This window comes from Gracilibacillus dipsosauri, from assembly GCF_003176895.1.
GTDB lineage: Bacteria > Bacillota > Bacilli > Bacillales > Amphibacillaceae > Gracilibacillus > Gracilibacillus dipsosauri.
Map to the genome: position 1 here is coordinate 691,081 of NZ_QGTD01000008.1, position 57,671 is coordinate 748,751.

Consider the following 57,671-nt stretch of genomic DNA (forward strand, 5'->3'; position numbering starts at 1 on the left):
ATCTGGATCATTGATTTTTCTCAATAGATCCTCAATTCGATTACCTCGTTCAATGGTATCATCAAAATCAAAAGACAACTCAGGAGTTTTGCGAAGGCGAATTCTTCGCCCTATCTCGGAGCGAATAAAGCCTTTTGCTTTTGCCAAACCGATCAAGGTTTCCTGACGTTTCTTTTCGTCTCCAAATACAGAGATAAATACCTTAGCTTGTTGCAAATCACCTGTTACTTCCACATCTGTTATTGTTACAAATCCTACTCGCGGATCCTTTATCTTTCGTGAAACGATATCTCCGAGTTCTTTTTTCATTTGTTCTGCTACACGATTTGCTCGTAATTCATTCATGACTGTCACCTCTTCCTACAGTGAAACATCATCTTTACTATCTGTCATAAAATATGCGACAGAGCATTATTATCGTTCTTCTACATCTGTTGTTGTTCTTTCTATTTCAGGAAAGGAATCCATCAAAGCAAGTGCTTGCTGGATCACTTTTTCATTGATTACTTTGGCATCTGAGACCGTTACAATAGCAAAGGCTGCTCTTTGCCATTGATTTTGATGGTCTATTTCTGCAATTGCTAAGTTTAAGTTCTTATTGAGACGATTTTTTAATCGTAATAATATAGATCTTTTTTCTTTTAGTGAATGGCAATCATATAAAATAAACTCAATCTCAGCATAAAGGAGCATTAGACTTCAATTTCCTCCATAACATAGGCCTCAATGACATCGCCCTCTTTTATATCATTGTAATTCTTGATCGTTATCCCACATTCATAATTCTGCGCAACTTCCTTTACGTCATCCTTGAAACGTTTCAATGTATCAATTTCTCCTTCATAGATGACCACTCCGTCACGAATCAAGCGCACACCGGAATCTCTTGTTATTTTACCATCTGTTACATATCCACCAGCAATCGTACCAATACGTGACACTTTAAAGATTTCACGAACCTCTACTTGACCAATAACCTTTTCTTCATATTCAGGGTCAAGCATTCCTTTCATCGCAGCTTCCACTTCTTCAATGGCCTTATAAATGACACGATGGAGTCGAATTTCTACATTTTCAGATTCTGCAGCTTTTTTAGCATTGGTATCTGGTCGTACATTAAACCCGATCACAATAGCATTAGAGGCAGATGCTAATATAATATCTGATTCCTTAATAGCACCAACACCTGTATGGATGATATTCACCTTTACTCCTTCGACATCGATTTTTTTCAATGATGCTGCAAGAGCTTCAACTGATCCTTGTACGTCTGCTTTCAATATAACATTAATATCTTTGATTTCACCTTGTTTAATCTTTTCAAAAAGATCGTCTAAGCTTACACGTGCTTTATCTCCACGCTTCTCTTCAATTTGTTTTTGTTGTCTTAATTCACCAATTTGACGTGCTTTTTTCTCATCCTTGAAGACAACAAAACGATCTCCAGCTAATGGAACGTCATTAAGACCAGTAATCTCAATTGGTGTGGACGGTCCGACAGATTTTACTCGTTTACCAAGATCATTTACCATTGCACGAACTCTACCAAACGTCGTTCCAACAACAATTGGATCACCTACTTTTAGTGTACCATTTTGAACGAGTAATGATGCAACAGATCCACGACCTTTATCTAATTGTGCTTCAATCACCGTACCATCAGCTAAACGATTAGGGTTAGCCTTTAATTCCTCAACTTCTGCAATTAACAGGATCATTTCTAACAAGTCATCAATACCTTCACCTTTTATTGCAGACAGTTGTACAAAAATAGTATCTCCACCCCAGTCTTCAGGAATTAATTCATGTTCTGTTAATTCTTGCATGACACGATCTGGGTTGGCTCCTTCTTTATCGATTTTGTTAACAGCTACAATGATTGGAACCTCTGCTGCTTTAGCATGATTGATAGCCTCAACGGTCTGTGGCATTACCCCGTCATCTGCTGCTACAACTAGGATGGCAATATCTGTTACTTCTGCACCACGTGAACGCATGCTTGTAAACGCAGCATGACCTGGGGTGTCTAGGAAAGTAATTTTTTTCTCATTTGCTTCCACTTGATATGCACCAATATGCTGAGTAATTCCACCTGCTTCCCCTTCTGTTACTTTTGTGTTGCGGATGGAGTCAAGTAAAGTTGTTTTACCATGATCGACATGACCCATGATTGTTACAACTGGTGGACGTTCCATTAAGTTCGAAGGATCGTCTTCTTCAATATATGTTAAGAGATCCGTTTGATCTATTTCTACTTCTTGTTCAACCTCAACCCCATATTCACCACAAATCAATTCAATAGCATCTTCATCCAAGTCTTGGTTTTTATTTGCCATTACACCTAATAATAATAATTTCTTGATTATTTCATTTGTTGGTTTGCTTAGCTTTTCAGCTAATTCTGCCACAGTAATCGAACCAGAATAGGTAATTTTATTTGGTTCCTGTTTTTCTTCCTTCACTTTAGCCTGTTCTTTTTTCGGTTGATTAGGCTTATTATGATGTTTGTTCTGGTGTTTGTTATGGTTTTTGCTTTGTTTTTTCTTATTGTCATTAGGTTTATTTGGTTTGTTCTGTTTTGATTGTTGCTGTGGGTTATGGTTCGATTTTTCTGATTTTTCTTGTTTCGTAGCTTTTTCTTCTACCTTAGGCTTAAAGCTTTGCTCTAATTTTTCCTTCATTTCGTCTGTAATTGTTGACATATGGTTACTAACTGGTAAATTAAGCTCTTTTAATTTTGTGATGACTTCCTTACTTGTTTTATTTATTTCCTTTGCATATTCATATACTCGTATTTTCGTCATACGTTCACCCCCGATTATTGTTGTCAAGTAGCGTTTTTAGCTTTTTTGCGAAACCTTGTTCATGGATCGATACTGCTACTCGACCTGTCTTACCTACTGCATGTGATAATGTCTCACGATCATCAATAAAAAAATATGGTATTTGATAGTATTGACACTTATCTGTAAGCTTTTTCTTCGTTTGGTCGCCTATGTCATTTGCTAGTAAAACAATTTTTGATTTTTTGGATTGAATTTCCTTCACAATTAATTCTTCTCCAAATGTGCATTTTCCGGCTCTATTTGCAATACCTAATATATTTAAATAAGCTTTTGGATCAGCCACTTTATGCTCCTTCTATTACTTTCTTTAATTCATCATAAATTTCATCTGGAATTGGAATTTCAAGATGCTTTTCAAGTACCTTCGTCTGTCTTGCTTTATCTACAACATCTAATTGTTTAGATATATAAGCTCCGCGTCCGTTTTTCTTGCCAGTTGGGTCAACAAAAACTTCCCCTTCTTTTGTTTTCACAATACGAAGCAGCGACTGCTTTGGTACCATTTCTTGTGTTACTACACATTTTCGCAAAGGTATTTTCCGTTTTTTTGGCATATGAAATCCTCCTTATTTAAACAAATCTTCATCCAAATCTTCCAAGGATTCATCATATTCCGATGTGTCATCATAATGAATGCTTTCTTTACTTTTATCAACATCTCCTGCTACTATTAATCCTTCATCTCTCGCTTCTGTTTCACTCTTTATATCGATTTTCCAGCCTGTTAATTTAGCTGCTAATCTAGCATTTTGACCTCTTTTTCCGATGGCTAGGGATAATTGATAGTCTGGAACAACAACCGTTGTCGCTTTATTTTCTTCATCCACAATTACCCGTACTACTTTAGAAGGGCTAAGTGCATTCGATACATAGACAATAGGATCCTCTGACCATTCCACGATATCAATCTTTTCTCCTTTTAATTCATCGACAATGGTTTGTACACGTTGTCCCTTTTGACCAACACAAGACCCAACTGCATCAACCTCTTCATCGCGAGCATAGACCGAAATTTTTGATCGATCCCCTGCTTCTCTTGCAACCGATTTGACTTCAACTGTACCATCATATATTTCGGGTACTTCCATTTCAAATAATCTCTTTAAAAGTCCTGGATGTGTACGTGAAACGAAAATATTAGGCCCTTTACTCGTATTTTCCACCTTTGTCACATATACTTTGATACGGTCATGAACCTGATAAGTCTCAGTTGGCATACATTCCGATTCTGGCAGTTTTGCTTCTACTTTTCCTAAATTCACATAGATGAATCGTCCATCCATGCGTTGAACAGTACCGTTCATAATATCATCTTCGCGGTCAATATATTCATTAAATATAATACCACGTTCTGCCTCGCGAACCCGTTGGGTGACTACTTGCTTAGCTGCTTGCGCTGCTATGCGACCAAAGTCTCTTGGTGTCACTTCAATCTCCACCACATCTCCCACTTCATAGGAAGGGTTGATCTGTGATGCCTCTTCAATCGAAATTTGTTGTTGAGGATCGTCGACTTGTTCCACAATTTCTTTTTGTGCATATACACTCATCTTACCGTATTCCTCGTTTAGATCTACTCGCACATTCGTAGCGGACTTAAAATTTTTCTTATATGCTGATATTAGCGCTGCCTCTAATGCTTCAATAAGTATACTTTTATTAATACCTTTTTCTTTTTCCAAAAAATTTATTGCCTCGAACAATTCTTTGTTCACAACTCTTCTCCCCCTTTGATTTAGAAAGTTACAGCTAAATGGGCCTTAGCAATTTTGTTAAATGGAATTTCTACTTCTTTTGTTTTTGTTTTTACTTTGTAAGCTATTTTCGCTGTTCCATCCATAAACTCCACTAACTCACCAGTAAATTCTTTTTCACCATCTATTGGTTCGTATACCTTCACATATACATTTTCACCAGTATATTTCTGAAAATCCTCTTCTTTTTTCAAGGGTCTCTCTACACCTGGTGAGGAGACTTCTAGGAAGTACGCCTGTTCAATTGGATCTGTTTCATCTAATTTCTCACTTAGCTTCTCAGAAACCTGCCCACATTCTTCAATATCTACTCCATTTTCTTTATCGATATAAACTCTTAGAAACCAATTTTGTCCTTCCTTTTCAAACACCACATCGACAAGCTCTAATTGCAGTTCATCTAATATCGGTTTCACTAAGGTTTCGGTTTGTTTGGTTACATTTTGTGCCATTCGCTGACCTCCTTTAATTGTGCTTTATGCATCTCTCGTCACATTACTATAATTCCCCAATTTAATCGAGCTTACACAAATAGAATCGTAAGCAGTCATTAGCACCACTTCTTGGGAATGTTAACGTGATAAATCCCTTGCCAGTGCTTGGCAAGGGATTTAATAGATGCCCTATTTGATCCGCTGGTTTGATAACTATGAAGAAAGAGTGGGGTGTCCCACTCTTTCTCCGTTCGTCTCAAATGAATTCTTTATAAAATATAACATGAATGGAGAAAAGATGCAAGCCATTACCTAGATGGATTAAAACAAGGATAATTGGTTCTTTTCTTCCATTCCTTCCAAACAACCATGTTGATCTAAATATTCTAAGACCGTTTTAGAGATCCTACTACGCTCTCTAAGGTCTTCCTTAGATAGGAACTCGCCATCCTCTCTTGCTTTTTCAATGTTGATCGCTGCATTGGTTCCTAAACCATCTACTGCATTGAATGGTGGGATTAAGGAATTACCATCTACTAAAAACTCAGTTGCTGAGGATTTATATAGATCAACCTTTTGAAAATGAAAGCCTCGCTCATTCATTTCGAGAGAAATTTCTAAAACGGTTAGTAAACTTTTTTCTTTAGGGGAGGCATCGTTACCCTTTGCATTAATTTCTTTTATTCGATTCTTAATCGCTTCAGAGCCTTTTACCATCGTATCAAGCTCAAAGTCATCTGCTCGGACAGTGAAGTATGCTGCATAGAATAAGATCGGATGATGCACCTTGAAATAAGCGATACGTACGGCCATTAAAACATAGGCAGCAGCATGTGCTTTCGGAAACATGTATTTAATTTTTTTACATGATTCAATATACCAATCTGGTACATCATGTTTTTTCATCTCAATAATCCATTCATCTTGTAGACCTTTACCTTTACGAACAAACTCCATGATTTTAAAAGCTAGCGAAGCATCTAGACCTTTGTGCATTAAATAAACCATAATATCATCACGACACCCAATTACATCAGGCAATTCACAAATTCCTTTATCGATAAGCTCTTGGGCATTTCCGAGCCATACATCTGTACCATGACTTAACCCAGAGATGATCACAAGTTCTGCAAAAGTTTTCGGTTTTGTATCTTCTAACATCTGTCTAACAAATCGTGTACCAAATTCAGGGACACCTAGTGTACCAGTCTTACACATAATTTGTTCTGCTGTAACTCCTAACACCTCTGGACCAGAAAATATTTTCATCACTTCCGCATCATCCGTTGGAATCGTTCTAGGATCTATACCACTTAAGTCTTGTAGCATCCGAATCACAGTTGGATCATCGTGTCCTAGTATATCGAGTTTCAACAAATTATCGTGAATAGAGTGGAAGTCAAAATGTGTCGTACGCCATTCTGAATTTCGATCATCCGCAGGAAACTGTATCGGTGTAAAGTCATAGATTTCCATGTCGTCAGGAACAACAATTATACCACCTGGGTGCTGGCCTGTAGTCCTTTTAGCACCAGTACAGCCTTTAACTAAACGATCTACTTCAGCATTTTTAATTACCATATTATGATCGCCTGCATAACCTTTCACATAGCCATATGCTGTTTTTTCAGCAACTGTACCTATCGTTCCTGCACGATAGACATTATCCTCTCCGAACAATACTTTCGTATAATTATGGGCTCTTGGTTGATATTCACCAGAAAAGTTCAAGTCAATATCGGGAACCTTATCTCCTTTAAATCCAAGGAAGGTCTCAAACGGTATATCTTGTCCATCTTTCTTAAGAGGAACCTCACATGTAGGACAATCTTTATCTGGCAAATCAAATCCACTACCTACAGAACCATCATTAAAAAATTCACTTTGTTTACAGTTAGGACAGACATAGTGTGGTGGTAATGGATTTACTTCTGTAATCTCCGTAAATGTCGCAATTAATGAGGAACCAACCGATCCTCTGGATCCAACAAGATAACCATCATCTAAAGATTTTTTTACCAGTTTATGTGAAATTAAGTAGATGACTGCAAATCCATGTCCAATAATACTTTTTAATTCTTTTTCGATTCTTTGTTCAACAATTTCAGGTAATGGGTCACCATAAATTGATTTTGCAAAAGAGTAGCTTAGCTCCCTTATTTCTTCTTCTGCACCATCAATATTTGGGGTGTATAAATCATCTTTAACAGGCTTTACATCTTCAATTTGCTCGACAAGTTGATGAGGATTAGTAATGACAATTTCCTTGGCCTTTTCTTCTCCTAAAAAGTGAAATGCCTCTACCATTTCATTCGTTGTTCTGAAATAAGTATTTGGCAATGTTTGTCGATTTAATGGATTTCCACTTTGAGAGGCAATTAATATTTTTCGATAAAGTCGGTCATTTTCTTCTAGATGATGTACATTACCTGTTGCCACACAAGGTTTTCCAAGACTATCAGCCATTTCGACAAGCTTTCTTATAATATCATAAAGCTGTGCTTCATTTTGCACCAGTTCTTTGTCCAATAAATGTACGTAATTTGCCGGGGGTTGTACTTCGATATAATCATAAAATTTAGCTACTTTTTCTGCTTGCTCCTTTGATTTTTGCATCATTGTCTCAAAGACTTCTCCTTGGTCACACGCAGTACCAATTAGTACACCCTCACGATGCTCTTGGAGTTTGGACCTCGGAATACGAGGTACTCGGTAGAAGTAATGAATATGAGCAAGAGAAATTAGTTTAAAAATGTTTTTAAGTCCTACTTCATTCACTGCAAGTAATGTAGCATGAAATGGTCTTGAACGTTGATAAGCATTACCTTCCCCCATATGTTTATTGAATTGATTATGATTTGTAATGCCATTTTCGTGAGATAGTTTAATAAATTTCCATAATAAATAGCCAGTAGCCTCAGCATCATAGATAGCACGGTGATGTTGGGTTAACTCGATGTCTAGCTTTTTACATAAGGTATTTAAACGATGATTCTTCAGTTCTGGAAATAGAAATCGAGCTAATTCCAATGTGTCTATGACAGGATTTGTGGCTTCCTCTAGTCCAATTTTCTTGAAGCCTGTATTGATGAAGCCCATATCAAAATCTGCATTATGTGCTACCAGAATATCATTCTCCATCCATTCATGAAAATCCTTTAAGACATCCTCTATTTCCGGCGCATCCTTCACCATATCATCAGTAATTCCCGTTAAATTAATTGTTGTTTCCGATAATGGATGATGTGGATTGGCAAAGGATTCAAATCGATCAATGATTTCGCCATTTTTCACCTTTACGGCTGCAAGCTCAATTATTGTGTCATACACAGCTGATAAGCCGGTTGTTTCGACATCAAACACGACATACGTATCATCTAAGAGCTCTCGATTTGCAGCATTATAGGCAATAGGAACACCATCATCGACAATATTTGCTTCCACCCCATAAATAATTTTAACTCCGTGTTTTTTCCCAGCTGCATAAGCCTCTGGATAGGCTTGTGCAACAGCATGATCGGTTATGGCAATCGCTTTGTGTCCCCACTTACCTGCTTGTTCAATTAATTTAGACGCAGATACGACAGCATCCATTTGACTCATTAATGTATGTGTATGCAGTTCAATCCGCTTCTCACCATCTAATCCGTTATCTTCTCTAGTAATGGAGGGGATTTGTTGAATGTCCTTTGCCATCATGGTTAATTCGTTGGAAAAGGTATCGGTTTGAATCATACCTTTAGCTTTCAACCACATACCAGCTTTCAATTGCTTATACTTTTCAACATCTTGATCACCTTTAGAGAACATTTTAATTTGAAAAGAATCGCTATAGTCCGTTAATTTTAATATCAATAAGTGACGTCCAGACCGTAATTCCCTGATTTCCACATCAAATAAGTATCCTTGAAAAACGACATTTTTCTCTTCTTCTATGATGTCTTTCATTTGTACTGATTCATCCTTAATCGGATATCCAATTAGTATAGGACCAGTGTCCTGTTCTTCTTTATTTTCTTTCACTTTTTGTTCTTGTTGTTTAAAAGCTTCCTCCACACGTTTTCTATCCTCTAAGGCTTTTTCTTGTTGAAATTTTTCCAACTCTGCCTGCTGATCTACTACTTCCATTTCGACCATTTTTCGTTCTGTGCCAATTTTTACACAAAATTCATCCAATTTTGTTTGTAGCTCTTGCTTTAATGAATGTAGTTCAATTTCATTGCTTACAGTTAACATAATGTTATTATCGTTAACTAACGGCCTTTTATTCTCTAATGCTCGATACTTAGGTGAATGGTGGATTAATTCTGAATAGAAAACACTCCAATAATTTCCCCATTCCTCATTGGATAAGATAGAGTTTTGGGTTTTAAATACCCAAGATACTTTAGCGATTGTCGAAAATGCTTCGGTTAGCTTCAGTGCAAACAGTTGATAAGCTTCCGCTGGTAATACATTTTCGATAAGTAAATGAAACTGCCAGATTTTTGATTGGCGATAAACCTCTAATTTTTCTATTGATCCATTTTGGAAATATTTATTTTTCATATCATCAGGTATACCGATTTGCTTCATTAATAATTCAAATCGTTCTTTATTCGTTGTATTCATGTTCTCGCCCCCTCGCCTTCTAAACATTGAATATTTGTGTCCTAAATGATAATTCCCTTGTCTTATTATAAAGGACAAGGGAATATATTTTAAGCTAGCAGTGATTGAATTTTCGACATAATTTCTGATTCATGAAGATCAAATTGCTCCCCAGTCGTACGTAGCTTGCATTCAACAATCCCTTCATTTGCTTTTTTACCAACTGTAATACGAATCGGTAAACCAATGAGATCACTATCTGCAAACTTTACTCCTGGACGTTCTTTACGATCATCATATAAAACAGATACGCGCTGGTCCATTAATTGATTATATAGCTTATCTGAAAGCCTGCTTTGTTCTTCGTTTTTAGGATTCACTACAATTAGATGTATATCATATGGACTGATTTCTTTTGGCCATGTGATGCCTTTCTCATCATGATATTGTTCTACGATAGCAGCGAGTGTTCGAGAAACACCGATTCCATAACACCCCATAATCATAGTCTCTTGTTTACCTTGTTCATTCAAATAGGTCGCACCTAACTTATCTGCATACAGCTGTCCTAATTTGAAAACGTGTCCCACTTCAATCCCCTTAGCAAATCTAATCGTACCTTTACCGTCCGGCGATGGATCTCCTTCCTGAATAAAGCGTAAATCTTCATAGTTTTTGACTTGAAAATCACGAGATGGATTGACATTGATAAAGTGTTTATCGTCTTCATTTGCCCCACAATAACCATTGACGATAAATTCCACAGCATTGTCGGCAATCACTTCTACATTACTTACATTGATCGGACCTAATGAACCTACCTTTGCACCTAATACTTGAAGAGCTTCTTGCTCTGATGCTAATTCAATATCTGTTGTTTGATACAAGTTTTTCAACTTTATATCATTGATTTCATGATCACCGCGTGAAAGAACAAGGACAAATCGTTCATCTACTTTAAAGAGGATGGATTTAATGCCTTTATCTAACGGTTTGTTTAGATATTGCGAAACCTCTTGCATCGTTTTATAGCCAGGTGTTTCCACCTTGTCAAGTGACATTAACTCTTCGTTTTCTTTTCGATAATCAACAAGAACTGGTGCCATTTCAATATTGGCTGCAAAATCAGAGCTATCAGAATAGGCGATTGTATCTTCTCCAATTTCGGACAGAACCATAAACTCATGTGTATCTTTGCCACCCATTGCACCAGAATCAGCAATCACTGCACGAAAATCTAGTCCACAACGCTCAAAAATAGTAGAATAGGCTGTCACCATCTTGTCATAAGCTTCATCAAGGCTTTCAAAGGAATCATGAAAGGAATAAGCATCCTTCATAACAAATTCCCGACCACGCAACAAACCAAAACGCGGTCTTTTTTCGTCACGGTATTTTGATTGGATTTGAAATAAAGTAATTGGGAGCTTTTTATAGCTTTTTACTTCATCGCTTATTAAGTTAGTAATTACTTCTTCATGAGTTGCCCCTAGTGCGAACTCTCGATCATGACGATCATTAATTCGCATTAATTCTGGACCAAACGTATACCATCTACCTGTTTTTTTCCACAGATCCGCAGGCTGTAATGCTGGCATGAGCATTTCTGCCGCTCCTGCCTTCTCCATTTCTTCTCTAACAATATTTTCTACCTTTTTTAATACTTTATTTCCTAATGGAAGGAAGCTGTATACACCAGATGCTGTTTGACGTATAAAACCTGCTCGAACTAATAGCTGATGGCTTTTAATTTCGGCATCTGCTGGAACTTCTTTTAATGTTGGAATGAGTGTTTGACTATGTTTCATCTCGAAAATTCACCTCAAGCTTAAAAATAAAATTTACAAAAAGAATTATTTCTCTGTTCACCATATCATAATCGTCATCATGAAGATAATCTTTAATGATGGGTAAAGCAATCTTCACCTAAAGAAAGAGTCGTTGGATATCATTCCATGTTACGACAATCATTAGTAGCATTAATAATGCAAAACCTATGAAATGAACGACACCTTCTTTCTGAGGATCGATTGGCTTTCCTCTTACTGCTTCTAATCCAACAAATAATAAACGTCCGCCATCTAATGCAGGTAATGGCACTAAATTAACGATCCCTAAGTTAACACTTAATATAGCAGTCCACATCATAAAATTCATAAATCCTGTCTGAACGACTTGATCTGTCGCATCATATATACCAACTGGTCCTGATAACATATCAATCGAGAACTGACCAGTAACTAATTTTCCTAGATTTGTTAATATCAATGTAGACCATTCATAGGTTTGCTGAAAACTATATGGAATAGACCGAATAAATGATTTTTCAGAAGCTTGAACCACACCTACTTGCCCAAATGACTCCTGTTCTAGTTCAACTAAAGCTGGAGTAACCTCTAAAGGAATCTTTTCCCCATTTCTTATTACAACCATATCTACTGATTCTTCTGGACTTGCTTGTACAATTTCTTCAAATTCGGACCATTTTCCAACAGATTCACCGTTTATTTCAACAACTTTATCTCCTGCCTGGAAGCCAGCTTCTTCTGCTGGGCTGTTCTCCACAACAGAACCAATTTCAATATCTTTCACAGGTACACCTTGAATCATTGCTAACCCAGCAAAAATTACGATAGATAATAGAAAGTTCATCATAGGACCAGCGAACAATTGCATTGCTCGCTGCCCAACTGTTTTGGATGCAAATTGCCGATCGTATGGAGCAATTTGGGTTGGTTTTTCATCCATAATAAAATGAGCCTTTTCGTCTACTTGGAAGGAGAAATGTTGTTCATCTCCTACTTCATAGCCTTCCATTTTCAATCGGTGGTCTAGATCAATATTTTCTACTTCTATCACTAGTGCATCTGGGTGCTTATCTTTGTTATTGACAATAATTTGATTGACTTTTCCTGCCTCATTAAAAGTAACACCAATATGCTGACCTGGTTTTATATCAACAATTTCCGGATCATCACCAGCAACTCGCACATAGCCACCCATAGGCAACAAACGAATGGTATACAGGGTTTCATTTTTCGTTGTAGAAAAAATTTTAGGCCCAAATCCAATGGCGAACTCTCTTACTAGCATACCTGCACGCTTTGCGAAAATAAAATGACCAAATTCATGAACAAATACTAAGAGTCCGAACATTAGAATAAACGCTATGATCGTATTCAATCAACATACACTCCTTCCATTTCTTTACGGGGGATAGATAATTTGAAAATTCTTACTTATACTGCGATAAAATCCTCATTCTAGTGCTTTGATCAACTTCTTGGATTGTAACTAAATCTGGATCTTCAATTGATTGATGGTCGCTAATTGCTTTTTCAATAACTGATTCAATTTCTAGAAAACTAATGTTTCCTTTTAAAAATAAATCAACAGCTATTTCATTTGCTGCATTTAACACAGTGGGCATCGTTCCGCCTTTTTTCCCTGCATCATAGGCATATTGTAAGCAAGGAAAACGTTGCAAATCCATTTTTTCGAAATGGAGCTTGCCTACTTCAAGCAAATCTAAGCTTTCTGTTTGAGAGAATGGTAATCTATCTGGATAGGTTAGTGCATATTGAATTGGGACCCTCATATCAGGCGTACCAAGCTGTGCGATGACACTCTTATCAACAAATTCAACCATAGAATGGATGATGCTTTCTTTATGTTGAATAACGTCAATTTTTTCATAGGGTAAACCAAATAGCCAATGTGCTTCCATAACCTCTAATCCTTTATTCATCATAGTGGCAGAATCAATCGTGATTTTTGCCCCCATGCTCCAGTTTGGATGATTCAATGCATCGGCTATGGTTACTTCTTCAAGGTCGGCTCTTGATTTGTCACGAAAGCTTCCTCCTGATGCAGTCAAAATAATTCTGCTTACTTGGCTAGAAGCTTCTCCATTTAATGCTTGAAATATTGCAGAGTGTTCACTGTCAATTGGTAGTAAGTCTACACCATTTTCTTTTGCTTTTCTCATAACGAGATGTCCTGCAGTGACAAGAGTTTCTTTATTTGCGATAGCTATTTGTTTCTTTTCGTCAATAGCGGCTAGTGTTGCGGCAAGTCCAACACTTCCCATTACCGCATTAACTAACACATCTGTCTTGGGATGACAACTAACTTCTACTAGTGCTTCTTCACCAACTAATATTTCTATAGATGTATTATTAGAAGGTGAAAATAATTCCTTTTTTACTTTTTCATTTTTTACGACAATTTTTTCTGGCTGAAATCTTTCCAAAATAATTTTTGCCTTTTCTATATTTTCTCCAAATGAGATAGCAAATAGTCGGAAATCTTCAGGATGCTCAGCGATAACATCCAGAGTTTGCATACCAATGGAACCCGTAGCTCCAAGTAGTGTAATATTTTTCATATCTGAATAACGCCCCAGTATAGTTTATTGTATAAAATTAATAAAATGAAGTAATGGAAAGACAAATAACCAACTATCAAATCGGTCAAGTATTCCACCATGACCAGGCAATAATTTTCCTGAGTCTTTCACATTGTAATATCGTTTAATAGCCGATTCTACCAAGTCACCAACTTGTCCACCAATCGATGCTAAAATCGTAACTAATATAACGATGATTAAAGAATCATGCACGGGGAAAAAGGTATGAAAAATGACAGCAACAACACAGGCTATCAATATCCCACCAATGGCACCCTCGATTGTTTTATTAGGACTGATTTTTGGCCATAGCTTTCTCCTTCCAAATGCCCTTCCAAAAAAATACGCTCCCGTGTCCGTTGAAAGTATAACTAGAATAGCATAAAAGATATAGACAAGTCCATCATTGTCAACATCTCTCGTTTGGATAAAATAATAAAAGCCAAGTCCGACATAAATGGTTGATAATATTAAAAAACCCGCATCCTCAAACGTGAATTTATTCTTCACTAAAACAGTATAAGCGAGCAATAACAGTACAAAAAACATTAACAGTTCGGTTCTAGTAGAGAAAAAGATAAATTCACCTTGAAAAAGTAATCCCCATAATAATATAACTGTTAAAATAGTTGGAATTGGATATGAGGTAGTTTTTCGCATATGTAATAATTCTAATAACCCTATAGTCGCAATGATATACATTGCAATCTGAAATGGTAAGCCATTCATAAACACTAAGGGAAAAAAGATAAGTATAGCAACTATTGCTGTAATTATTCTAATTTTCATCAATATTCACACCTTAAATTCCGCCGTAACGACGTTTTCGCTTTTGAAATTCGTTAATAGCTTTTTCAAAATCTTCTTCATTAAAGTCTGGCCATAATGTATCCGTAAACCATAATTCTGAGTATGCTGATTGCCAAAGCAAGAAATTACTTAATCGAATTTCACCACTAGTCCTGATTAAAAGATCTGGATCAGAAATATCAGAAGTATATAAATGACGGCTAAACATTTGCTCATCAATTTCTTCTATGGAATAATTCCCTTCTAGAACCTCCTTACAAATAGCTTTCACAGATTGGATCATTTCATAACGGCTACCATAATTTATAGCTATATTTAGGATCAATCCAGTATTCGCAGAAGTCTTATCAATTGCACTCATAATGGCTGCACTTGTTTTATTAGGAAGGTGCTCTAAATCACCAATCGTTTCTATTTTCACATTCTCTTCCATTAATTCCGGTAAATAATGCTGAAGAAAATCTATTGGTAGTTTCATTAGATATTCTATCTCATTAGACGGTCTTTTCCAATTTTCAGTCGAGAATGCGTAAAGGGTGAGAATCTTCACATTATAAGAATTGGCAATTTTCACGATCCTTTTAACATTATCCATCCCCTGTCTATGTCCCGCGACACGAGGTAATCCTTTATTTTGAGCCCATCGCCCATTTCCGTCCATGATGATGGCGATATGTTCAGGTATTCTCTCTACTTGTAGCTCAGGCCTTACTAAATTTTTTTCTTTTTTTAAGAAAGGAAGTTTAAACAAAGCCATTTTTGATCCTCCATTGTTCAACACATTGAAATACTTCTTCATTTCATATAGAGACTACTTAACGAAACTATAGCTTGCTTCCCTTATCTACTATGTACGTTAACGTATTATTATTCTTATCATTACTTTTTTCATACTCTAATGGGAAGAAGCGATAAAGTGGAAAAACCCTCTTCTTCACAAGAGGGTTTATTCTCACATTTTCATTCTACCTTTTTTTAGCTTATACTTCCATAATTTCTTGTTCTTTTTCTTTTGTTAATCCATCAATTTGGCTAATGTGCTCATCAGTAGCACTTTGTACTTCGTCCTGATAACCTCTTAATTCATCTTCTGTAATTTCACCATTTTTTTCGTCTTTTTTCAATTGGTCATTCGTATCACGGCGAATGTTACGAATTTGTACTTTGGACTCTTCCGCAAATTTACCAACAACTTTTACCAATTCTTTACGTCGTTCTTCGGTAAGTGGCGGAATACTTAAGCGAATGACATTTCCATCACTAGAAGGTGAAAGGCCTAAATCAGCCTTTTGAATCGCCTTTTCAATATCACCAATAGACGATTTATCAAATGGAGTGATAAGAAGTAAACGCGCCTCTGGTACTGTAATGGATGATAACTGATTTAATGGGGTAAGCGCTCCATAGTATTCTACTTGAACACTATCGAGAAGAGCAGGATTTGCTCTACCAGCTCTTACCGTTGCTAAATTTTTAGAATAAGCCTTTACTGCTTGTTCCATTTTTTCCTTCGTTTCTTTTAACAATACATCTGACATTATTCTTTCCCCCTTATAATGGTACCGATATTTTCACCAACTACTGCTTTTTTAATATTTCCTTCTTCTGATATTGAAAATACTAGTAATGGAATATTGTTATCCATACAGAGAGAAGAGGCTGTAGAATCCATTACACCTAATCCTTCATTTAAAATTTCTAAATAAGATAATTGATCATATTTCTTAGCATCCTTATCCACCTTCGGATCAGCTGTATAAACCCCATCGACGTTATTTTTCGCCATCAAAATAACATCTGCTTCAATCTCTGCCGCTCTGAGTGCTGCTGTTGTATCTGTCGAGAAGTATGGGTTACCTGTACCTGCTGCAAAGATAACTACCCGTTTTTTCTCTAAGTGTCTGATTGCTTTACGTCTTATATATGGTTCTGCTACTTGACGCATCTCAATAGAGGTTTGGACCCTCGTTGGTATACCGAGGTTTTCTAGACTATCCTGCAGTGCTAGAGAATTCATGACAGTAGCCAGCATGCCCATATAATCTGCATTTGCTCTGTCCATTCCCATCTCACTTCCGATCTTACCTCGCCAAATGTTTCCACCACCAACCACCACAGCAACTTCAACACCTAATTCCACGACATCCTTGACCTGTTTCGCAACAGATTGAATGATAGATGGTTCGATTCCAAAACCTTGTTCACCACTTAAAGCTTCACCACTTAATTTTAACACAACTCTTCTGTAGTTAGCAGTAGCCATAATAACCTCCGTATATGTAAATATTATAATAAAAATACGATTTGATCGCAAAACGTTTCTTATTCATCGATATTACTTTTTTACAGTGCAAAGAAAAGGGACACCTGGTGCCCCTCCAATTTGGTTAAATTATTTTTTATTAACTTGGCTCATAACTTCTTCAGCAAAGTTATCTACACGCTTTTCAATACCTTCGCCAACTTCATAACGAACAAAAGATTTTACTGAAGCATTTTTATTTTTCACAATTTGTTTTACTTTTTGATCAGGGTCTTTGACAAAGCTTTGCTCTAATAAACAAATTTCTTCAAAGAATTTTCCTAAACGACCTTCTACCATTTTTTCTACAATATGTTCAGGCTTTCCTTCGTTTAAAGCTTGTGTTTTTAATACTTCTCTTTCTTTTTCAACATCTTCTTGAGCTACCGCATCACGAGATAAGTAGCGAGGGTTTACGGCAGCGACATGCATTGCAATATCTTTAGCAAGCTGCTCGTCTGTTGTACCTTCCAATACAGTTACAACACCGATATTCCCCCCCATGTGAATGTACTCACCAAATACATCTTGATCTGTTTTAGTGAAAAGGGCAAAACGACGTAAAGAGATTTTTTCACCAATCTTAGCAATGTTAGAATTAATAAATTCTTCCACTTTTTCACCTTCACCATTTAAAGGTTGTGCTAATGCTTCTTCTACACTACCTGGCTTTTCAGATAAGATGTGCTTAGCTAATGCTTGTAGAAGTGATTTAAATTGATCATTTTTAGTGACAAAGTCTGTCTCACAGTTAACTTCAAGAAGCACTGCATCGTTACCCTCAACTTCAACATATGCTGAACCTTCTGCTGCAATACGGTCTGCTTTTTTCGCTGCTTTTGATATACCTTTTTCACGTAGGTAGTCAATCGCTTTATCGATATCACCATCTGTTTCTTGAAGTGCTTTTTTACAATCCATCATACCTGCACCAGTTTTTTCTCTTAATTCTTTTACTAACTTTGCAGTAATTGCCATAAATATTTCCTCCTTTAAGTAATGTATACTTATTGTCTATTGCTTTAGAAAAACTCGCATTCGCTCTTCTTTTGCGAATGCCTAGTTTTTGTTTATACTTGGCACCTTAAAATGTAGCTGCGTAGAAACTTCTGCTGTGTAAAATTTTATACTTACCTAACGTGTAAAAAAAGGTGATAAAAGGTCCCCCTCTTATCACCCAAAACCTTCTTTACTCTTTTACTCTTCTGCAGTTTCTACTTCTGCATTTGCTTCTTCTTGTTCTTCCGCTTGCTCTTCAGCAACTTCTTCCGTTACTTCACCTTGTTTTACTTCTAAAATAGCGTCAGCCATTTTTCCAGTAAGTAATTTAACTGCACGGATAGCATCATCATTAGCTGGGATAACATAATCGATTTCGTCTGGATCACAGTTAGTATCTACGATCCCTACAATTGGAATATTAAGTTTATGTGCTTCCGCAACTGCAATGCGTTCTTTTCTTGGATCAATAATGAAAAGAGCATCAGGAATTTTGTTCATTTCTTTAATACCACCTAAGAATTTAACAAGTCTTTCTTTTTCTTTTAATAGACCTACTACTTCTTTTTTAGGAAGTACTTCGAATGTTCCATCTTCTTCCATTTTTTCGATATCTTTTAAACGATTAATACGTTTACGAATAGTTTCAAAGTTTGTTAATGTCCCACCTAACCAGCGTTGGTTTACATAAAACATTCCTGAACGGATTGCTTCTTCCTTCACTGATTCTTGTGCTTGCTTCTTGGTACCTACAAATAAAACAGTACCATCATTTTCTGCGATTTCTTTAACGAAATTGTACGCTTCTTCTACTTTCTTTACGGTTTTTTGTAGGTCAATAATGTAAATACCGTTACGTTCTGTGAAGATGTATTTTTTCATCTTCGGATTCCAACGACGAGTTTGGTGACCAAAATGCACACCAGCCTCTAATAGCTGTTTCATTGAGATTACTGCCATTTTCTTTCCTCCTGTAAATTGGTTTTTTATCCTCCATTTGTATCATTAGATAAAAGGACTAAATCAATAGCACCACTTTTACCTTCCACAAACGTGTGTATTTAACACCATGAACAAATATAACATATTGATTTTATGCAATCAAGCTATTTTATCTGTTTTTTTGTTGAAATTTTAATAATAGTTCTATTTCTGTCTTTCCTTTATCCAATTTCTTAGCAATTTCATCAGAAGTCATGCCTTTTTGAGAAAGGTGGAGAATTTGTGCAGTCAAGGATTGTTCTACTGTGTCTTTTTGTATCCCATCTGTAATCGGTTGATAGTCTTCGTATTCATTATCTTTGGGAATTCTCACAGTTCCTTCTTCTGGTTTATTCGGTTGAGGTACTTCATTCGTTGTCTTCTTTTTTAGTTGATTTTGTTGAACAGCTTCTGTTATCTCCACTGATGGATTGTCCATTAAATCTATTTGCTCCAAAAATTTCTGATTCTCTTCTTTCATTTCTACTAAATATAATGCCAAAGAATCCTCCATTTTTTCCACTTGCTCCAAGACATTTGCTTCAATATCTTCTATGTTTTGTTGTTTCATTTTTAAATGACGAATAACAATAAATGTAATAATATGAATAAGAAAACTTAATAATAGCAATAAATATATCATAAATACCCTTCTTATCTCTTAATATCAATCCGCTTTCCTAAATAAGGATGTTGCTGGTTCGCTTCCTTTTCCTCTTCTGTGAAAGGAGAACGTTCATTATCATGATGACCCTTTTCTTTTTGGTTATTTTTCAATCTCAATTTCTCTGATTCTTGTTGCTTGATAACTCGCTGTCTTTTTCTGATCTCTTCTAATACTTGAGATTGGGCCAATTGTTCCTGGCCTAGTCTTCCTTGTTGCTTTAAGTGCTCTTGGATTTTCCCTGCATCCTGTGTTCGCGGTAACGCTACTTGCATCTCTACTGATTTCCAACTCACTCGGAATCAATCCCTTGCTCCCATATTTAAAGTGGTTCCATCACGATCTCCATGTCTTTTAAATAGGATTTAAAACGACTATGCTCATCTTTTAAGAGACGACTATATTTACCGATATTTAATTCAACATTTCCGAATGCTTTTCCGTAAACATTAATCGACATTTCTGTAAAATTACCGATTGTCCATTGCAATTCTGTCATTTCTAATTGTATTTGTTCTATATCTTTCGTAACCTTCTCCAATGAATGACGTTGTTTTAGTAGGACAATTCGTTCTTTTGTATTCAACCCACTCTGTTTTTTCTTTTTCTGTAATTGGTTACCGAGTAAAACCAATTTGTTTTGATTATCCTTTAATGCCGACAGCTGTTCATTCAATTGTTCCACCTGTTCACTAACTTTCTTGTTAATTCCCAAGGCTAATTCTGTCTTTGTAAAAGCAAAATTGCCCACATTCTTTACTTCAATTTGTCTTCCTGCTGAATTGGAACCGCCAATAATACTTCCATTCTGACATATAATATCTCCTTCAGCAACACAATCACTATGAAGAATCGACTTTTTTACAACAAGATTATTTCCTGTTTCTATCTTCGCCTGATTAATGTAATTGGTTTCAATATTTCCTTCAGCTTTAATGTAGGCTTTATCCATACCTGAGATTCCTTCATTGATAACAATATTTCCCCCTGCTTGTAGAAATGCCCCTTCCACAAGACCACTGATGAACAAATCTCCTTTTGCTTTCACAGAATAGCCTGTACCAACATTTCCTCTTATCGTAACAGAACCGACAAAATCGATATTCCCTGTTTCTAGAGATAAATCTCCGCTTAATTCATATAGTGGAAATACATGTATAAATTTTGTCGTGATGGATAACTGTCCTTCAGCAGTTGCAACAAATACATTCGTTTCTTCCTCTATCTCTACATTTTTTCCTGCTTTCGTTCTAACCCCGACCCCTTTTTTCTGACGAATAGGATTACCGAACACATCCGTTCCTTCTTTCCCCTCTGTTGCAGGTACTATCGTCGCAATCTTGTCACCTTTATTAACACTTGGTATTTTAGTCACATCACGAAAAGAGAATTTTTCTTCCTCAGAAATAGATGAATTTAATGTTATTTTCCATTCTAAATAGCCATCCTCGCCATTCTCGGGTGGAATCCCTTTTGCAATTATTAAAGGTTGATGATTAGCAAGGATCTGTTTCCAATCTGATTGTTGCCATTCTACTAAACCAAAGTTGATTTTTGCTTTTTCTATTAAAAAACCTACATCTTCCTCTGTAACTTCATCGAAAAAACTTGAATCGAGCAATTCAATCCAAGCCTTTAACTTATCCTTTGAATAATTCACGCGAAGAACATCTTTAAGTTCCATCTTATTCATGCCCCATTTACACATTATTTTATTCTAGGAGAACATCTGTCTGATTTTAAAAATTGCCTGTTTATGAATTTGAGAAATTCTAGAGGTTGTTAAGCCTAAAGCTTTGCCAATCTCTGTGAAGGTCAATTCCTTATCATAGAATAAACTTAGAACCAATTGCTCGTTCTCATTCAATTTTTGAATATGTTGACTTAATTGATGAAGTTTTTCCTGCTTTAATACATTTTCTTCAGGCGTTAGTTCTTTTTCGTCTGGTATATGATAACCAATTCCTTCTTTATATTCATCATTTGCCCCTTTGTCCTCCATTGAAAGTAAGTTGGAAAAGAAACTATCCTTAATTACTTCCTCAACTTCTTCTTTTTTCATTTTTAGATGTGCAGCAATTTCTTCAGCACTAACTTCTCTTTGAAGTTGTTGTTCTAATGCTTCCACAGCAAAATCAATCTTTTTCACTTTTTCTCGAGCTGATCTCGGTAACCAATCTTCCTTGCGTAGGCCATCGATAATGGCACCTTTTATTCGAAAGGATGCATAGGTATCAAACTTCAAGTCCCGATTTGGGTCAAATTTAAGGATAGCATCATATAACCCGAATAACCCCAAGCTTCTTAAATCTTCTTTTTGAACACTTTTCGGCAGATTGGATGCGATTCGTTGGACATGATATTGTACTAAATACATATAATGGTCAATTAATTGATTGGTATTATCTTCGTTTTTATTCTGAATCCATTCGTTCCATATTGACCTTTCTTCAATACCAACCTTTCCCATCTAACCACCTCTTTCCTTAATTTCTTCTATCTTAGATACATTTCATTTCACTATTAACGGTTTTGATTGATAGTAGACCAGTATCTGGATCAAATTCTATTGTTCTACCTTTATTCCCACCTACATCCTGCGCAAGAATAGGAATATTTAGTTGATTAAGTTTAAGAATAACTGCTTCCACATTCCGTTCACCTATACGAAGCATTTGGTTGTCCGAACGAAAGGCAAACATATGAGCACCACCAGCTAATTTCGCTTTTAGGGAATGCTTATTTACTCCCTGCTTTATAAGTAATTCCAATAATAGATCAATTCCCGTATCAGCATATTTCATTCCATTTCTATTCTCTCTTTTTGATGCAGTAGAATCTGGTAACATGATATGAGCTAGTCCTGCTACTTTTAGCTTTAAATCATAAATAACGACTCCAACACAAGACCCTAATCCTGACGTTTTTAAAAGGTGAGGAGCGTTCGCTACTTTTACATCAGCAATTCCAACCTTTACTATCGTTGAAGTTATCATTGATTTTGTACTCCTAACGCTCGGAAGATTTTAGCAAAGGATTCTGGATCAGGAAGCAAGAAAAAATGCCCTTTTACTTGTGTTCCGCCATTTTCCCCTTCTTCAATCATCGTATCAATCATAATGGCGTAATCACTCTCTTGCGATATTTCTACTAGACCTTCCATCAATATAGCGGCAGCCATATCTATGACAAGTGTTGGGACAGTTGGTTGAAGGTTCAGTGTTGTAAAATCGGACAAGGATGATAAATACGATCCAGATAAAATATTACCAACCTCTGACAATGCCGAATAGGCAAGGGGGTTATCCTCCATTAAAGTCGTTTGGAAATGATTATCTCCTGTTAATTGCTGTACGAGTGTATCTGCTTCCTCTGGTGAAAGGATGAAAAACATACTCCCAGGTGCATCACCTTGAATTCGCAAAAATACCGCAACGATCAGTCTTTCCGGCCCACCAACCAAATCTATTAACTCATTAAAATCAACAATCTTTATATACGGGATGGACATATCGATTTTTTTATTTAATAGCTCAGATAAGGCTGTCGCTGCATTTCCTGCACCTATGTTGCCAATTTCTTTTAATACATCAAGATGTATTTGGGTCAACTGATCTAAACGATCCATTATTTTTGGACCTCTTCTGCTTCTATCTTCCCTTGATAGGAATCAGCTGAGAGTACCTTTTCTAAATTCAATATCATGACTAATCTTTTGCCTATTTTCGCAACACCTTCTATATAATCCACATCTACTGTGCCAACTACTTTTGGTGCAGGCTCTATGTCTTCTGATTGTATATCTATGACATCGTAGGCAGCATCTACAATAAGTCCAATGTTGTATTTATCCTGATGAATGATGATAATCCTTGTGCTATCTGTTTGCGGAATACGATCCATGCCAAATCTTTCACGAAGATCAATAATTGGTGTGACAACTCCACGTAGATTAATGACACCTTTTACAAATTTCGCAGTTTTAGGAACTCTTGTTATTTGTTGCATTCGCTCGATTCCACCAATTATTTCAACTGGAAGTGCATATTCTTCCTTATCAAGTTCAATGATGATCGATTTTTTCACTTGCTTTTCTTCCATGACGACACCTCCTAACTAATTAATGTATTCGTATCTACAATCAAGGCTACCTGACCATCGCCTAAAATGGTTGCACCAGAAATCGCAAATACGTCCCCTAGATAATCCCCTAGTGATTTTAAAACAATTTCATGCTGTCCAATAAATTTATTTACAATTAAACCAGCCATTTTCTCCCCTTTGCGAATGATGACAACCGAATAATGCTCCTCTTCGGTTTCTCCAGCTGGTATTTCAAACACATTTTTCAAGGAAACTAATGGTACTACCTTTCCTCTAAAGTCAATGACTTCTTTATTATGGGCATTCAGAATATCGTTCTTGTGAATGATTGCTGTTTCAATAATGGATGAAAGTGGTATGGCATATTTTTCTTCTTCCACTTCAACGAGCAACACAGAAATTATGGATAAAGTTAGTGGCAATTGAATCGAAAATAATGACCCTTTTCCTTCTTCAGATTCAATGGTTAAAGTTCCACCAAGTGATTCAATAGTATTCCTTACAACATCTAATCCAACACCTCGTCCAGAAATGTCTGAAATCTTATCAGCCGTAGAAAAACCACTTGACATAATTAATTGATGTACCTGTTGATCAGTCAATGTTTCTGCTTCCTCTGAAGTAATTACCTGATTGGCAATAGCTTTCTCAAGTACCTTCTCTCGATTAATACCCGCACCATCATCTGCTATTTCGATAAAGACATGGTTACCACTGTGATATGCCTTTAATGTCAAATGACCCTCTTCCTGTTTGCCTTTAGCCTTACGCTTTTCAGGAGTTTCGATCCCGTGGTCTAAAGAATTGCGAATTAAATGAACCAAAGGGTCACCAATTTCATCAATAACCGTACGATCTAATTCTGTTTCGGCACCAATTATTTCAAGATTAATCCTTTTACCTAAATCCTTCGACAGCTGTCGAACCATTCTTGGAAATCGATTAAATACTTGCTCTACAGGAACCATTCTCATATTCAAAATGATGTTCTGCAAATCACCAGTTACTCTTGTCATTCTCTCCACCGTTTCGGATAGATCTGGATTCTTTAAGTTTGTAGCGATTTGTTCTAGCTGGCCACGATCAATGACTAATTCCTCAAAAAGGTTCATTAATCCATCTAGACGATCGATATTCACTCGAATTGTTTTGCTCGTAACTGCTTTTTGCGTGTTATTTTTTTCAGACTCTTTTTCTTGTGGCTTGGATGTTTTTGGTTCATCTTTAGCTTTTGGTGGTTCTGATTGGGTTTGAAATGAAAATTCTCGAACAGTTACTTTATCGATTTCCGATACTTTCCTTACTCTTTGTTCAATGTCATTTGCATCGTGTTTTGTAATAAGTAATACATGAAAATCTAAATCAAAATTTTCTTCTTCTAATTCTTGAACAGCCGGTTCTGACTTAATTACCTCACCGACTTGTTCTAACACCTCAAAGATCATATACACTCGAGCTGCTTTTAGTAAACAATTATCATTTAATTTGACGTATACTTCGAAATTCTTAAAGTCCTTCTCTGCTGATTGTTGGAGAACAGCCATTTCAAATTCATCGAGTTTACTGAAATGGACATTATCACTAGTAGTTTGTTCGCTTTCTTCAATTATTTGCACCTCACGATCTGGTGCCTCGTTGTTTTCAATCTGTTGAAGCTGTTTGACAAGCTGTTGTACATCAGAAGAACCATTTCCTCCCTCAGCAATATCGAAAACCATACCTTCTAACTGGTCAACCGCTTGAAATATTACGTCAATCATCGTAGAGTTGACCACTATCTTTTCATTTCTTACAGCATCCAATACATTTTCCATTTTATGTGTCAAATCAGCAATGTCTTGAAAGCCCATCGTAGCAGCCATGCCTTTAAGTGTGTGTGCTGAGCGAAATATTTCGCCAATTGTATTCAAATTAGTAGGTTCCTTTTCTAGAACAAGCAGCTGATCATTTAGGGACTGGATATGTTCTTTACTTTCTTCGATAAAGACTTCTAAATACTCATTATTTTCCAATTTCCTCACCTCTCATATGTTAGACTTTTTCCTGCAAGATTGTGCTTATATCTTGGATATCTAAAACATAATCTACTAAACTAGTTCTTTCGGCGGCTTGTGGCATTCCATAAACAACACAGGTTTCTTTAGATTGGGAAATGGTAATCGTTCTCGGATGCCTCTGTTTCAATTGAACTATACCATTAGATCCATCCTTCCCCATTCCTGTTAGAATAATAGAAAGGGGATGACAATGAGGTAACCTTGCAATCGAACCAAACAAGACATCCACCGAGGGTTGGTGACCATTTACCGGTTCGCGCTTTGACACTTTAGCAATCAATTCCGCCCCATTCCCTATCACCTCAAACTGTTTCCCACCTTCTGCTATGTAGACCTTACCCTTTTCAATTAAATCACCATTTTCCACTTCTTTTACTTCTACATTGGATAATTTATTCAAGCGATCTGCAAGTGATTTGGTAAAACCTTTTGGCATATGCTGCACAACTACAATTGGTGCCTTAAAATCACTTGGTAGATTGGTGATAATCTCCTGTAATGCTCTCGGACCTCCCGTTGAAGAGCCAATCGCAATGATCGGATTGACCATAGGGCGATTACGTTTTAGAAATCGGCTTTCTGTATCCAAAGAAACCGATTTTGCTTTCTCTCTTTTTTGAAAGGTGGATATGTTAGAAACTACTGCCTGCTCGACTTTACTGATAATCTCTTGTTGGATCTCTTTAATATTCAATGAAATCGAACCAGATGGCTTTGCGATAAAATCAACTGCGCCTAATGACATTGCTTCCATTGTTTTATCTGCACCTATTTTAGTCAAACTGGATAACATAACAACTGGCGTTGGACTCTTCTCCATCATATGAGTTAATGTCGTAATCCCGTCCATAATAGGCATTTCGACATCCATTGTCACTACATCAGGCTTCCACTTTTCTACTTTTTCGAGCGCATCTTCTCCGTTTCTCGCTGTAGAAATCACCTCGATTAGTCTAGATTGATTAATAATATCTGTGATCATCTTTCTCATGAATGCTGAATCATCTACAACTAACGCAGTATATTTTTTCATTCAGTTCTACCTTCCTGTCATTGGCTAAGTTAAAGTCGAGATAAATATTGTTTCAATTCCTTTAGAAAATCTTTACCTTTCCGCTTTTTTCTTGGCGCGATTCCTAAAAATTGGTCAGTGATTTGATCAATGGCCACAGATGCCTTCGATTTTGGGTTCTTCAGTAAAAAGGGATGCTGTTCGATAACTGCCGACATCACGACAGGATCATCCGGAACCATACCTAAAGGAAACATATCATACTCAAGAAAACGTTTAATTGCCGTAATCATACGATTCGTTATCATATCTCCTTGTTGCTTATTCATCACCCTATTTAAAATAAGATGGACCTGTGTTTTTTTATACGATAGAATATGTTTCACCATTGAATAAGCATCTGTGATCGACGTTGGTTCAGGTGTCGTTACAACAAGACAGTCATCCACAGCCTTCATATAATGAATCGTTTCTTGTGTTACACCTGCTCCCAAATCAAAGATTACATAGTCGTAGTCATTAAGCATTAGTTCTAATTGTCCTAAAAAATGGGCTAATTTCTCCTCACCCAGTTGAAAAATACTTTCTTGTGCATTCCCGCCAGGTATATAGGACAGTGTATTTGGTCCTGATTCTATAATATCATAAATAGACGAATTTTTCTCGAAAATTTTAAGGATAGAATGCTCAGATGATCTTCCAAGTAATATTTCGATATTCCCCATCCCGATATCCAAGTCAAATAATAGTACTTTTTTACCTTTTTTTGAAAGAGAAAGGGAGAAGTTAAGTGCGATATTTGACTTACCTACCCCTCCTTTTCCACTTACAACCGCAATTGTTTTAGCAAGATTTTGATGATGGATTCCTTTCATTTTAGCTCTTAGGTGTGATGCTTGATCTGTATTCATTTAATCACCAACTATAAGTTTTGCAATATGATCAATCGAAGCTTCTTCTATGTCATCCGGTACATCTTGACCTGTTGTTAGGAATGCTATTCCAATGTTGTGTTGCAAAGATAAATTTAGAGCAGCACCATAAGAAGTTGTTTCATCCTTTTTTGTGAAAATAATTTGTTTAACAGGAACATGACGAAATTGGTCATAAATTGCCTCGAGATCATTACTTTTTGTTGTTAAAGATAAAACTAGATAAGTATCTACTTCTTCATTTAAATCCATTACATTGCCCAATTCTTCCACATATTTTTCATCCCTGAAATTACGACCAGCTGTATCAACAAAAACGAGATCAAAATCTGAAAATTTTTCTCGTGCTTTGTTGTAGTCCTCGAGATTATATGCAACTTCTATCGGAACATCTAAAATTTTTGAATAGGTTTTCAGCTGTTCAATTGCAGCGATTCGATACGTATCCGTTGTAATAAGCGCCACTTTTTTACGTTCATTAAGAACACTGTGTGCTGCAAGTTTGGCAATGGTCGTTGTTTTCCCAACACCTGTTGGTCCTACAAGATGAACGAATTGATTTTGATAATCTGATTTTCCAAAGCTTCCTTTATTAGCTAATCGATGCTTTATTTCAAATGCTAGCTTTTTCTTCAGTTTCTCCATATCCTCTTCCTGCTCGTTGCTCGTATGGATTGTGTCCACTAGCTCCATTGCTATGTCTTTATTTACTTCTTGATTTTCTAAATGGTCAAGTAGTTCTTGATAAGGTAAAGGAAACGTGTGATCTTGATTTTTTTGTTGAATTAATCGCTTCATATCTTTGATTTCTTTTAATAGATGATCTTGTTTGCCTTCTGCTAATACTGAACTCATAGGCTTTGCAACTACTGGTTTAGATGGAACAGGCTTTTTATGAGGACTATCAATTCCAGCCAGTACTTCTAACTTTCTTTTTTTAAATAGTCCTAAAAAACCCCCCTCATGAATGACCTTAGAATTCAGAATAACGGCATCTTCTCCTAATTCTCGGCGAACTATCTGCATTACTTCTGGCATTGTCGAACCTTTGATTTTTTTTATTTTCATGCTACATTCACCACTCCGATGCTTTTTATTTCCGCTGTTGGCTCGATTTCGTTATAGGAAAGCACAATCACCTGTGGGAAAAATCGATCCAATAATTGCTTCATATACATTCTTATAGTAGGAGAACATAGAATAATAGGATTTTCTTCCTGAAGTGACATAACTTCCACATTTTCAGAAACAGACTGGATAACTTGCTGTTGCGTATCAGGATCCATTGCTAAATAACTTCCATGTTCTGTTTGCTGGATATGTTCTGCGATCACTTTCTCTACCTCACCAGCTACAGTAATAACTTTTAGTTCATTTCTACCTTGTAGCAAATCAGCGGTAATTTGGGCGGAAAGAGATTGTCTAGCATATTCAGTTAGTAAATCTGTATCCTTTGTCATTTTTCCAAAATCCGCTAATGTCTCAAAAATAACAGGTAAGTTCTTAATCGAAACATTTTCTCTCAATAACTTAGCTAATACCTTTTGTACATCTCCAACTGCGAGCGGTTCTGGTGTAACCTCCTCCACTAATATTGGATAACTCTCCTTTAGATGATCGACCAATTGCTTTGTCTCTTGGCGACCAAGAAGTTGGTGAGCATTGCGCTTAATAATTTCCGTAATATGTGTGGAAACGACAGAAGGTGGGTCCACTACTGTATATCCAGACAATTCGGCATCATCCTTTGTTTCTTCTGTAATCCACTTTGCTGGAAGTCCAAAGGCAGGTTCAGTTGTTTCGATTCCATCTAGCTCATCATCCTCAATCCCTGGACTCATTGCTAAGAAATGATCTAGTAACAATTCACCACTTGCCACTTCATTTCCCTTTATTTTTAACCGGTATTCATTTGGGTTTAATTGAATATTGTCTCGTATTCTGACAACAGGGATAACCAGTCCTAGTTCAATAGCAAGTTGCCTTCTAATCATGACAATTCGATCTAGTAAATCCCCACCTTGATTGGAATCTGCCAATGGGATTAAACCATACCCAAATTCAAATTCAATTGGGTCCATGTTAATCAGACCTACAACATTTTCAGGTGCTTTCATTTCTTCAGATTCCGTTTCATCTACCTCTGATTCGGTAACATTCGCTTCTTGTTTAGCTTTTTTAGATATCATATAAGCAGTACCAATTAATACTATCGCAATAAGGGTTGTTAAGAAGGGGTTAATTGGTGTTAGTCCTAGTAAGAAAATAGTACCCCCCGCAATATAAAGCAAGTTAGGATAACGTAACAATTGTTGACTAACATCCGCACTCAAATTACCATCAGAGGCTGCTCTTGTTACTACAATACCAGTCGCAGTTGAAATCAATAATGCAGGTATTTGACTGACCAAGCCATCTCCCACTGTTAATCGCATATACACATCGATCGCTTCATTAAAGCTTAATTCTAATTGCATCATACCGATGATTAAACCAAAAATAATATTAATTAGAACAATAATAATACCAGCAATAGCGTCACCTTTGACGAATTTACTCGCACCGTCCATTGCTCCATGAAAATCTGCCTCTTGTTCAATTTTTTCTCTTCGTTCTTTAGCTTGCTGTTCATTAATCATACCGGCATTTAAATCTGCATCTATACTCATCTGTTTTCCTGGCATTGCATCTAATGTAAAACGTGCCGCAACCTCAGATACACGCTCACTACCCTTAGTAATAACTAGAAATTGAATAATAACTAGAATAATAAAAACAACAAATCCTACTAATGGGTTATCACCAATAACAAATGTTCCAAATGTATCCACAACATTTCCTGCATCCGCTTCAGATAAAATGGACCTCGTTGTGGAAACATTTAATCCTAGTCGGAACAATGTTAACAATAATAGCAATGACGGGAATACCGAAAATTGTAAAGTGTCAACCGTATTCATTGAAACAAGGATAACGATTAATGCTAGAGATATATTTGTTAAAATTAATATACTTAATAACCACCCTGGTAATGGTATAACTAACATAATAATGATGAGAATAACACCTAGTAAAACGGAAAAATCTCTAGCTTTCATGTCATACAACTCCTTTAAGCTTACAAAACATAAACATGGTTAAATTTTCTTCTGAACTCGATATACATAGGCAAGTATTTCAGCCACTGCCTGAAAATACGCTTCATCTATTATCTCGCCTATTTCAGTTTGACTATATAATGCTCTTGCTAGAGGCCGATTTTCTACCATGACAATCCGGTGATTACTAGCAATCTCTTTAATTTTCATTGCAACAAAATCAACACCTTTAGCAACAACATACGGAGCGTCTGCCTTCGATTCGTCATATTTTAATGCAATCGCATAATGAGTTGGGTTTGTAATAATGACATCTGCTTCAGGAACTTGACTCATCATCCGTTGCATAGCCATCTGCCTTTGTTTTTCCTTTATTTTTGACTTAATTAAAGGATCCCCTTCTATATTTTTGTACTCATCCTTCACATCATCTTTTGACATTTTATTTTGTTTCTCAAAATCGAAACGTTGATAGGCATAATCAAAAACCGATACGATTAATAGACCTATAGCGGCAGCAATCCCCATTTGAATAGTCATACTTCCAAAAAAGGCTAACGCACCATGTACATCCTTATCAACAAGCATTAGCATTTCATCCTTGTTTATCCAGATGATCGCAAAGGTAATAGCCCCAACAACTAAAATCTTTAATAAAGACTTCACTAATTCCACTAGAGCACGTACGGAAAAAATTCTTTTTGCACCTTGAATTGGATCAATCTTACTTAGCTTCATTTTCAACGGTTCTGTTGTAAACAAAAAGCCAACTTGTAAGAAATTAGAAGCTAATCCTGCCACAATAGCAATAAGTAGAATTGGTGCAATGGTTAAGGCAATCTGCCATCCGAAATCTAAAAAGATTTCAAAAACTTGATCTTCCGTAACTTCTAAATGGATATATTCCGTGAATGATTTGCTATACATATCTGTCATCATTGTTTTAAAACTATTACCAGTTACAAATAGTACAATAAAAACTAAAAATAATAGAATAGCAGTATTCACATCTTGGCTTTTTGCCACTTGTCCTTTCTTTCTAGCATCTTGACGCTTTTTTGGAGTTGCTTTTTCGGTTTTTTCTCCAGCAAAATACTGCAGATTAAGTTTTAACATTTTGTTAAGCACCTCCAAATAAATGAATCAATCCTTCCATTGTGTCAAGGGTCAAGGAGAACAACTGTTGTACCATGGCAATATAAAAAGGAATAAACATGAACAACACTAGAAAAGATACGAGTATTTTTAAAGGTAATCCAACAACAAATACATTCAATTGAGGGACTGTTCTTGCAATTATTCCTAATGCTACGTCTACAAGAAATAAGCAACCGACAATAGGAATGGATAGTTGAAAAGCAATTAAAAACATTTTACTAAAAGTTAATAAAATAAAATCAAGGTTGCTAAATGAAAAAAATTGATCCAAAGGAATAACTTCAAAACTATATACTAAGCCATTAAGGAGTAAATGGTGACCATCTACTACTAAGGTAAAGAGAATGGCGATAGTATAGAAATACTGCCCTATTAACGGACTTTGTGCTCCTGTTTGAGGATCGACGACATTCGCAATTGCAAACCCCATTTGAAAATCGATAAATCCACCAGCTATTTGTATTGCAGCCAAAATGATATATGCGATTAGTCCTAAAAGTAACCCGATGATCGCTTCTTTTATAATAAGCAACACATATTGGTCATCAAAAGCTAGTTTTGGTGTTGGTATAGTATACAGCATGATCCATGCTAAAAAGATTCCCATTCCGATCTTTAAAGGTAAAGGAACATTACGATAAGAGAATACCGGGATGGTAACGAAAAAAGCTATTATTCTAACTAATATTAAGATAAATGCAGGCAAGATATTGATGTCTATTAATTCAAACATAGGCTATCCTACAAACTGATTTAGATTTTGAAATAAATTAGCAGCAAATTCCACCATTGTTGACAGCATCCATGGTCCAAAAATCACTAATCCAACTAAAACCGCAACAATTTTTGGGATAAAGGCTAATGTTTGTTCTTGAATTTGCGTTGTTGCTTGAAAAATACTAACAAGTAGTCCTACTGCCAATGCTAATATTAATAATGGTCCTGTTACCATTAAAATGGTATAAATCCCTTGCTCTGCTAATGATATTACAAATTCACCACTCACTCGTAACTTCCTTTCTTATCATAATGGCAAAAACCCATCCAATAAAGAATGCGTAATTAAGTACCACCCGTCCACTAAAACAAAAAGTAAAATTTTAAATGGTAATGAAATCATTACTGGTGGTAACATCATCATACCCATGGACATCAAAACACTTGCCACTGCCATATCAATTACTAAAAATGGAACAAAGATCATAAATCCCATTTGGAAGGCTGTTTTTAATTCACTAATAGCAAATGCTGGTACAAGTGTTGTAAGTGGTATATCCTCAACCGATTCTGGTTCTTCAATCGATGCATAATTCATAAAAAGAGCCAAATCCTTTTGTCTTGTATGCTTTGCCATAAACTCTTTTACTGGAGCACTAGCATTATCATAGGCTTCTTCCAGTGATATTTCTTCATTGAAAAGAGGCTGCAATGCTTGCTCATTAACCTCCTGAAAGGTTGGGGCCATAATAAAAAAAGTCATAAACAAGGCTAAACCAATCAAAATTTGATTTGGAGGCATTTGCTGAGTCGCCAATGATGTTCTCACAAAGGATAGTACGATAATGATTCTAGTAAAACAGGTCATTAAGATTAGAATGCTCGGTGCTAACGATAATACGGTAAGAAGCAAAAGCAATCTTACAGAAGTTGAAATATTTTGTGGATCCGTACCTGAGAAAACATCAATTAAACTAATTATCATGATGCTTCTTTATCTTTCTCATTTTTTGCAATATTTGCTTTCTTCCTTCTTTCATCGTAGTAAGCTCCTTCTTAAATAATTGACCAAATTCTTTACTAGCTTGACTCTCAACCCTGTTTTGCTTTACACTTTTGTCTTTTATCCATGGCATAAAATCCATCGATTTATTGCCTTCATTCTCATTCTTTTTTAATTGCTCCATTGTCTCCTCATCCGTAATTTCTAATAGTAACTCGATATTGTCGCCTACCCCTATGACATAATATCTATCACCAATACGGATGGTTTGGAGGGATTTGTTTGCCCCGACAGAAATCCCACCATAGTTCTCTATAATACCTTGCTTTCCTAAATATTTATTTTTATTTTTTAAAAACTTTGAAATGAAGATTATTAAAGCAATGATGACACCAAGCGCTAATACTAGCCTTAATAAACTAATGATAAAATTTGGTGACTCTACTTCCGTTTGCTCGACTTCAGTAGACTCATTTGTCTTTGTTTCTTGTTTTTCCTTCTCTTGATTTTCCTTTTCTTGATTTTGATTAAAGTATTCCTCCACACTTTGTGAAGCATAGGTAGTGATGGAGGATGTTAAGAAAAGAGCACAGATCAAGATAGAGAGAATAACTCCTTTGCGGTTAATTGTCACCACCTCTTTAACCTATTACTTTCGAAATTGCCTCAATGACACGATCTGCTTGAAATGGCTTTACAATAAAATCTCGTGCACCAGCTTGAATAGCATCTATTACCATTGCTTGCTGTCCCATTGCTGAGCACATAATAATATTTGCCTCACTGTCTTTTCCCTTTATTTCCTTTAATGCCGCAATCCCATCCATCTCAGGCATCGTAATATCCATTGTCACTAAATCTGGTTTTAATTCATCATATTTTTCCACCGCTTCTACGCCATCTTGTGCTTCCCCAACAACTTCGTATCCGTTTTTCGTTAAAATATCTTTAACCATCATTCTCATGAAAGCAGCATCATCTACTATTAATACACGTTTTGACATCTCACTCAATCCTCTCTAAAATCAAATTATTTAAGTTGTTTAATTCGAGCTTCTTTACTCACAATATCTGTTACTCTAACTCCGAAATTCTCATCAATTACGACAACTTCCCCTTGAGCAATTAGTTTATGATTAACTAATATATCTACAGGTTCCCCTGCTAATTTATCTAATTCCAAAATAGACCCAGAGGTAAGTTCAAGTATTTCTTTGACGTTTCGCTTCGTTCTACCAAGCTCTACAGTGACCTGTAATGGTATATCCAGCAATAAATCTAAGTTTCTTCTCTCTTCCTTTGGTAATGGTAAATCTTCAAAGTCTGAGAAGGAGGCTGATTGAACTTCTGCTTTACTATTACTATTTGTCCCCATTTTTCTTGGTTCAGTCGGTTGTTCTACTGTACCTACAGAACTATACGATTGACTATGATTCTCATTTTCTTTTACAGGTTCTTTTCCTTCATCTATCACTTGTTCCTCTTCGGATGCATTCAAAAGACTATCCACCAGCTCTTTACCGAACGAAATTGGCAATAACTGCATAATTTTCGAATCAATTAAATGACCAACCTTTAATTGGAAAGAGACTTTTATCACAACATCATTATCTTCTTTTAAATATTTGTTAGCTTCTTCCTCTGTGACATCCATAATTGATATGGTTGGAGGAGAAATATCTACTTTTTTATGGAAAATAGTGGACATACTCGTCGCCGATGTGCCCATCATTTGATTCATTGCTTCTTGGACTGCGCTTAAGTGTATATCATTTAACTCATTATCTGCGGCCTCTCCCGTACCTCCTAGCATCAAGTCAGCAATCACTGCTGCATCCTTTGATTCGAGCATAAATAAATTAGCTCCACTGAATCCCTCTGTATATCTTACCTCCACACCAACATAAGGCACAGGGAATTCTTCCTCTAATAATCCTTTTTCAATAACCGAAATGGTAGGTGTAGTAATTTCTACTTTCTGATTCAAAAGAGTAGATAATGCGGTAGCAGAGCTACCAAAGGATATATTCCCAATCTCACCTAAAGCATCCTTTTCTAATGAGGAAAGATATTCGTTAGAGGAAGGAGTATTAGTGTCATTAGTATGGTTTGTGTTCTCATCTTGATCATCACTACCATTTAATAGTGCATCGATTTCATCTTGTGATAACATTCCGTCATTCATCATTGAAATCCCCTCCCTTAATCTCTTCTAATATTTGAACAGCAAGTCTATTTTTCTTTTTCCCTGGCTGAACATAAAATTTAGGTACTTTATCTACTTGCAAGACCAGTGGCTGTTCAATGGATTGATTTAAAATGATGGTGTCCTTTGCACTTAAAAACATCAGCTCCTCTACAGATATTGAGCTTTTACCAAGTACGACAGATAGGTCCATTTTTGCCTTCTTAATATTTTTTGTAATTAATTCATATTCTTCTGGCTTTCTTTCCTTCGAACTCTCATTTTGCATCCAATAGTGTACGGATAGTTTAGGAATAATTGGCTCCAATACAACGTGTGGAATACAAATATTGATCATTCCACTACTATCACCAATGGTTGTATCTAATGAAACAACCACAACCGTTTCATTTGGTGATACTAATTGTAAAAATTGTGGATTCACCTCAAAATCCTCGAGGATCGGGTCAATTTCCGTAATTGAACTCCATGCTTCTTGTAAATTATCTAATGCTTTTACAAATAATTGAGACATTAAGGTTGTTTCAATTTCGGTTAAATTCTCTATGTTATTTACGCTTGTCCCTTTTCCACCTAGAATTCGATCAAGCATCGCATAGGCAATGTTTGGATTAAATTCAAAAATGATCCTTCCATCCAATGGGGCAACACTATAAACATTCAGAATCGTCATCGCTGGAATCGATCGAATAAATTCTTCATAAGGTATCTGATCAACTGAAGCAACCGATATATCTACATATGTACGTAATTGAGCTGAGAAATAAGTTGATAGTAATCTTGCAAAATTATCATGAATTCTTGAGATGTTTCGAATTTGATCCTTCGAAAACCGTAATGCTCTTTTAAAATCATATACCTTTACTTTTTTATCTTTTTCCTCTTCTTTTAATTGATTAGCATCCATTTCACCAGATGATAATGCAGACAAAAGTGCATCAATTTCACTCTGGGATAATACCTCATCTGCCATTCTTCCACCTCCATTCCGGAGCAATTATTACTGAATAACCTTGCTTGTTATTAAAACATCCGTTATTTTGCCTTCTGTCATCTTTTTACTCATTGCTGCTTGAATATTATCTTCTAATTGCGCAAGATTTTCTCTAAAGTCTTTTTCTGTTAGATCCACTGATTGTTTGATGAATTCATTCTTTACTTGAAATTCACGTTTTGCAATTTCTTCGGCACCAGCTTTACTATCAGTGATGAATTGAAACTGGATAAGAACAAAATTTCCGTCTTTTAAATCCGTTCGCATCTCCTCTGTGGTATAAGAGAACTCTACCATTTGATCAATGGTTAATTCACCACCGGTGTCTTTACTATTTAATAAGAAGTAAAGGGTAATACCACCACCAATAGTAATAAGAATTAATATGATAACTAATGATTTTACAAATTTAGGATTCATCTTCATCACCTATTTCTCTTTGAAGTTGATTCAAGCCAATTAATTGAAAATATTCGGTTACTAGTTTTTTTACTTCTTCCTCTGATTCCTTAACAAAGACTTTTTTTTGATTCACTAGAGTTATGGTGGTATCAGGGAATGATTCAATTCTCTCAATATATAGAGCATTCAATGTTAGTCGGTCATTATTTAATTTCGTTAATGTAATCATGCGTGTAAGAAGGTTAAGGGGTCATCACTTAACCTTCTTCCTCCCTTTTTATCGTTTTAAATTAACTAATTCTTGTAGAATCTCATCAGATGTTGTGATAATTCTAGTGTTTGCCTGGAAGCCACGCTGTGCTGTGATCATTTCCGTGAATTCTTCTGATAAATCAACGTTTGACATTTCCAGTGCTCCTGACACGATAGAGGCTGTTCCTTCACCCTCTGGAGCAAATAAATCCTCTAATCCATTAATATTACCTGTTCCATCATCAGTGAAGGCACCGTCATTGACCGTTGTACGATACATGTTGCCACCTACTTTTTCAAGACCACCAGGGTTAGAAAACTTGGCTAACATTATTTGACCTGCCTCCTGTGTTTGACCATTTTCGTCCACATAAGTCACCGTACCATCACTTTGAAAACTTAGACTTTCCGCATTTTTAGGTATTTGAATTTTAGAGGAAACCACATTTCCATTTTCGTCCGTTGATTGACCAACTAAATATTGACCATTTGCATTTACTAGATAATCGTTAGCATCAAAATACAAGTTACCCGCCCGAGAAAAATAAATATCCGAATCTCCTATATTAATAGTAGTAGCATCTTCCGCGACATCTTGTGCAAAGACAAACATTCCGTCACCTTCTAATTGTAAATCTAAAGGTCGACCTGTCGTTTGTCGGTAACCTTGCGTATGAACATTATCAATAGTTCCTAGTTGGACGCCTGTACCGACCTGAGATGGATTCATCCCCCCTCGAATATTTGTAGGTGCGCTCGCCCCGTTTATCGGTTGACTCATCATATCTTGGAAAACGGTACGTCCCTTTTTAAAACCGACAGTATTGACATTTGCAATGTTGTTCCCCACAACATCTAATTTTGTTTGAAAAGCCTTAAGTCCAGAAATTCCTGAATACATAGATCTTAACATCTCATTCAACTTCCTTTCAGATTAAAGTTTAGTAGCTACTTCATTCAGTCCATAGCTATAAGCCTCCCAGCAAGGGTCCAGCTTAATCAATAAGAATGGTTCCATTAATATTAGTGAAGATTTTATTTTTCATTTCTTCTGTTTCCATTGCAGTTATAACGGTTTGATTATCAGCATTCATGATAAAGGCTGTATTTTGTACTAGAACCAATGAGTCCTTGACTCCTTTTTGCTTTGCTTCTGCTAACTTAATGGTGATTTGATGCCATTGTTCTTCCGTAAGTTGTATTTTCCTTTCCTGCATTCTCTCCCTTGCATGCTTCGTTATCGTCAGTTCATTTGTTTGGTGTAAAAGGTCAGCAAACTTGACCGTTGACTTTTTTGATAAGGATGACTTTGTAGGGATAAGAGCATGATGTAGGGCATGAATTTTATTATCCATTGCTTTGCTCCCCTATTCAGAAGAATTAGTGTCTTCCGTCTTATCTGGTGCCGTATTAGAATGAACATCACTCGTAATACGAAGCACTTCATCTGTATAGATTTTTGTTCCATCTTCAAGTTCTAATACTGCGAAGCCTTGTTGCTCTGAAATGGCCTTAACCTTGCTACTAACAATTTCTTTTGGCTCTGCTATTTGTCCTGTTTCCTCATCAATTTTATAATAGTCAACTTCCTTACCGATTAGATGACTATATTGAATAACAGGAGAGATCGTTTGATTTGCGACTAGCTGTTCTATAGAATTTGACATATTCATCATTTGCTCGAGTGATGAAAATGTCGCCATTTGAGAAATAAATTCCTTATCGTCCATAGGGTTTAATGGGTCTTGGTTTTGTAATTGTGTCATTAGGATTTTAAGAAATTCATCCTTCCCCAAGCTCGTATTGATCTCCCTCGTTTGTGACTGATTAGATAAATAGTAGCTAGGATCGATTGCACTCATTATATTCACCTACACTTTCGCGTCCATTAATAGTTGATGAAAATCTGTAGCTTCCTCATTTTCTCCACCATGTTCTTCAGAAAAACTGTTTTGCTCGTCCTGACTATTTTCCTCATCATATTGTTCGGCTAGATTCATTTCTTCCGAATGAGCTAATAGATTAGAGCTATCCTGCTTTTCAATCAAAACTTGGTGTGGTGAAAACATATGTCTAAGCTGTTGTAGATTCCCTTCAAGTAAATCCTTTGTTGCTTGTGATGATACGATCATTTTTACTGTCATTTCTCCATTAACTTGGGTTAGCTTTAATGTAATATCACCTAACTGCTCTGGCTGTAATCGTACCATTAGTTGGTTTATACCATTACCTCGTTGCAAAAAGTTACTTTTGACCATTATCTGCTGAAATTGATCTAATAACTGTTTCTGCACCATCTCATTATCGGTATTGGTTTGTTGCGTATAGATAATGTATTGCTGAATTTTTGAATGCACAGGACCTGTAGAGATAATAGGCGAAGTCTGTTTAAGTGAGTTACTTTCACTTTGTGATTCATAGCTTTGGATCGCATGCTTCATCCAGTTTACTAAATCCTGTTGGGTTACTTTTTTATTCCCTCCATAATGCTCCGTTAGAGAGGAACGACTCTGATAATTTTCTATAAGGGAACTCCATACCTTAGCTACTTTGCTCTCTTGTAAATCACTCATGATCGTCTGGATAGCTTGTGGGTTTTGCTTTTGAAAATTGCTCCACTGTTGCAAATAAAGAAACATCTGCTTTTGTTCACGCAAGGTAATAGAACCATTTTCCATTTTATTAAGGAGTTTCTGAATCCCTTCCCATGATGACTGAACTTCCTTTTTATCTAACGTTTGCGCCATAGGCACAAGTGCAGATGAACCTACCACTGTACTAGAATGGTTCGTTATCAGTAGATTTTGAAAAAACTTCTCAGGAGAACGAATATCTTCACTAGTTTCTAAGCTTTTTAAAAGACTTATTAGTTCTTCCAATGCTTCGATCTCTAATAATGGATTTGATGCTTGAATTTCATCAACGAGTTCTTTCACTCTTTTTTGCATTTCTTCATCCAATTCTAGTAGTTGGAATAGGTCTTCCATTAGGATATCTCCTGATTTAAGTACATTTACTAGGTCTTCACTCAATAATTTCTCTCTTATGGAATCCTCCTGGTTAACCACTATATCTGATGACATCTTATCTACACTCAAGTCAGATGTGCTATTCGCTAGTAGTATATTTTTAAATACCGATGCTTCCCCTTGATCTTGCTTCAGAGAAGGTTCCATTGACTTTGGTGCCATGATGGATACATTTGGTGTGATCATTGGTGTCACCTCCTTTCTAATGTGTGTTATTCAACTAGGAACGACTCTGTAAATGAAGCTGCTATTTCTGGATCCATTGCTGCAAGTATTTCACCGCGAACCTCTGCATCCACTTGTTTCAAGATAGAAATAACGATGCTTTTTTCCATTTTTTCTAAAATAGAGGCAGCATTTTTTGGTTTCATCTCACTATATGATGTAGCCACTTCTTTCCATTTCTCATCTGGCTCCTCTGTTGCTTCCTCTTCACTTTCTTTCATTTCTTTCGTTAGTCCTGCTACTTCTTCTTCTAATTCCGTAATCGTTTGTTCTTTTGATTCAACCTCTGCTTCTAATCCTTCCACCTGTTGTTGCAACATATTTAGTTCCTCATTCTTTTCGGAAAGCTGACGTTCGTGTAAGGCCTCAAGGTCTGTCGTTACCCTTTCTTCCAAGAAAGGGATTTTGTTTAAGGCTTCTTTTGTTTTTCCGACCACATCTACACCCATGATATTTAGAATGATTAGTGCAACAATTAGAGCAAATAATAATGGAACAATGATAACGATTAGCCACTGAAAAAACCCTGGTTTTTTTTCTTTTTTGTCACGATTGGGATTGGTAGCCATTTCTTCACCTACCCTTATTGATCAAATACTTTCTCATAGATATTTCATCCATTTGAATAGCTTCCTGTCTTTTCTCGCTTTCGACCCTTGTGATTTCTTTTTTATGGATCAATTTCTCAATCTTTTTCAGTTCTTGAAATTGGTTCGATAAATTCTGCTGAAAATATTGCATTTTATCCCTCGCGTTTGCAACTTGCTTTTGTAACTCAAGGATGGAAGGTGTTAAATAATTTAAATAATCATTATAGGACTGAAGCATTTCTGCACTTGTCCCTGTCGTTAGGGATTGTGTGTACTTGTCTTCAATGGTTTCTTTTCTTTTTAATAAATCAAAAAGTTTTTGAGCTTTTATTTCAAAGTCATTGACTGCTTGCTCATAAATCATTTGTGCTTGATTTTTTTCGTTGTCTCTTATTTTTCTTATTTTTTCAAGTCCAACTGTATTTCTCAAAAGCTATTCCCTCCTGAAGCTAAAGCCTTCAATTGCTTAAGGGCATCTTCCCTGTCAATATTTTCTTCCATCCGTTGTTTAAGAAACTCTACTATTTTGGGCTGTAATTGAATTGCTTCATCTACTAGTTGATTGGAGCCTTTTTTATAAGCACCGATCTGAATTAATTCTTCATTGTCCTCATAGGTAGCAAGCACTGATCGGATTTTTTGTACATGTTTTAACACATCAGGATCAATGATCTCATTCATCACACGACTTACAGACTGTAAAATGTTAATGGCCGGAAATTGTCCTTTTCCTGCTAGCTTCCGATCTAGGATAAAATGCCCATCCAAAATCCCTCTTGTCGTATCAGCAATTGGCTCATTGAAATCATCTCCGTCTACCAAAACTGTATAAAATGCTGTGATGGTACCTTTATCACTCGTGCCTGTTCGCTCTAGCAAAGAAGGAAGTAATGCAAAGACTGATGGTGTATATCCTTTCGTTGTCGGAGGCTCTCCAATAGCAAGCCCAATCTCTCTTTGGGCCATTGCTACCCTTGTCACAGAATCCATCATTAAGTTTACTTGATATCCTAAATCTCGGAAATACTCACTTATCGAAGTTGCTGTGTAAGCACCTTTTATTCGCATTAATGCAGATTGATCGGAAGTTGCCACAACAACAATGGATTTTTTCAATCCTTCCTCACCTAGATCCTTCTCAATAAATTCATTAACCTCTCGACCACGTTCACCAATTAATGCAATCACATTCAGATCGGCCTCACTATTACGTGCAATCATTCCCATTAAGGTACTTTTACCTACTCCACTTCCAGCAAAAATACCAATTCTCTGACCTTTACCAACCGTAAGCATTGTATCAATTGCCTTGACCCCTACTTCAATAGGCTCACTAATCCGGGGTCTACTCAAAGGGTTAGGTGGTGCTTGTTCTGTTGGATAATCGATGAGGCCTTTTGGTAATTTTGTCCCATCTAATTGATTTCCAGTCGAGTCAATTACCTTCCCAATTAAAGATCTTCCCACTTTAATGGAGAGAGATTGCTTTGTTGCTTCTACTAAGCAACCTGAAGAAATATTACTAACTGCCGAATATGGCATTAAAAGCACCTTTTCTTCATCAAATCCAATTACCTCTGCCGTAATTTTTTCTGAGCTTTTATCTGTATGAATGTAACAGACTTCGCCGATTCTTGCTTTAGGCCCGCGTGACTCAATTAGTAGTCCTACAACCCGTTCTACCTTTCCAAAACGTTTATAGGAATCAATTTGTTCAATTTCATCAAGGATTGCTTGGATGTTCACGGCTAATCTCCTCCACTACATTAAAAAGCCTATTTCTTATTTCATTTAATTGAGTCGTGATAGATGCATCAATCCTACCATAAGGTGTCTCTATGATTACTTGTCCTTTTTGAAGCTCTGGATCTGTGAAAATAATTAACTCTGCTTGTTGATTCGTAATCGCAACTAATTCATCCTTACTATCCAGAAGGAGTGAATAATCCATATCGTGAACATAAACCTTTATAACCGGCTGTTCTTTCACCATCTCGATGACTTTATGTACAATATTCAGGAAAGAATGACTATTTTCTGTTAAGGTCTGATTCATTATTTTCTCTGCAACAGTCATCGAAATTTGTAATATTTTCTCATCACTTTGAGACAGTATATTATCGGCATCGATTTGTGCCTGCATAATGATTTGGTTCGCATGATCTATCAGATTACGATATTGTTGAATGCTATCTGTTTCCCCTTTTTCGAAGCCTTTTTTATAACCTTCCTGCTGTGCTTCTTCTATATAACGAGTTCTTAATTCCTTCCACTCTTCTTTTTGTCTAGCTATCTCTCGTTCAGTACTATCAAATTTATCGTTTATCTCTCTTTCTTTTTTTTCTATTTCTTCCATGCGGGATTGTAAATCTTTCTCTAATGTATCTGTGTTTGAAGTATCCTTCTTAACAGAAGTTTGGATTTTCTTAATATTAATTTTTTTTGTAGGGAGAGCTAGTTCGTCTTGATTAGACAATAATATCATCCCCTCCACCTCTTGCAATGACAATTTCTCCAACTTCTTCTAATCTTCTAACAACAGAAACAATACGGGATTGAGCTTCCTCCACATCACGTAGTCTAACTGGACCCATGAATTCCATCTCTTCTTTAAATGTTTCTGCCATCCTTGTAGACATATTGTGGAACATGATTTCTTTAACTTCATCACTAGATACTTTAAGTGAAAGACGCAAGTCATCATTGTCGACCTCACGAATAACACGTTGAATTGCTCGATTGTCCAAGGTAACAATGTCCTCAAATACAAACATACGTTTCTTGATTTCTTCTGCGAGTTCTGGATCGTCTATTTCTAAAGCATCGAGAATTGTTCGTTCCGTGCTCCTATCTACTCCATTTAGAACCTCCACAACAGCTTGAATCCCACCTGTTTGTGTATAATCTTGTGTCACAGTAGTAGACAATTTTCGTTCCAATATTTGTTCAACCTCGGAAATGATTTCAGGTGAAGTAGAATCCATAAGTGCAATCCTCTTCGCGATACTTGCCTGTAACTCTGTAGGCAAATCTGACAAAATTTGTGCTGCCTGCTCCGAATCTAAGTAAGATAGAACTAGGGCTATTGTTTGTGGGTGTTCATTTTGAATAAAATTGATGATTTGCGATGGTTCTGCCTTTCTCGCAAAATCAAATGGCTTCACCTGTAACGAGGAGGTTAGTCGATTTAGAATATCGGTTGCCTTCTCTTCACCTAATGCTTTTTCTAATACAGTTTTGGCATAGCCAATCCCACCCTGTGAAATATAATCTTGAGCCATAGCTATTTCTTGAAATTCTGCTAATATATCATCTTTTTGTGCTGTGTCTACCTTCTTGACGGAAGAAATCTCAAGAGTTAGTCTTTCAATTTCTTCAGGTGTTAAATATTTATATACTTGAGCTGAGACATCAGGTCCTAGAGAGATTAACAAAATAGCAGCTTTTTGTTTACCAGTAAGTGCTTGTTTTCGTTTCGCCATTTACATTAACCCCCTTCTTAATCCTCTGAAATCCAACTGCGAAGTAATTTAGCAAATTCCTCTGGTTTATCCTGAGCATATTTTTCTAATTGTTTTCTTCTTTTCGAGCTATCAGAATTATCCTCTTGCATAAGTGGAGGTAGCTCTTCATGGAACACTTCTTCTGTTTCGATTTCTTCAATTTCTTCTTCTGGTGTTGGTTTTCTTCTTAACAACCAAATTAGCAGGATAATCACCGCCAATAGTACACCACCAACGATATAGACCCAAATCGGAATAGATGGTACCGTAGTTTGTTCTAATGATTGATCTGTTCCACTAAATGGTTGGAATACGATAGAAACGGCTTCTTCTGGTGTTACTTCTTCATATGTTTGGTCTACCGTCGTGGAAATCATTGAGTTTAATATAGAAGCAACACTATCTTCTACTGCCTGTTGTTCGGTTGCACTTAACTGTTCTACTTCTCCATTTTCTCCGATCCTGGTGTTATCTATCGCTACTTGTATTCCTAAATCTCGAATTTTATAGGGACTTTCTACTATATCTCGTTGAATTCTATTAAACTCATTGTTAACAGATTCCTTTACCATTTCATAATCCCCAACTTGTCCTTCTGTACCCGCGGGGTAGTTGGCAATCTCCCCCTCTTCTACCCCAACTGCACCTTCCTCAGGCTGAGCACCAGTAAATGATTCTGTAATGGTCTCAATACTAACTGGAAGTGTATCGTTCTCCTCATCGACCGGTTCAACTAATTGCTCCACTCTTTTTTCTTGGGTAAAATCGATATCTGTTGTCACTGAAATGGCGACCTTATTCATACCGATCATCATCCCAAGCATTTTTTGTACCCTTTTTTCGATGTCTCGTTCGATATCATTTTTCATTTCCAGTTGATTAGTAAATGAGCTTCCTTCCGTTGCATAATTTTGACTATTTAGATCGTAATATTCAAAATTTTGATCCATGATGACAATATTCTCAGTTGGTAGATTTGGTACAGATTTAGAAACAAGGTGATACAGGGTATTAATTTGACTTGGTTCAAATTGATACCCCGGCTCTGACTGAATGACAATAGATGCGGATGCCTCTTGTTGCTGATCACTGACAAAAACAGGATCCTTCGGGACATTGATCATTACTTCTGCACTTTTAATTCCATTAACTTGTGAAATTAAATTCGCTATCTCTGTTTGCATGGCATCTAGTTTCATTACATCGAATTCATTATCTGTCACTCCCCATGAGCTGTTTTCAGCAAAAAAGGAATAATCGATACTACCACTATCAGGAATTCCCTGTGCGGCAAGATCAACGAGTAAAGATTCTGCCTGTTCCTCAGGTACTTCAATCGTTGTACCAGCTTCCGTTAGTTCGTAAGGAATAGATCTTGCATCTAACTCTTCCTTAATTTGACCTACTTCTTGAAGAGACAATTCATTATATAAAGGTACAAGCTTATCGGAAGTTGATAGAAAACTGATTACCAAAAGTAATATGATAATAAAACCGAGTCCACCAAAAAGCACACCTTTCTGCCACTTTGCCATGGACTTATAATATTCTTTGAATTTTAAACTATATTGCTTCAATTTCTCGTTCATTTTTTGCCCCCAGAAACTAGTTACTTACATCATTTATGTAGATTAAACCTGCATTCTCATTACTTCATTGTAGGCATCGATAACTTTCCTTTGGACTTCAACTCCTGTTTGCAGTACGATACTAGCTTTTTGAGCAGTAATCATAACATCATGCAAATCGTCAATTTGGCCTTTGGCTAATGCTTCTGTTTTTACATCTGATTCATTTTGAGCTTTATTGATTTGTTCAATGGCATTTTTTAAACTATTAGAAAATTGCTGCTGTGCTTCACCTACAGAAATGGAACTGCTCTGATTGGATTGATTAGTTTGATTCATATTTGAGACATGATTAATATTTAAAAAAGTGTTAGTTACCAAAACTTATCCCTCCCCTGCTATTACCTACCTATTTCCAATGCTTTCATCAGCATGGTTTTGGATGCATTTAATGCTGTGACATTAGCCTCATAAGATCTTGTGGCACTCATCATATCGACCATTTCTTTAAGTGGATCGACATTAGGCATTTCTACATAACCCTCTTCATTCGCATCAGGGTGATTCGGATTATAAACTAATTTAAAAGGCTCTGTTTCATCCTCCGTAATTTCCGTCACTCTAACACCACTTCCCCGGGTTGATTGACTGTTTCTAGCGGATTGGAGAAGTGTAGAGAATCCTTCCCCTCTTTGCTGAAATACGGTCATTTTTCTCTGGTATGGTTCATATTCACCATTTTCATTGACTGTTGCACGAGTAGTATCCATATTTGCAATATTTGAAGAAATGACATCCATTCTTAGTCTCTGTGCTGTCAAGCCACTCCCACTTGTATTAATAGAATGAAAGATCGACATAATTACCTTCCTCCCCTTATAACTGTTTGTAAACTATTAAACTTCCCATTCATACGGTCTACCAATGCCTGATAATAGATTTGATTTTTAGCTAATTCCGTCATTTCTTTATCTATATCAACATTATTGCCATTATGGTTATAAGTTGTGGAACGATTAGTTGTAATTGTATAAGGTTGTGCTTCTTCTGATCCAAAAGAAATATGTCGCTCGTTTGTTTGAGTGGGTGAAAAATCACCTTCTAAAGTCTTATTTAGGACATTTTTAAAATTCACATTTTTTGCTTTGTAGTTAGGTGTATCTGCATTAGAAATATTATTAGCTATTGTACTATTTTTCATAGAGGCATAATCTAAAGAATTTTCTAGGGAATTTATCGTATTTCCGAAAAAAGACATGCTAATTTCCTCCTTATTTCTCTAAAAACCGACATAAAAATAATGCGCCTATCGAATATTGTAAGATAAATATTACCTATTGTCTATGACAAATTGTAATATTTTTGTTAAAGTTTGATTTATTTTTACATTTTAGTCTTTAAGGCTTAATTTATATAGGTATATAATACCATTATTGTAGGCTTTTAATCAGGAATTTGTCAAAAAAAAAAGAAAACTGCCTAGGAGCAGATTTCTTTTTCTGTATGAAAGCGTGAAATTTTAACTAGAATATATTGAATCCTTAGATTTTTCTTATAATTTGAGTTCCTTTAGGAAATAATCATTTAGTACCTTAATGTAGGTCCCTTTCATCCCAAGAGACCTAGATTCGATGACACCAGCACTTTCAAGCTTTCTTAATGCATTTACGATAACAGATCTTGTAATGCCAACCCGATCTGCAATCTTGCTAGCTACTAACAATCCTTCCTTACCATCAAGCTCTCGAAATATATGTGAAATAGCTTCTGATTCACTATAGGAGAGCGAATTAATCGCCATTTGCACAATAGCAGTCCTTCTGGCTTCTAATTCTATTTGCTCTGTTTTCTCATGGAGAATCTCCATCCCAACTACTGTCGCGCCGTTTTCCGCTAAAATTAGATCATCCTCATTAAAGCTATCAGATAAACGACTAAGAATTAAAGTTCCTAGTCTTTCTCCACCACCTATAATTGGTACTATAGTCGTTAGCCCAGTTCTAAAAAGCTCTTTATTCTCAACAGGAAAAGCTGTATATTCACTGTTAATATCTAAATTAGTCGTGGTTGAAGTAATATGAAATAAATTTTCCGTATATTCTACTGGAAATTGTCTCTCCTCTAGCATTTTCTTCATACGTTCATTTTCGATTTGTTGATTAATGGAAAATCCTAAAAGCTTACCTTTACGACTAACGATAAATATGTTTGCATCAATTACGTCTCGTAATGTATTTGACATTTCTGTAAAATCAACTGATTTTCCCCTCGTCTTCTGAAGCATCGCATTTATTTCCCTTGTTTTATCTAATAATTTCATTTATTGCACCTTCCATCTATAAAATAAATTCGCTTAAGTCTTTATTTTTCGCAATAGATTTAAGTTTCTCATTGACATAATTTTCAGTAATTTGTATATTGCCAATCCCAATCTCTGAAGCTTCAAAAGATAGTTCTTCCAGTAATTTCTCTAGGATAGTATGCAACCTTCTTGCACCAATATTATCTGTCTCTTGATTCACCTCATATGCGATTTCTGCTATTCGAGTAATCGCCTTTTGGTCAAATTCTATGGTGATTCCTTCCGTTTCTAACAGTGCCTTATATTGCTTTAATAACGCATTAGAAGGTTCTATCAATATTCGTTCGAAATCTTCTACTGCCAATTTCTCAAATTCTACACGAATGGGAAACCTTCCTTGAAGTTCTGGAATTAAATCCGATGGCTTTGCCATATGAAACGCCCCTGCTGCAATAAACAACATATGATCCGTTTTTACTGGTCCATATTTCGTTACAATGGAGGATCCCTCGACAATTGGTAAGATATCTCGTTGGACACCTTCTCTAGAAACGGTGGCGGATTGCTCTTGCTTGACAGCAATTTTATCCACTTCATCGATAAATATAATACCTGTCTGTTCCGCTCGCTCGATTGCTTTTTGTGTCACTTCATCCATATCGATTAACTTTTGTGCTTCTTGCTGTGTTAATATTTTTCTTGCTTCCTTTACTTTCAATTTTCGTTTCTTCTTTTTCTTTGGCATGAATTGACCTAGTGCATCTTGCATATTCATTCCCATTTGTTCCATTCCCGATCCTTGTAGCATATCAAACATAGATGGCGTTTGTTCCTCTACCTCTATTGAAACGATATTATCTTCAAGTTCTCCTAGATCCAATAGGCTTTTCATTTGTTGTTTTTTTTGTTTCATCGTTTCCGCTTGTTCACTTGATTCCTCTTCTGTATCATTAGATTTTTGTTGATTGGGGTTTAAGAACATTTCAAATGGATTTTTCGAATGATTTGCCTTTCTTTTATCTGGTACTAATAATTTTACAAGTTGCTTATTCGCCTCCTCCTCTGCTTTTCCCTTTACGAGCTCCATTTCTTCTTCTTTAACCATTCGTACAGATGTTTCAACTAGATCCCTAATCATCGATTCGACATCCCGTCCAACATAACCAACTTCCGTATATTTTGTTGCTTCCACTTTAACAAAAGGGGCTCCAACTAATTTAGCTAATCTTCTAGCTACTTCCGTTTTTCCTACCCCGGTTGGACCGATCATTAAAATATTCTTTGGAACGATTTCATTTCTTAGCTCTTCTGTTAATTGCATTCTTCGATATCGATTTCTTAAGGCAACAGCAACAGCCTTTTTTGCACTTTCTTGGCCAATGATATAGGCATTTAATTTTTCCACGATTTGTTTAGGTGTTAAATTTATTGACATGATTCTCCTCCTTAAAGCTCTTCTAAAACTAATTGATCATTGGTAAATACACATATTTCTCCAGCAGTCTCTAAGGAAGCCTTTGCGATTTCTTTTGCACTGAGGTGGGAAGCATGCTTCTTCAATGCTCTTCCTGCACTTAGTGCATAATTACCACCTGAGCCTATCGCTAGTATTCCATCATCTGGTTCAATCACTTCACCTGTACCTGAAACGAGTAAAAGCTCCTTCTCATTCATTACGATTAACATGGCTTCTAATTTCCGTAAATATTTATCATTACGCCAATCTTTGGCTAATTCAACAGCAGCTCTTGATAAGTTACCATCATAACTCTCTAATTTTGCTTCAAAGCTTTCAAATAAAGTAAACGCATCTGCAACAGATCCAGCAAATCCTGCTAAAACTCTTCCTTTAAATATTCTTCTCACCTTTTTAGCCGTGTGTTTCATTACAACTTGATTCCCAAGTGTTACCTGGCCGTCTCCACACATTGCTGCTTTACCATTGTGCTGTATAGCAAAGATAGTTGTTGCATGTAATTGATTCAGTTCATTCATCACGATACCTCCTATTTATTACTATTTTTTGCTCTCGGATGTGCCGATTGATAGATACTTGTTAATCTATCCTTTGTAACATGCGTATATATCTGTGTTGAAGATAAATTTGAATGGCCTAATAATTCTTGAACTGCCCTAAGATCTGCCCCATTGTTTAGCATGTGTGTAGCAAATGTATGACGTAATTTATGGGGGTGTAAGTGGATGGTAAGCCCAGCCTTTTTTACCATTTTACTTAGAATTAATCGCATTCCTCTTACAGTAAGTGGGCTTCCTTTTGCATTTAAAAACACAAAATTACTTGGAATGCTTTTACTTCCCATTAGCTGGTTACGTCCATCATTTATGTATGTTTTTAAAGCATCTTCTGCAAACTCACCAAAAGGGATATATCTTTCTTTATCCCCTTTTCCTAATACTAAAATCGTCTTTAAGCTAAAATCAATATTTTCTATTTTTAAACTGGCGCATTCACTTACACGAATTCCGGTCGCATATAACAATTCTAATAACGCGGCATCTCTTTGTCCTAATGCTGTCGTACGATCAATAGTAGAAAATATGGTGTCGAGCTCTTCTTGGAATAAGAAACCAGGAATTGGCTTAGAGTTTTTAGGTAGGGTTATATGCTGAAAAGGGTTTGAATCGACAACCGCTTCCCTTACAAGAAGCTTATAAAAACTTCTAAGTGTCGATATATGTCTAGTGACGGAGCGCTTGGAAAGACCACTTTCGTATAACTGAGACAAATAATTTCTCACGATGTTGTGATCCACCTCTTGTAGTCTAGTCATGTTCTCTTTGTACATAAATTGAAAAAAATGTTCTACATCCTTTTGATATGTTTGAATCGTGGTCTTCGCAGCATTCTTTTCTATTTGTAAGTAATCTAAATAAAGTAACCATTCCTTCGTAAAGGGTTCCATTTTTCACCTCTAATAAGCGATAAAATCTTATCATAATCCTAAGTGTATCGCAAGTTCGTTAACCAATTTGTCAAATCTTTAACCTTTATACTATTCTATTCCCATCAAGTTAAATCATAAAACGATAATTATATTATTACCGTGTCCATTCCATTGTATCACCTATTTCTTGTCTAGACCAATCAAAAAGGTACCTCCCTAAAATATAAAGGCGAAGAACAAAAGCGCTAGGCGCCTGTTTAAAACGTAGCGACTGGTGCAAACCAACTGAGATAAAGGAATCATGCCCCCTTCATAGGGGTATGCCGACGCCTTAACGCATAGTCCGTATTTAGTCAGCTTTCATTCAGCTTTAAAACTGGCCCATTGCGCTTTTCCTTATCTATTGAGTCATATTTTTATGCTTACTTACCTTAAAAAAACAAAAACTTGCTATCAGTATTAGATAGCAAGTTCAAACTGTTTAGCTCTGTGCCTCTTCTTTATAATCACAATGAGGACATTGTACTTGTGCCGTTTTTTTACTTTTCTTCTCGACGAGCATCGTATGACATTTTGGACAATTTCGTCCAATAGGTTTATCCCATGAGATGAAATCACATTCCGGATAATTATCGCATCCATAAAAGGCTCTTTTCCGTTTTGTTTTTCGTTCTACAATATTTCCATCCTTACATTTAGGACACTTTACTCCGATCTCTTTTAATATCGGTTTTGTATTTCGACAGTCAGGAAAATTAGAGCAGGCAAGAAATTTGCCATATCTCCCCATTTTGTAGACCATTTCATGTCCGCATTTTTCACAATTAATTCCTGCAGGTTCGTCTTTAATTTCAACCTTTTCCATTTCTTCTTCAGCTTTGGAAAGGCGTTGACTAAACCCTTGGTAAAACTGATCAATAATTCTTATCCATTCCGTTTTCCCTTCTTCAATCGCATCCAAGTCATCTTCCATTTTGACTGTAAAAGCGACATCGATAATCTCAGGGAAAAACTCTTCCATTAAAGAACTTACGATTTCTCCCAACTCAGTTGGAACAAATCGACGATTGTCTAACGCTACATAGCCTCGTCTCTGAATGGTGTCCAGTGTAGGGGCATAGGTTGAAGGTCGTCCAATTCCCTTTTCCTCCATTGTCTTAACAAGTCTCGCCTCTGTATATCTCGGAGGAGGTTGAGTAAAATGCTGACTAGGTTCCATTTTTTCCGATTTTACTTTAATTCCTTCTTCTATTTCTGGTAGCCACTTCTCTTGTTTATTTTCCTGATCATCACTACCCTCAATATAAACCTTCATAAAGCCTTTAAATTTAACTTTCGATCCTGTAGCACGAAATTCTATTCCTTCATTTAGCAAATGAACAGTCATTGTATCCATAACAGCAGGGGCCATTTGACTAGCAATAAATCGTTCCCAAATTAGTTTGTACAGTTTAAGCTGATCTCCTGATAGTACATTTTTTAATGACTGTGGATCACGAAAGCTATTTGTCGGTCGAATTGCCTCGTGCGCATCCTGTACGCCTTCACTTTTCTTAGCTTGTTTGTTAGAGCCTATATAGGATTTCCCATACTTTTGATCAACAAAATCTCTCGCTTGGTTTTGTGCAGTGGTTGAGATTCTCGTAGAATCGGTACGCATATAGGTAATAAGTCCGGTGATTCCACCTTCTTTTTTACCCAAATCTATTCCTTCATACAATTGCTGTGCAATCATCATTGTTTTTCGAGCTCTGAAATTCAATTTTCTAGCTGCTTCCTGTTGAAGGGAGGATGTAGTAAATGCTGGTGAAGGATTTCGTCTTCTTTCTTTTTTATTAACTTTATCTACTAAAAAGTAGTCACCCTTCAATTTTGCTAAAATTTTATCTACATCTTCTTTTGTTTTTAATTCTACTTTTTTCCCATTAGAACCATAGAAATTGCCTTCAAATTGTTGGCCATCCTTAGAAAAGAGAGACTGGATACTCCAATATTCCTCCGGCTTGAAATTCTTTATTTCATTTTCTCGGTCGATAATCATCTTAACAGCAACTGATTGCACTCTTCCTGCACTAAGCCCTTTTTTGACCTTTTGCCATAATAGCGGGCTGATATTGTAACCAACTAAACGATCTAATATTCTTCTGGCTTGTTGTGCATCGACTAGATCCATATTAATTTTTCTCGGATGCTTAAAGGAATCTTTAACTGCATCCTTAGTAATTTCATTAAACACCACTCGGCAATCTGAATGTATATCAATGTCTAAGCTATGAGCTAAATGCCATGCAATAGCTTCTCCCTCGCGGTCGGGGTCGGCTGCTAGAAAAACTTTATCTGCTTTTTTGGCAGCTGTTTTTAGTTCTTTTAAAACCGGACCTTTTCCTCTAATTGTAATATACTTTGGTTCAAAATTGTTTTCGACATCTACCCCTGTTTGACTTTTAGGTAAATCTCGAATGTGCCCCATCGATGCTTTTACTTTATATCTTTTACCTAAATATCTTTCAATTGTTTTAGCTTTAGCAGGTGATTCGACGATTACTAGATATTGTGCCATAAATTCTAACCCTCCCAAGAGGTTACTTCCTATTAAATAGTACATTATCGAAATTTCAAATTTTATTCAACTATTTCTCTTTTAATGAATAAGATAAATCTTCCCTATTATTAAATACTTTTGTATGATTTGTCAAATAATGAATAAAAAATATCCTTCAGTAATTAAATGTAAAAAAACTCCTTTTATTTAGTCATTTACCCATTTAGCTACCGCTTAGATACTAGTTAAGATTGTGGTGAATGGTTTAATATTTCGATCCATTTAACTTTTTGATCATGCCATTCCTCGATTATTTCTTGTCCTGTAAGCACTGATTTTGCACCGTCCTTGATTAATTGATTACACCCTCTGCTAGTTGGGCATAAAACAGAACCAGGTACTGCAAAAACTTCTCTCCCTTGTTCTAATGCTTGGTCAACAGTTATCAATGAACCACTCTTTTCTTTTGCTTCTATCACTAAAGTACCAAACGTTAATCCACTTATGATGCGATTTCTTTCGGGAAAATGGTATTTTTGAGGTGTTTTATATGGAGGATATTCAGAAATGACGAGATTATGCCTGGATAGGTTTTGATACATTTCCACATGCTGTTTAGGATAGACATGACGGAAACCACTACCAAGCACCGCAATTGTAGGAGAATCGTATTTCATGGCTAATTCATGCACATAACCATCAATACCAAGGGCCATTCCGCTTACCAATAGCCATTTTTCATTAATTAAAGGCTTCAATAATGTTTGCATAATGGTTTTTGCAGCATCAGAGGGATAGCGTGTACCTACAATACTGATATTCGGTTGATGTGTCAATATATCTATATTTCCTTTTAAGTATAAGCTAAGAGGAGGATCTGGGATAAAGCGGAGCTGTGGTGGATAATTCTTATCAAAAATGGTAATAGCTTGATATTGTTGTAGGTCTTGTAGAATTTCTTTTTGTAACGAGGTCTGATGTAATCCTTGATAAAGTGCTTCTGCTCTTTGCGGATCTACACGAAGGATATCTCGCAAATCTTTCAAATTGTAATCATATATGTTTTGAAGTTGAGGGTCTGACTTTAACAGTTTCCAAATAATTGGTCTCGTAACCCCTCTAATTTGTTTTAAATGTAGGAGTCTTAAGCTTTTTTTATCCATCTATTCACGTCCTTTGATTTAAATAAGGAAGAGATAAGGGAAGCTATCTCTTCCTAGTAAACATTAATGTGTCTTACATTTGTCATAGAGTCCTTTTTCTTTGAGGACTTTAATGAGTGTTTCACCCATCACAGATGGTGTTTCTGCCACTTGGATACCACAGCTGTTCATTACTTTAATTTTCTCTTCAGCGGTTCCTTTACCTCCAGAAATGATCGCACCTGCATGCCCCATTCGCTTACCTGGAGGTGCCGTACGTCCACCAATAAAGCCAACAACAGGTTTGGTCATATTAGCTTTTACCCATTCTGCTGCTTCTTCCTCCGCTGTTCCTCCAATTTCCCCAATCATCATAACCGCTTCTGTTTCGGGATCATCATTAAACGCCTTTAAAACATCAATAAAATCTGTTCCGTTTACAGGGTCCCCACCAATACCAACAGCTGTTGATTGGCCAAATCCTTCTTCTGATAATTGATGAACTGCTTCATACGTCAATGTTCCTGAACGGGAAACAACTCCGATATGACCTTTTTTGTGAATATACCCAGGCATAATACCTATTTTACATTCTTCTGGAGTAATAACACCAGGACAATTCGGACCTACTAATCTCGTTTTCTTTCCTTCCATATAGCGCTTAACTTTGACCATATCCATAACAGGAATATGCTCCGTAATACAAATAACCAAATCAAGTTCTGCATCTACTGCTTCCATGATAGCATCTGCTGCAAATGGCGCAGGCACGTAAATAACTGATGCATTCGCTCCTGTCTCTTTAACCGCATCTTCTACTGTATTGAATACAGGTACACCTTCTACTTCTTGCCCACCTTTTTTTGGTGTTACACCAGCGACAATTTTCGTTCCATATTCTAGCATTTGTTTAGTATGGAAAAGTGCAGTTGATCCAGTAATACCTTGAACAAGCACTTTTGTATCTTTGTTAATAAAAACACTCATGTAATGGTTCCTCCTTATTCACTTTCTAGGAATTTATAAAATTCTGGACTGTGATAACCTATAGAGCTATGAAGATCAGCACGCTCCTCTGCGCTTCTTCCTTAAAACAACTCTATTAAGCTTGGTTTACTAATGAGACAATTTTTTCGGCACCATCAGCCATTGACTCTGCTGGTGTAATGTTTAAACCAGATTCAGCCAGAATTTTCTTTCCAGCATCGACATTAGTACCCTCAAGACGGACAACGAGTGGAATCTTCAAGCCCACTTCTTTCGTAGCTTGGACTACCCCTTCTGCAATGACATCACATTTCATAATACCACCGAAAATATTAACAAAAATGCCCTTTACATTTTTATCCGATAAGATAATCTTAAAGGCTTCTGTTACCTTTTCTGCTGTCGCACCGCCCCCAACATCTAAGAAGTTGGCTGGATCACCATTGTAGTGTTTGATAATATCCATTGTGGCCATGGCAAGTCCTGCTCCATTTACCATACAACCAATATTTCCATCTAAAGCAATATAACTTAAGTCATATTTGGATGCTTCTATTTCTTTCTCATCCTCTTCTTCTAAATCGCGATATTCGACAATATCCTTTTGACGGAATAATGCATTATCATCAAAGTTTAATTTCGCATCTAGTGCTAATACTTCTCCATCACCAGTTGTCACTAATGGATTGATTTCTGCGATAGAACAATCCTTCTCGATAAATACCTTGTATAATCCGAGCATAAATTTAACCGCTTTCGATAAATATTCTTCTGGAATATTGATATTAAAAGCAAGGCGTCTCGCTTGATATGGCATTAATCCAGTAACAGGATCGATCTCTTCTTTAAAAATTTTCTCAGGTGTTTCGGCAGCCACCTCTTCGATTTCTGTACCGCCTTCTTCTGAAGCCATCATCGTAACTCTTGAAGTAGCACGGTCTAATACTAAACCGATGTAATATTCTTTTCTAATATCACAGCCCTCTTCGATAAGTAAACGTTTTACTTCTTTACCTTCAGGACCTGTTTGATGTGTGACAAGTGTCTTGCCTAAAATTTCATCTGCATATGTACGAACTTCATCGATATTTTTCGCAACCTTCACACCACCTGCTTTTCCTCTTCCCCCAGCATGAATTTGCGCTTTAACTACC

60 protein-coding genes (2 of these 60 only partly in view) are annotated in these 57,671 nt (G+C 36.3%); all 60 read right to left on the reverse strand.

Annotated elements, in window-relative coordinates; translation table 11 throughout:
- Positions 1-345 carry the 5' portion of a 30S ribosome-binding factor RbfA gene (gene rbfA / locus DLJ74_RS10450; protein WP_054788996.1) on the reverse strand. The gene continues 9 nt to the left of window position 1, outside the view, so 345 of the gene's 354 nt are visible here — the first part of the coding sequence; it begins with the start codon at positions 343-345; its stop codon lies beyond the left edge, outside the window.
- Positions 346-414: 69 nt separating this feature from the next.
- Positions 415-693, reverse strand: a complete 279-nt coding sequence (locus tag DLJ74_RS10455) for a DUF503 domain-containing protein (protein ID WP_054859471.1) — start codon at positions 691-693, stop codon at positions 415-417.
- On the reverse strand, positions 693-2,804 hold the full coding sequence (gene infB / locus DLJ74_RS10460; protein ID WP_109984409.1) for a translation initiation factor IF-2: 2,112 nt from the start codon (positions 2,802-2,804) through the stop codon (positions 693-695). The genes DLJ74_RS10455 and infB overlap by 1 nt, the downstream gene beginning before the upstream one ends.
- 4 nt (positions 2,805-2,808) lie before the next feature.
- A complete protein-coding gene (locus tag DLJ74_RS10465) occupies positions 2,809-3,129 on the reverse strand; it encodes a YlxQ family RNA-binding protein (RefSeq protein ID WP_109984410.1) in 321 nt (106 codons plus the stop codon).
- Between the two features lies 1 nt (position 3,130).
- Complete coding sequence (gene rnpM / locus DLJ74_RS10470) at positions 3,131-3,400, reverse strand: RNase P modulator RnpM (protein ID WP_109984411.1); 270 nt, start codon at positions 3,398-3,400, stop codon at positions 3,131-3,133.
- Positions 3,401-3,412: 12 nt separating this feature from the next.
- Positions 3,413-4,561, reverse strand: a complete 1,149-nt coding sequence (gene nusA, locus DLJ74_RS10475) for a transcription termination factor NusA (RefSeq protein ID WP_109984412.1) — start codon at positions 4,559-4,561, stop codon at positions 3,413-3,415.
- A 20-nt stretch (positions 4,562-4,581) separates the two neighbouring features.
- On the reverse strand, positions 4,582-5,052 hold the full coding sequence (gene rimP, locus DLJ74_RS10480; RefSeq protein ID WP_054859473.1) for a ribosome maturation factor RimP: 471 nt from the start codon (positions 5,050-5,052) through the stop codon (positions 4,582-4,584).
- 303 nt (positions 5,053-5,355) lie between these two features.
- The gene (locus DLJ74_RS10485; protein ID WP_109984413.1) at positions 5,356-9,645 is read right to left on the reverse strand and encodes a PolC-type DNA polymerase III; all 4,290 of its coding nucleotides are present in this window, start codon (positions 9,643-9,645) and stop codon (positions 5,356-5,358) included.
- Positions 9,646-9,734: 89 nt separating this feature from the next.
- Positions 9,735-11,432, reverse strand: coding sequence for a proline--tRNA ligase (locus DLJ74_RS10490; protein ID WP_109984414.1), 1,698 nt, complete (start codon positions 11,430-11,432; stop codon positions 9,735-9,737).
- Positions 11,433-11,550: 118 nt separating this feature from the next.
- A complete protein-coding gene (rseP, locus tag DLJ74_RS10495; protein ID WP_109984415.1) occupies positions 11,551-12,807 on the reverse strand; it encodes an RIP metalloprotease RseP in 1,257 nt (418 codons plus the stop codon).
- Positions 12,808-12,859: 52 nt separating this feature from the next.
- The gene (locus DLJ74_RS10500; protein ID WP_054859476.1) at positions 12,860-14,011 is read right to left on the reverse strand and encodes a 1-deoxy-D-xylulose-5-phosphate reductoisomerase; all 1,152 of its coding nucleotides are present in this window, start codon (positions 14,009-14,011) and stop codon (positions 12,860-12,862) included.
- A gap of 24 nt (positions 14,012-14,035) precedes the next feature.
- A complete protein-coding gene (locus DLJ74_RS10505; protein WP_109984416.1) occupies positions 14,036-14,821 on the reverse strand; it encodes a phosphatidate cytidylyltransferase in 786 nt (261 codons plus the stop codon).
- A gap of 13 nt (positions 14,822-14,834) precedes the next feature.
- Positions 14,835-15,599 carry an undecaprenyl pyrophosphate synthase gene (locus tag DLJ74_RS10510; RefSeq protein ID WP_109984417.1) on the reverse strand — a complete coding sequence of 255 codons (765 nt, stop codon included), beginning with the start codon at positions 15,597-15,599 and terminating at the stop codon, positions 14,835-14,837.
- A gap of 223 nt (positions 15,600-15,822) precedes the next feature.
- Positions 15,823-16,380 (reverse strand): ribosome recycling factor, encoded by a 558-nt coding sequence (gene frr / locus DLJ74_RS10515; protein WP_109984418.1) that lies wholly within the window; start codon positions 16,378-16,380, stop codon positions 15,823-15,825.
- Positions 16,380-17,105 (reverse strand): UMP kinase, encoded by a 726-nt coding sequence (gene pyrH, locus DLJ74_RS10520; protein WP_109984419.1) that lies wholly within the window; start codon positions 17,103-17,105, stop codon positions 16,380-16,382. The genes frr and pyrH overlap by 1 nt, the downstream gene beginning before the upstream one ends.
- A gap of 129 nt (positions 17,106-17,234) precedes the next feature.
- Complete coding sequence (gene tsf / locus DLJ74_RS10525) at positions 17,235-18,122, reverse strand: translation elongation factor Ts (RefSeq protein WP_054859479.1); 888 nt, start codon at positions 18,120-18,122, stop codon at positions 17,235-17,237.
- Between the two features lie 219 nt (positions 18,123-18,341).
- Positions 18,342-19,103 (reverse strand): 30S ribosomal protein S2, encoded by a 762-nt coding sequence (gene rpsB, locus DLJ74_RS10530; protein ID WP_054859480.1) that lies wholly within the window; start codon positions 19,101-19,103, stop codon positions 18,342-18,344.
- 151 nt (positions 19,104-19,254) lie between these two features.
- Entirely contained in the window at positions 19,255-19,767 is a 513-nt protein-coding gene (locus DLJ74_RS10535) for a DUF6115 domain-containing protein (protein WP_109984420.1), read from the reverse strand.
- A gap of 11 nt (positions 19,768-19,778) precedes the next feature.
- A complete protein-coding gene (locus DLJ74_RS10540; protein ID WP_109984421.1) occupies positions 19,779-20,084 on the reverse strand; it encodes a hypothetical protein in 306 nt (101 codons plus the stop codon).
- 26 nt (positions 20,085-20,110) lie between these two features.
- Positions 20,111-21,472: a flagellar assembly protein A gene (locus DLJ74_RS10545; protein WP_181397501.1), complete on the reverse strand. Its 1,362-nt coding sequence runs from the start codon at positions 21,470-21,472 to the stop codon at positions 20,111-20,113.
- Between the two features lie 33 nt (positions 21,473-21,505).
- Positions 21,506-22,258, reverse strand: coding sequence for a FliA/WhiG family RNA polymerase sigma factor (locus DLJ74_RS10550; protein WP_109984423.1), 753 nt, complete (start codon positions 22,256-22,258; stop codon positions 21,506-21,508).
- Between the two features lie 31 nt (positions 22,259-22,289).
- Positions 22,290-22,784, reverse strand: coding sequence for a chemotaxis protein CheD (locus DLJ74_RS10555; protein WP_054789004.1), 495 nt, complete (start codon positions 22,782-22,784; stop codon positions 22,290-22,292).
- Complete coding sequence (locus tag DLJ74_RS10560) at positions 22,781-23,416, reverse strand: chemotaxis protein CheC (protein ID WP_109984424.1); 636 nt, start codon at positions 23,414-23,416, stop codon at positions 22,781-22,783. Before DLJ74_RS10560 ends, DLJ74_RS10555 begins: the two co-directional genes overlap by 4 nt.
- Complete coding sequence (locus tag DLJ74_RS10565; protein ID WP_054789005.1) at positions 23,416-23,889, reverse strand: chemotaxis protein CheW; 474 nt, start codon at positions 23,887-23,889, stop codon at positions 23,416-23,418. Before DLJ74_RS10565 ends, DLJ74_RS10560 begins: the two co-directional genes overlap by 1 nt.
- Before the next feature lie 11 nt (positions 23,890-23,900).
- On the reverse strand, positions 23,901-25,904 hold the full coding sequence (locus tag DLJ74_RS10570; protein ID WP_109984425.1) for a chemotaxis protein CheA: 2,004 nt from the start codon (positions 25,902-25,904) through the stop codon (positions 23,901-23,903).
- 19 nt (positions 25,905-25,923) lie between these two features.
- Positions 25,924-26,982 carry a protein-glutamate methylesterase/protein-glutamine glutaminase gene (locus tag DLJ74_RS10575; protein WP_109984426.1) on the reverse strand — a complete coding sequence of 353 codons (1,059 nt, stop codon included), beginning with the start codon at positions 26,980-26,982 and terminating at the stop codon, positions 25,924-25,926.
- Between the two features lie 29 nt (positions 26,983-27,011).
- Positions 27,012-27,872, reverse strand: coding sequence for a MinD/ParA family protein (locus DLJ74_RS10580; protein WP_109984427.1), 861 nt, complete (start codon positions 27,870-27,872; stop codon positions 27,012-27,014).
- Positions 27,873-28,961 (reverse strand): flagellar biosynthesis GTPase FlhF, encoded by a 1,089-nt coding sequence (gene flhF / locus DLJ74_RS10585; RefSeq protein ID WP_109984428.1) that lies wholly within the window; start codon positions 28,959-28,961, stop codon positions 27,873-27,875. It abuts the gene before it with no gap.
- A complete protein-coding gene (gene flhA / locus DLJ74_RS10590) occupies positions 28,958-30,991 on the reverse strand; it encodes a flagellar biosynthesis protein FlhA (protein WP_109984429.1) in 2,034 nt (677 codons plus the stop codon). The genes flhF and flhA overlap by 4 nt, the downstream gene beginning before the upstream one ends.
- A 39-nt stretch (positions 30,992-31,030) precedes the next feature.
- A complete protein-coding gene (flhB, locus tag DLJ74_RS10595) occupies positions 31,031-32,107 on the reverse strand; it encodes a flagellar biosynthesis protein FlhB (RefSeq protein WP_109984430.1) in 1,077 nt (358 codons plus the stop codon).
- Between the two features lie 4 nt (positions 32,108-32,111).
- Positions 32,112-32,882 carry a flagellar biosynthetic protein FliR gene (gene fliR / locus DLJ74_RS10600; RefSeq protein ID WP_109984431.1) on the reverse strand — a complete coding sequence of 257 codons (771 nt, stop codon included), beginning with the start codon at positions 32,880-32,882 and terminating at the stop codon, positions 32,112-32,114.
- 3 nt (positions 32,883-32,885) lie between these two features.
- Positions 32,886-33,155, reverse strand: coding sequence for a flagellar biosynthesis protein FliQ (gene fliQ, locus DLJ74_RS10605; RefSeq protein WP_054787554.1), 270 nt, complete (start codon positions 33,153-33,155; stop codon positions 32,886-32,888).
- An 18-nt stretch (positions 33,156-33,173) separates the two neighbouring features.
- Positions 33,174-33,851, reverse strand: a complete 678-nt coding sequence (gene fliP, locus DLJ74_RS10610; RefSeq protein WP_181397502.1) for a flagellar type III secretion system pore protein FliP — start codon at positions 33,849-33,851, stop codon at positions 33,174-33,176.
- The gene (locus DLJ74_RS10615; RefSeq protein WP_181397504.1) at positions 33,841-34,503 is read right to left on the reverse strand and encodes a flagellar biosynthetic protein FliO; all 663 of its coding nucleotides are present in this window, start codon (positions 34,501-34,503) and stop codon (positions 33,841-33,843) included. Before DLJ74_RS10615 ends, fliP begins: the two co-directional genes overlap by 11 nt.
- A gap of 7 nt (positions 34,504-34,510) precedes the next feature.
- On the reverse strand, positions 34,511-34,873 hold the full coding sequence (locus tag DLJ74_RS10620; protein ID WP_054787556.1) for a response regulator: 363 nt from the start codon (positions 34,871-34,873) through the stop codon (positions 34,511-34,513).
- 26 nt (positions 34,874-34,899) lie between these two features.
- Entirely contained in the window at positions 34,900-36,057 is a 1,158-nt protein-coding gene (gene fliY, locus DLJ74_RS10625) for a flagellar motor switch phosphatase FliY (protein WP_054859493.1), read from the reverse strand.
- Positions 36,047-37,048 (reverse strand): flagellar motor switch protein FliM, encoded by a 1,002-nt coding sequence (gene fliM / locus DLJ74_RS10630; RefSeq protein WP_109984433.1) that lies wholly within the window; start codon positions 37,046-37,048, stop codon positions 36,047-36,049. Before fliM ends, fliY begins: the two co-directional genes overlap by 11 nt.
- Positions 37,049-37,075: 27 nt before the next feature.
- Positions 37,076-37,489, reverse strand: coding sequence for a flagellar basal body-associated FliL family protein (locus DLJ74_RS10635; protein WP_054787621.1), 414 nt, complete (start codon positions 37,487-37,489; stop codon positions 37,076-37,078).
- A complete protein-coding gene (locus DLJ74_RS10640; RefSeq protein WP_054859496.1) occupies positions 37,479-37,700 on the reverse strand; it encodes a flagellar FlbD family protein in 222 nt (73 codons plus the stop codon). The genes DLJ74_RS10635 and DLJ74_RS10640 overlap by 11 nt, the downstream gene beginning before the upstream one ends.
- Positions 37,701-37,748: 48 nt before the next feature.
- Positions 37,749-38,636, reverse strand: a complete 888-nt coding sequence (gene flgG, locus DLJ74_RS10645) for a flagellar basal body rod protein FlgG (protein WP_054787557.1) — start codon at positions 38,634-38,636, stop codon at positions 37,749-37,751.
- Between the two features lie 82 nt (positions 38,637-38,718).
- Positions 38,719-39,078 (reverse strand): TIGR02530 family flagellar biosynthesis protein, encoded by a 360-nt coding sequence (locus DLJ74_RS10650; protein WP_054859497.1) that lies wholly within the window; start codon positions 39,076-39,078, stop codon positions 38,719-38,721.
- Between the two features lie 12 nt (positions 39,079-39,090).
- Complete coding sequence (flgD, locus tag DLJ74_RS10655; protein ID WP_109984434.1) at positions 39,091-39,585, reverse strand: flagellar hook assembly protein FlgD; 495 nt, start codon at positions 39,583-39,585, stop codon at positions 39,091-39,093.
- 9 nt (positions 39,586-39,594) lie between these two features.
- On the reverse strand, positions 39,595-40,938 hold the full coding sequence (locus tag DLJ74_RS10660) for a flagellar hook-length control protein FliK (protein ID WP_109984435.1): 1,344 nt from the start codon (positions 40,936-40,938) through the stop codon (positions 39,595-39,597).
- Positions 40,939-40,964: 26 nt separating this feature from the next.
- Positions 40,965-41,546 (reverse strand): MotE family protein, encoded by a 582-nt coding sequence (locus tag DLJ74_RS10665; RefSeq protein WP_109984436.1) that lies wholly within the window; start codon positions 41,544-41,546, stop codon positions 40,965-40,967.
- Positions 41,547-41,550: 4 nt separating this feature from the next.
- Positions 41,551-41,997 (reverse strand): flagellar export protein FliJ, encoded by a 447-nt coding sequence (gene fliJ / locus DLJ74_RS10670; RefSeq protein ID WP_054859501.1) that lies wholly within the window; start codon positions 41,995-41,997, stop codon positions 41,551-41,553.
- On the reverse strand, positions 41,994-43,313 hold the full coding sequence (gene fliI, locus DLJ74_RS10675; RefSeq protein WP_109984437.1) for a flagellar protein export ATPase FliI: 1,320 nt from the start codon (positions 43,311-43,313) through the stop codon (positions 41,994-41,996). Before fliI ends, fliJ begins: the two co-directional genes overlap by 4 nt.
- Complete coding sequence (fliH, locus tag DLJ74_RS10680) at positions 43,291-44,043, reverse strand: flagellar assembly protein FliH (protein WP_181397506.1); 753 nt, start codon at positions 44,041-44,043, stop codon at positions 43,291-43,293. The genes fliI and fliH overlap by 23 nt, the downstream gene beginning before the upstream one ends.
- On the reverse strand, positions 44,036-45,049 hold the full coding sequence (gene fliG, locus DLJ74_RS10685) for a flagellar motor switch protein FliG (RefSeq protein WP_054787564.1): 1,014 nt from the start codon (positions 45,047-45,049) through the stop codon (positions 44,036-44,038). Before fliG ends, fliH begins: the two co-directional genes overlap by 8 nt.
- A gap of 17 nt (positions 45,050-45,066) precedes the next feature.
- Complete coding sequence (gene fliF, locus DLJ74_RS10690) at positions 45,067-46,659, reverse strand: flagellar basal-body MS-ring/collar protein FliF (protein ID WP_109984439.1); 1,593 nt, start codon at positions 46,657-46,659, stop codon at positions 45,067-45,069.
- Positions 46,660-46,701: 42 nt separating this feature from the next.
- On the reverse strand, positions 46,702-46,977 hold the full coding sequence (gene fliE / locus DLJ74_RS10695; RefSeq protein ID WP_054859695.1) for a flagellar hook-basal body complex protein FliE: 276 nt from the start codon (positions 46,975-46,977) through the stop codon (positions 46,702-46,704).
- A gap of 62 nt (positions 46,978-47,039) precedes the next feature.
- Entirely contained in the window at positions 47,040-47,498 is a 459-nt protein-coding gene (flgC, locus tag DLJ74_RS10700; protein WP_109984440.1) for a flagellar basal body rod protein FlgC, read from the reverse strand.
- Between the two features lie 2 nt (positions 47,499-47,500).
- Positions 47,501-47,896, reverse strand: a complete 396-nt coding sequence (flgB, locus tag DLJ74_RS10705) for a flagellar basal body rod protein FlgB (protein ID WP_054859504.1) — start codon at positions 47,894-47,896, stop codon at positions 47,501-47,503.
- Positions 47,897-48,190: 294 nt separating this feature from the next.
- The gene (codY, locus tag DLJ74_RS10710) at positions 48,191-48,958 is read right to left on the reverse strand and encodes a GTP-sensing pleiotropic transcriptional regulator CodY (protein WP_054787566.1); all 768 of its coding nucleotides are present in this window, start codon (positions 48,956-48,958) and stop codon (positions 48,191-48,193) included.
- A 16-nt stretch (positions 48,959-48,974) separates the two neighbouring features.
- Complete coding sequence (gene hslU / locus DLJ74_RS10715) at positions 48,975-50,375, reverse strand: ATP-dependent protease ATPase subunit HslU (protein WP_109984441.1); 1,401 nt, start codon at positions 50,373-50,375, stop codon at positions 48,975-48,977.
- Positions 50,376-50,386: 11 nt separating this feature from the next.
- Positions 50,387-50,926, reverse strand: a complete 540-nt coding sequence (gene hslV, locus DLJ74_RS10720) for an ATP-dependent protease subunit HslV (RefSeq protein WP_054787622.1) — start codon at positions 50,924-50,926, stop codon at positions 50,387-50,389.
- A 20-nt stretch (positions 50,927-50,946) separates the two neighbouring features.
- Entirely contained in the window at positions 50,947-51,864 is a 918-nt protein-coding gene (xerC, locus tag DLJ74_RS10725) for a tyrosine recombinase XerC (protein WP_109984442.1), read from the reverse strand.
- 463 nt (positions 51,865-52,327) lie between these two features.
- Positions 52,328-54,406 carry a type I DNA topoisomerase gene (topA, locus tag DLJ74_RS10730; RefSeq protein ID WP_109984615.1) on the reverse strand — a complete coding sequence of 693 codons (2,079 nt, stop codon included), beginning with the start codon at positions 54,404-54,406 and terminating at the stop codon, positions 52,328-52,330.
- A 227-nt stretch (positions 54,407-54,633) separates the two neighbouring features.
- Positions 54,634-55,551, reverse strand: a complete 918-nt coding sequence (gene dprA, locus DLJ74_RS10735; protein ID WP_054859507.1) for a DNA-processing protein DprA — start codon at positions 55,549-55,551, stop codon at positions 54,634-54,636.
- Positions 55,552-55,614: 63 nt separating this feature from the next.
- On the reverse strand, positions 55,615-56,517 hold the full coding sequence (gene sucD / locus DLJ74_RS10740) for a succinate--CoA ligase subunit alpha (protein ID WP_109984443.1): 903 nt from the start codon (positions 56,515-56,517) through the stop codon (positions 55,615-55,617).
- 115 nt (positions 56,518-56,632) lie between these two features.
- A protein-coding gene (gene sucC / locus DLJ74_RS10745) for an ADP-forming succinate--CoA ligase subunit beta (RefSeq protein WP_109984444.1) crosses the window boundary here: on the reverse strand, positions 56,633-57,671 show its 3' portion. 128 nt of this gene lie beyond the right edge of the window; only the last 1,039 of its 1,167 coding nucleotides appear in the window; its start codon lies off the right edge, out of view; it ends in the stop codon at positions 56,633-56,635.

Excerpts from the sequence above, each read along its gene's own strand:
- DLJ74_RS10640 (WP_054859496.1), bottom strand. The coding sequence starts at position 37,700 with ATGATTACATTAACGAAATTAAATAATGACCGACTAACATTGAATGCT.
- flgB (WP_054859504.1), bottom strand. The coding sequence starts at position 47,896 with ATGTCTTTTTTCGGAAATACGATAAATTCCCTAGAAAATTCTTTAGAT.
- pyrH (WP_109984419.1), bottom strand. The coding sequence starts at position 17,105 with ATGGCTACTGCTAACTACAGAAGAGTTGTGTTAAAATTAAGTGGTGAA.
- DLJ74_RS10620 (WP_054787556.1), bottom strand. The coding sequence starts at position 34,873 with ATGTCAAAACGTGTATTAATAGTAGATGATGCTGCTTTCATGAGAATG.
- DLJ74_RS10565 (WP_054789005.1), bottom strand. The coding sequence starts at position 23,889 with ATGGAAGAAAAGCAAGTGAAAAAATCGATCATCATTGAACTTGATAAG.
- sucD (WP_109984443.1), bottom strand. The coding sequence starts at position 56,517 with ATGAGTGTTTTTATTAACAAAGATACAAAAGTGCTTGTTCAAGGTATT.
- DLJ74_RS10665 (WP_109984436.1), bottom strand. The coding sequence starts at position 41,546 with ATGGCTACCAATCCCAATCGTGACAAAAAAGAAAAAAAACCAGGGTTT.
- DLJ74_RS10545 (WP_181397501.1), bottom strand. The coding sequence starts at position 21,472 with ATGGAACTTAAAGATGTTCTTCGCGTGAATTATTCAAAGGATAAGTTA.
- fliE (WP_054859695.1), bottom strand. The coding sequence starts at position 46,977 with ATGAATCAAACTAATCAATCCAATCAGAGCAGTTCCATTTCTGTAGGT.
- rpsB (WP_054859480.1), bottom strand. The coding sequence starts at position 19,103 with ATGGCAGTAATCTCAATGAAACAGCTATTAGAGGCTGGTGTGCATTTT.
- flgG (WP_054787557.1), bottom strand. The coding sequence starts at position 38,636 with ATGTTAAGATCTATGTATTCAGGAATTTCTGGACTTAAGGCTTTTCAA.
- DLJ74_RS10510 (WP_109984417.1), bottom strand. The coding sequence starts at position 15,599 with ATGGCTTTGTTTAAACTTCCTTTCTTAAAAAAAGAAAAAAATTTAGTA.
- flhF (WP_109984428.1), bottom strand. The coding sequence starts at position 28,961 with ATGAAAATAAAAAAAATCAAAGGTTCGACAATGCCAGAAGTAATGCAG.
- rnpM (WP_109984411.1), bottom strand. The coding sequence starts at position 3,400 with ATGCCAAAAAAACGGAAAATACCTTTGCGAAAATGTGTAGTAACACAA.
- rimP (WP_054859473.1), bottom strand. The coding sequence starts at position 5,052 with ATGGCACAAAATGTAACCAAACAAACCGAAACCTTAGTGAAACCGATA.
- DLJ74_RS10580 (WP_109984427.1), bottom strand. The coding sequence starts at position 27,872 with ATGAATACAGATCAAGCATCACACCTAAGAGCTAAAATGAAAGGAATC.
- topA (WP_109984615.1), bottom strand. The coding sequence starts at position 54,406 with ATGGCACAATATCTAGTAATCGTCGAATCACCTGCTAAAGCTAAAACA.
- dprA (WP_054859507.1), bottom strand. The coding sequence starts at position 55,551 with ATGGATAAAAAAAGCTTAAGACTCCTACATTTAAAACAAATTAGAGGG.
- DLJ74_RS10555 (WP_054789004.1), bottom strand. The coding sequence starts at position 22,784 with ATGATAACTTCAACGATAGTAAAGGTTGGAATTGCTGATGTAAAAGTA.
- DLJ74_RS10505 (WP_109984416.1), bottom strand. The coding sequence starts at position 14,821 with ATGAAAATTAGAATAATTACAGCAATAGTTGCTATACTTATCTTTTTT.
- fliR (WP_109984431.1), bottom strand. The coding sequence starts at position 32,882 with ATGTTTGAATTAATAGACATCAATATCTTGCCTGCATTTATCTTAATA.
- flgC (WP_109984440.1), bottom strand. The coding sequence starts at position 47,498 with ATGTCGATCTTTCATTCTATTAATACAAGTGGGAGTGGCTTGACAGCA.
- DLJ74_RS10500 (WP_054859476.1), bottom strand. The coding sequence starts at position 14,011 with ATGAAAAATATTACACTACTTGGAGCTACGGGTTCCATTGGTATGCAA.
- fliF (WP_109984439.1), bottom strand. The coding sequence starts at position 46,659 with ATGAACGAGAAATTGAAGCAATATAGTTTAAAATTCAAAGAATATTAT.
- DLJ74_RS10485 (WP_109984413.1), bottom strand. The coding sequence starts at position 9,645 with ATGAATACAACGAATAAAGAACGATTTGAATTATTAATGAAGCAAATC.
- DLJ74_RS10575 (WP_109984426.1), bottom strand. The coding sequence starts at position 26,982 with ATGAAAAAATATACTGCGTTAGTTGTAGATGATTCAGCATTCATGAGA.
- DLJ74_RS10560 (WP_109984424.1), bottom strand. The coding sequence starts at position 23,416 with ATGGATCGTTTAGATCAGTTGACCCAAATACATCTTGATGTATTAAAA.
- fliP (WP_181397502.1), bottom strand. The coding sequence starts at position 33,851 with ATGATAATTAGTTTAATTGATGTTTTCTCAGGTACGGATCCACAAAAT.
- hslU (WP_109984441.1), bottom strand. The coding sequence starts at position 50,375 with ATGTCAATAAATTTAACACCTAAACAAATCGTGGAAAAATTAAATGCC.
- tsf (WP_054859479.1), bottom strand. The coding sequence starts at position 18,122 with ATGGCAATTACTGCAAAGTTAGTAAAAGAATTAAGAGAAAAAACTGGT.
- codY (WP_054787566.1), bottom strand. The coding sequence starts at position 48,958 with ATGAAATTATTAGATAAAACAAGGGAAATAAATGCGATGCTTCAGAAG.
- flgD (WP_109984434.1), bottom strand. The coding sequence starts at position 39,585 with ATGAGTGCAATCGATCCTAGCTACTATTTATCTAATCAGTCACAAACG.
- flhA (WP_109984429.1), bottom strand. The coding sequence starts at position 30,991 with ATGAAAGCTAGAGATTTTTCCGTTTTACTAGGTGTTATTCTCATCATT.
- DLJ74_RS10650 (WP_054859497.1), bottom strand. The coding sequence starts at position 39,078 with ATGGATAATAAAATTCATGCCCTACATCATGCTCTTATCCCTACAAAG.
- DLJ74_RS10535 (WP_109984420.1), bottom strand. The coding sequence starts at position 19,767 with ATGATATATTTATTGCTATTATTAAGTTTTCTTATTCATATTATTACA.
- fliM (WP_109984433.1), bottom strand. The coding sequence starts at position 37,048 with ATGGCAGATGAGGTATTATCCCAGAGTGAAATTGATGCACTTTTGTCT.
- xerC (WP_109984442.1), bottom strand. The coding sequence starts at position 51,864 with ATGGAACCCTTTACGAAGGAATGGTTACTTTATTTAGATTACTTACAA.
- DLJ74_RS10635 (WP_054787621.1), bottom strand. The coding sequence starts at position 37,489 with ATGAATCCTAAATTTGTAAAATCATTAGTTATCATATTAATTCTTATT.
- infB (WP_109984409.1), bottom strand. The coding sequence starts at position 2,804 with ATGACGAAAATACGAGTATATGAATATGCAAAGGAAATAAATAAAACA.
- frr (WP_109984418.1), bottom strand. The coding sequence starts at position 16,380 with ATGTCAGATGTATTGTTAAAAGAAACGAAGGAAAAAATGGAACAAGCA.
- fliY (WP_054859493.1), bottom strand. The coding sequence starts at position 36,057 with ATGATGAATGACGGAATGTTATCACAAGATGAAATCGATGCACTATTA.
- DLJ74_RS10660 (WP_109984435.1), bottom strand. The coding sequence starts at position 40,938 with ATGATCACACCAAATGTATCCATCATGGCACCAAAGTCAATGGAACCT.
- DLJ74_RS10490 (WP_109984414.1), bottom strand. The coding sequence starts at position 11,432 with ATGAAACATAGTCAAACACTCATTCCAACATTAAAAGAAGTTCCAGCA.
- flhB (WP_109984430.1), bottom strand. The coding sequence starts at position 32,107 with ATGTTAAAACTTAATCTGCAGTATTTTGCTGGAGAAAAAACCGAAAAA.
- DLJ74_RS10455 (WP_054859471.1), bottom strand. The coding sequence starts at position 693 with ATGCTCCTTTATGCTGAGATTGAGTTTATTTTATATGATTGCCATTCA.
- DLJ74_RS10550 (WP_109984423.1), bottom strand. The coding sequence starts at position 22,258 with ATGGGAAAGGTTGGTATTGAAGAAAGGTCAATATGGAACGAATGGATT.
- fliG (WP_054787564.1), bottom strand. The coding sequence starts at position 45,049 with ATGGCGAAACGAAAACAAGCACTTACTGGTAAACAAAAAGCTGCTATT.